The sequence below is a fragment of the Pseudomonas sp. P4795 genome (assembly GCF_048822895.1).
In the GTDB taxonomy this organism is placed as follows: Bacteria; Pseudomonadota; Gammaproteobacteria; order Pseudomonadales; family Pseudomonadaceae; genus Aquipseudomonas.
Genome location: NZ_JBMFBT010000006.1, coordinates 57,672 through 115,342, shown reverse-complemented (window position 1 = coordinate 115,342; position 57,671 = coordinate 57,672). Strand labels below are relative to the sequence as shown.

Genomic DNA, 57,671 nt, shown 5'->3' with positions numbered 1-57,671 from the left:
GACAACACCATCTATAACTTCGCCGTCGCCGGTTGCAACTTGCTGCGCACCGGTCGACGCAAAACCGTGACGCTGGCTGGCGCGGTGATCGGCACCGCCCTTGCGCTGCTGGGCATGTACGACATGCTGGTGCCGTATCTGATTTTGCTCGGCACAGTGATTCCGCCGATTTGTGGAGTGATCATGGCGGATTTTTTCTATCGCTGGCGCGGGCACTATCCGCGGCTGGCCGACGCACGGCTGCCGGCCTTCAACTGGCCGGGGCTCGGGGCTTACGCGGTCGGCACGGTGGCCGCATTCGGCTCGCCGTGGGTCGCGCCGCTGGTAGGCATCGCCGCTGCCGCGCTAACGTATGTCATCGTCACTGGCCTGCTCGGCGCCCGCCGCGCCAGTGTGCCTCTACAAGATCTATAAAAGGATTCGCCTGATGCACATCATCAACGCCCGCCTGCGCAACCAGGAAGGTCTGCACGAATTGCACCTCGAAGACGGCCTGATCCGCAGCATCGCGCGTCAGACCGAAGCGCCGACTCTCGGCGCCGATGACCTCGATGCCGGCGGCAATCTGGTGGTGCCGCCCTTCGTCGAGCCGCACATTCACCTCGACGCCACGCTGACCGCCGGCGAGCCGCGCTGGAACATGAGTGGCACGCTGTTCGAAGGCATCGAATGCTGGGGCGAGCGCAAAGTCACCATCACCGAAGAAGACACCAAGACCCGCGCCAAGAAAACCATTCAGACCCTGGCGGCGCACGGCATTCAGCACGTGCGCACCCACGTCGACGTCACCGACCCGCAACTCACCGCGCTCAAGGCCATGCTCGAAGTGCGTGAAGAAAGCCGGCACCTGATCGACCTGCAAATCGTCGCGTTCCCGCAGGAAGGCATCGAGTCATTCCGCAACGGCCGCGAACTGATGGAAGAGTCGATCCGCATGGGCGCCGATGTGGTCGGCGGGATTCCGCACTTCGAATACACCCGCGATCAGGGCGTCAGCTCGGTGAAGTTCCTGATGGACCTCGCCGAGCGCACCGGTTGTCTGGTGGACGTGCATTGCGACGAAACCGACGACCCGCATTCGCGCTTCCTCGAAGTGCTCGCCGAAGAAGCGCGCAGCCGTGACATGGGCGCCCTCGTCACCGCCAGCCACACTACGGCGATGGGCTCATACGACAACGCCTACTGCGCCAAACTGTTCCGCCTGCTCGGGCATTCTGGGATCAGTTTTGTCTCCTGCCCGACCGAAAGCATTCACCTGCAAGGGCGCTTCGACAACTTCCCCAAACGTCGCGGCGTGACCCGCGTCAATGAACTGCTCGAAGCCGGAATGAACGTGTGTTTCGGTCAGGATTCCATCGTCGATCCATGGTATCCGCTGGGAAACGGCAACATCCTGCGTGTGCTCGAAGCCGGGCTGCATATCTGCCACATGCTCGGGTACCGCAACCTGCAGAGTGCGCTGGATCTGGTGACCGACAACAGCGCCAAAGCGATGAACCTGGGCGAGCGTTATGGCCTGGAACAGGGGCGCCCGGCTAACCTGCTGATCCTCTCGGCGGACAGCGATTACGAGGTTATCCGCAGCCAGGGCCTGCCGCTGTACTCGATTCGTGGTGGCAAGGTCTTGATGAAGCGACAGATGCCGGTGGTGGAATTCGCGGGCGATCTGAGCTGAGGTTAAGGCAAGGGCTGCTGGCCCCTTCGCTGGCAAGCCAGCTCCCACAGATCACGATGATTCCTGTGAGAGCCTGGCTTGCCAGCGATGGCAATGCTGGATTCAACACCGTCCCGCCGAGTATTACGCTCAAGCAATCGCCGCCGATTTTGCCCCATCGCACAGGCTGTGCAACGATGTCCGCCGCACCCGATGACCTGCGCACTCGATCGAACCTCGACCGCGTTGCAGTGTCCTTCGGGGACGCGCCGTTTTTTGCCAAGGATCGTTATGACCAGCCTCAACACCCAAACCGCATTCATTCCAGGACGCTTGGAACAAACGTCCACGCGCATCGCTTTTTTCATCGCAGGGCTGGGCATTGCTGCCTGGGCGCCGCTGGTGCCCTATGCCAAGGCGCGGGCCGGGCTCGATGAAGGCACGCTGGGTTTGCTGTTGTTGTGTCTGGGTGTCGGCTCGATTCTAGCGATGCCGCTGGCGGGGATTCTGGCCACACGGTTCGGTTGTCGGCGTGTGGCGACCGGCGGGACTCTGCTGATCTGCGCAGCATTGCCGTTGCTGGCGACGGTGTCGTCGATTCCGGCGATGATCGCCACGCTATTCATGTTCGGCGCCGGATTGGGCACGGTGGATTCGACGGTGAATCTGCAAGCGGTGATCGTCGAACGCGCCAGCGGCAAGAATATGATGTCGGGCTTTCACGGCTTGTTCAGTCTGGGCGGGATCGTTGGCGCGGCCGGCGTCAGTGCGATGCTCGGCCTCGGCTTGTCACCCTTTGCCGCCATGCTGGTGGTGGTCGTGGTGCTGATCGCAGCGATGCTGAAAGCGGTGCCGCACATGCTGCCTTACGGCAGTGAAAGTTCGGGACCGGCCTTCGCAGTGCCGCACGGGATCGTGCTGTTCATCGGAGGCATGTGCTTCATCGTCTTTCTCACCGAAGGCGCGGCGCTGGACTGGAGCGCGGTGTTTCTCGCACAGGAACGCGGGATCGACACGGCATACGCGGGCCTTGGCTACGCGGCGTTTGCGCTGACCATGACGCTGGGGCGTTTGACCGGTGACCGGATTGTGCGGGCGCTGGGCGCAACGCGGATCATTCTGTTTGGCGGTCTGCTGGCGGCGGCAGGTTTGTCTCTGGCAACCTTCGCGCCGAGCTGGGAAGCGGCGCTGTTCGGTTATGCGCTGGTCGGTGCCGGGTGTTCTAACATCGTGCCGGTGCTGTACACGGCGGTGGGCAAGCAGACGGTGATGCCGGAAAGCATCGCGGTGCCGGCGATCACGACGTTGGGTTACGCAGGGATTCTGGCGGGACCGGCGGTGATCGGGTTTGTCGCGCATGCCAGCAGCTTGAGTTTTGCTTTTGGGTTGATGGCGTTGTTGCTGGTGGCGGTGGCCATTGGCGGCAAAGTCCTCAAGGTCTAGCACCGACCACTGTGGCGAGGGAGCTTGCTCCCGCTGGACTGCGCAGCAGGCCTTTTTTTGGAGCTGCTTCGCACCTCAGCGGGAGCAAGCTCCCTCGCCACAGGTCAGGTTTCAGCCTTTAAAACCCGACGCTCGCCTGCACAAAAAACGTGCGCGGTGTACCTACGTAGATCCCCGAGTTGTTATCGCTGGAGCGCGTGAAGTACTGCTTGTCGAAGACGTTCTTCACTCCGGCGCCGAGCTTCAGGTTCGACAACTGCGCACCAAAGTCATAGCCGCCACGCACGTTCCAGGTCACGTAACCCGGAATATCGCCGTACTGCCCGTCCGCCGTACCTTCGGTGATGTAGTTGTTGTTGAAGCTGCCATCGGCGTTGATTCCGCTGCCCGGCGCGCGCTGTTTGGACTGGGCGAAGCCGTCGATGTTGTAGGTCCAGCGGTCGATGTCGTAGCGTAAACCGACCGTCGCCACCTGGCGCGAGTAGTACGGCAGATCGCGGCCCTTGAAGCCCGGAATCTCGCCTTCATACGTCGCGCGGGTGTAGGTGAAACCGGCGTTGGCGGTCAAACCGTCAAGCCGTGGATCAAGCGCTGCCATGTCGTAATGCACCGAGGCTTCGACGCCCTGGTGCTTGGTGGTGCCGAGGTTGGTCCAGCCCACGTCATTGCTGACGTATTGCAACTCGTCATCGAAGTCGATGTAGAACAGCGTCACTTCGCCGCCCCACACGTCATCGTTGTAGCGCGTGCCGATTTCGTAGGTTTTGGCCTTTTCCGGATTCAAGCCGCTGGCAGGTTCATCACCCGAACCGCCCTGGCCGAGTTGAAAATATTGCAGGCTGCCGAACGAGGTTTCGTAGTTGGCGAACAGCTTCCACGCATCGGACAGGTGATACATCACGCTCAGCGCCGGCAGCGGTTCGTTGCTTTCGATGCTGCGGTTTTTCTCCGGCACGCGTTTGCCAGCAGTGTCGAGCACGGCGCGATCATGCCAATCGGTGCTGATGTGCTCGAAGCGAATACCGGGGGTCACGGTCCAGTTGCCGACGTCGATTTTGTTGTCGATGTACACCGAGTTGGCTTCGGTGCCGCCAGTGCGATTCTGGAACACGTGGCCATCGGAAGACTTGGTCACGACTGGCTCGTTATTCACCAGCGCCAGTCGGCTCGACTGCTCGTGCATCGCCTCTTTCAGGTAGCGATAACCGACGCTGACTTCCTGGGTGGTCGGGCCGACATCGAACACGCGAGACACGCGCGGCTCGATCCCCAGCGTGTAGTAGGAACGCGGAAACGAGCTGAGGGTTTTCTGGTCGCGGGCGGCGATGGTGCTGCCGCGAAAGCTGTCGGAATAGTAGGTCAGGATTTCGGCCTGCGTACGCTCGTCGATCTGCCGGATCCACTTCAACGAAACGTCTTTGCGTCGGCCACTGAAGCCGTCGTAATCGCGGTCGGACTGGAACGGGTTGTCGTCGTACTGCTTCTGCGTCAGGCCGCCGGGCATGTCGGCGCTGGCGTCGTAGTAGTGGAAGTTGAGGCTGAAATCGTCCTGATCAGTCGGCGCCCAGTGGGTCTTGAGGATCACATCATCGATGTCGTTACTCTGATTGCGCTCGCGGTAACCGTTGCCGTTGACGCCCGAATAGAGCAACGCCATGCCGATGCCGTTGTCGGCAGTGCCGCCGAGGAACGCAGTGTCGATATGCTTCCAGCCACCGTGCTGCGAGGTTTCCAGCGTGGTGCCGATCTCACCGGTAGTTTTTTCCGGGATGGCTCGGGTCACGAAGTTGATCACGCCGCCGACGTTCTGCGGCCCGTAGCGCACCGAACCGGCGCCGCGCACCACGTCGATACTGTCGAGGTTGCCGGAAGAAATCGGCGCCATCGACAGTTGTGGCTGGCCGTACGGCGCGAACGCTGCCGGCACGCCGTCGATCAACACGGTGGAGCGCGGTGACAGACGCGAGGTCAGTCCGCGCACGCCAACGTTCAGCGAAATGTCACTGCCGCCAGTGCCGTTGGCTTCCTGCACCTGAACGCCCGGCACGCGACGCAGAACGTCGCCAACGTTCATTGCGCCCTGCTCGACCATCGCTTCGCGGCGGATCACCGTGCGCGCGCCGGGGTGGTTCTGCACCACCGCAGCGTCGGCATCGCCGAGCCAGTCGCCGACCACTTTAATGTCGGTCACACCGAGTTCCAGCGGGCCGTTGACGGCAGCAGTCGGCGCGGGCGACAGGGTGACCGAGCCTTCATTAATCTGATAATCCAGACCACTGCCTTGCAGCAATTGGCGCAGCGCCTGCTCCGGGGAAAGATCGCCATCCACTGCCGGCGCCTGCTTTCCTGCGACCAGATCAGGGCTGAAAAACACTTGCAACGAAGTCTGCTGACCCAGCTCGCTCAGGGCCTGACCCAGCGGCTGCGCGCGGATGTGAATGGCTTCAGCGGCGAACGTCATCGGCACAGCGGCGTTGACCGCCAGCGCTAAGGCCAGCGGCAACCAAGGGGATTTTTTGTTATTGGCGGTGGTGTTTTTCACGTCGAACGTAGTCCTGTGGATCGCAAGAGTGTGCGCCTGTTAATGCAAACCAGTTGCAGTTGAACAGGAAGACGATGAACTCGAAAAAAACCTGAATTTTATTTTGAAATTATTTCCTGGCTGCCATCCGCAAGGGTGCGAACAGCGACCGGCAGTATGTTCGGCAAGGCTTTGAGCAAGGCCTCGGTGTCATCGGATTTGAACACGCTGGTCAGGCGCAGATTGGCCACCGTCGGGTTGGCGGCTTTCAGCGGTTTGTCGCGATAACGCGATACTTCTTCGGCGACCTCAGCGAGGCTGGCGTTGTTGAACACCAGTTTGCCGCTGCGCCACGCGGTGATTTGCGCCGGGTTGACCGCGTAAGCCGAGGCGACCAAGCCTTGCGCATCAACCCGCGTACCGAGCCCGGCAGTCAAGCTGACGAACTGGTCATCCGGCGCACCTCGCCCCTGCACCTTGACCGTGCCCTGCTCCACCGCAACCCGGGTTTGTGTCAGGTCGCGGCGTACATCGAAGCGGGTGCCGGTGACCGTGACCTTGCCGCTGCCGGCCTCGACCACAAACGGGCGCGCAGTATCGTGCTCGACGCTGAACATGGCTTCGCCTGCGCTCAGTTCGATGACGCGGCGATCCTTTTCATAACGCACTTTCAAATGGCTGCGGCTGTTGAGGTCGATCAGCGAACCATCCGGCAGCGCCACGTGTTTGCGCTCGCCCGACGCTGTGGCGAATTCCGCGTTGTAGCCGCCGGAGTGATTGAGACCGCTGAACAATCCCAGTCCGAGGGCGACCGTCAGCACACTGGCCGCCACTGCGTAACGCACCCATGGCCGACGTTTTGGCGGGGTTTCGCACAGTGCTTTCAGGCGTGGCGCAGGCAGCAGATCCGCGGCCGACCACAAGCCTTGCAGCAACTGGAATTCATCACGGTGCTGCGCATGTTCGCTGAGCCAGGCATCGAAGCGCTGCTGCTCGTCGGCGCTGACGGCTGGCTCCTGCAAACGCACAAACCAGCGTGCCGCCTCATCGCGCACCGTTGTCGGCCCGCACGCGCAATCACGGGTATCCATCATGGAATGTCCTGTCGGGCTGGGGAGGAAAACTGACGCCGGCTCATGATTGCGCCCCGTCCAGGCGATCACGCAGATGCCGCAGGGTGCGGATCATATACTTTTCCACCATGTTCTTGGACAGGCCCAGGCGCTCGGCGATTTCCGCTTGAGTCAGGCCTTCGATCTTCTGCCAGACGAAAATCCTGCGGCAATTGACTGGCAGTTCCGTGAGCGCTTTTTCGATCGAATCGGCCAGCTGGATCGCATGCATGTAATGCTCCGGGTCGCCGGACGACGACACCCCGTGATCGATGGCCTGCGACTCCATCGCACCGCGCCGGTCCTCGCGCCGATAACCGTCCACCGCTATGTTGCGCGCCGTCTGATGCAAATACGCCCGCGGTTGCTGCACGGCCGAAGAATCCGATTCGAGCACCCGCACAAAGGTGTCGTGCGCCAGATCCTCGGCCTGCTGACGATTACGCAGGCGACGGGTCCAGGTGCCGATCAACTCTTCGTAATGCTCGAAAAAGCCGGGTCTGCGGGAGCGCATGGGGGTGATTGCGGCGTGCTGAGGAAGGGGCGTGAATAGTAATGCTTCGTATTAATACGAAGCAATGTATTCCTTGGGCTGGCGCAAACATGAGGCCTGAGGGCAAGAAAATGCCCCTCCGCGATTGTGCGCGGAAGGGTTTATCAAGCGCAGAGGTCGATCTTCAATAAACTAAAAGGCACTAAATCTCATCGCAATATTGACCGGCTGCATTTTTGAAACTGACCGCTATAAGTCTACTGGTCGCGCTCCCACCGTTGATTTTGTAAGAGCCTTTAAAGAAGCCACCGTCCATGAGTTTGAGAGCATCCCAACCCTGCAGCTTTTGTTCGAAACCGTGAGTATTGTGATCAGGATTTACAAACTGTCGTGCAGTTATTTTGGTGTTCGGGATGGGAATTTGCCCATTGGAATCAGTGAACCCTTCACCTTCAATATCAATAACTGCGCCGTCTTGCGCGTTGACCAATGCACCGACCTCCAACAGAACACCATCAGTCTGAGGTTGGGAAGCGCAGTTCAGTCGCCCATTGACAGCCTTTGGATATGTAATCTGAGTCATTTTTTCAGTTCCTTGAGAAATATGAGTTCAACTCCAACGAGGCGTTGCCTCGTTGTTCCAAGGTAACTTCGCAGGTCTAACTCGGCCACTGTTAGAACTGACAGTCTAGTTAGACTTAATCGCGATAACTCAGCGGATAATGTGCGACATTCGAATCAACGAATGCCGCAGTATTCGAGCATCTGTTGATTGCCCGGTCTCAACCTAAAGATTTACACCTTTAGTGCCGCTGATACCGGACGCCTGAATAACGCTATCCTTGTGCGCAAACTCACCCTGCACTTTCAGCGTCGGCTTGTAGTCGGTCCCGGCGAGTTTCTGTTTGTCGTCGGGTGGATTTTTCTTCGCTGTCAGGCCCAGATCGACATCGACCTTGGCGTGGTTACTGATGTCCTGACGGCTCTCGACCGTCAGGTCACCGGCAACCTTGCCGCTGACGCTTTGCGCATCGATCCGCGCGCCGCTGAGTTGCACATCCGCGCCACTGTTCAGCACCACAGTGTCAGCCTTGAGCTGGCTGTTCTGCTGTTTGCTGCTTTGCAGATAATCCACACCGACCTTGGCCCCGGCATTGAAGCCGTGATCGCTGCTGGCCTTTTCATCGGCGGCAGTTGGCGTGCTTTTGCTCAGGTTGCCGCCCGCGTTCAACGCGACATTCCAGTTGTTGCGGCTGTCGGTGGACTGCGCCGATTCCTGGACGATGCCGCCCCTCTGCGCGTCGAGACTGACGTTCGGCGCGCTGACCTGCGTGCCTTGCAGGTGAATTGAGTCACCGCTCAACGCAATGCCGCTCTGACTGTTGAGCTGACCGCCAGTCAGGGTCTGCGCGTGCTCGTTGACCTGACCGATGTTGAAGTTGCCGCTCAGATTACCGCCCTGATCGCGGCTCTTCTCGCTGCTGGTTTTGCTGCCGCCAGCCTTCAGACCGCCACCAAGATTGCTGCCGGTCGCGTCATGCGTATCGACGGCTGCTTGCAGATCAAGTTTGCCAACGGCCTTGAGGTCGATGGCACCAGCGCTATCGATCTTGGTGCCTTGCTGAGTCTGGTTGCCGCCGCTGCTCAGTTGCACCGGGCCGTTGCCATGAATGCTCGCGACATGCGCCTGGCTGTCAGTGGTTTGTTTGCCGGTGTGATCGAGCTGGAATCCGGCCCCGAGATCGACGTTGGTGCCGTCGGTTCCAGGCAAGGTGCCGACCGTCAGCGAGCCGGTGCCGCGCAGATTTGAGCTGTCGCTGCTCTGGCGGTCGTTGGCCTGATTGAGTGCCAGATCGCCGCCGGTGTTGATGCTCACGCCGCCCTGGCCGCCATCGAAATGGCTGCCCTCGAAACGCGCGTCATCGCCGACTTTGATGTTGACGCCTTGAGTGCCGGCATATCCGCCGACCACTGCGGTGGAGCTGTCTTTGCTCGACTGACTGCTGCCGCCCGCGCCGGAACCTGCAACGTTCACGTCTTCGCCGGTCTTGGTGTAGACGCGCACGTCGACCTTGGCATCGACCGATTTGTCGCTGCTGCTGTGGGTGTTGCTCGCGGCATCGGCGACCAGTTTGTCGGCGCCGATGTTCACTTTGCCGTTGCTGGCATTGTATTGGGTGCCTTGCTCGTTGAGCGTCCCGGCGACCTTTACATCCACACTGCCGCCGTCAAAACGGCTGACCACAGCGTTGCTGTTCTGCTCGGTTTTACCGGCGCTGCCGTGACCGACCGCAACGTCGATACCGACATTCGGCTGGCCGAGATTGGCCAGTGCATCCTTGTCCGGAATCTTGCCGCCGAGCACATCTTTGACGGCGCCCGCGATTGGCCGGGCGATGTCTTTGTACTCGACATTCGCGCCGATGTCCGCCGACCAGTTGCTCTCGGTGTGGGTGCTGCTGTCCGTGTTGCTCGCGACGCGGTTATCCACCTGATTGGCGGCGATGTTCAGCCCGCTGCCGGACTTGAGTTGCGCGCCTTCGGTGGTGAGCTTGTCAGCGTTGATTGTCAGGCTGCCGTTGCTGTGCACGCTGCTGGTTTGCGCGGTGGTTTTGCTGGTGGAGTCCTGCGAGGTGCTGTGGGCGAAATCGACGCCGCTGCCGGCACGGTCGAGACCGCCGGTGTAGTAGAAACCGCCGCCAGTGCTGGTTTTGTCGGTCGCGGTTTGGTGGCTGTCCTGCTCGGCCAGCAGCGAGACGTTTTTGCCGCTCAACTCGGTGTCGCCAGCCGTGGATTTGACCTCGGCGCCTGTGAGCTTGACGTCGCCACCGGCCTTCACTTGCACGCTGCCGCCAGTCAGGCTCGAGCCTTGCTGTTTGACGTCGTTGGCGGTGACGGTTTGCTGCTTGTCTTCGTAATGCACACCGGCACGGTACTGCTCCGGCGTCTGCTCTTTGGCGTAGGCATCGAAACCGCGGGTGTGTGTGCTGTCGCTGCGGTCGTGGGTGTTTTGCGTCGAATGGACGTTCACATCGCCCGCTGCATCAGCCGTCAGCGCGCCGCCAGCCTTGACCGAGGAACCCGCGACTTCGATGTCCTTGGCGCTTTTGAGCTTGAGGTTGCTGTCCGACACCAGCTCGCTGCGCACGGTAGTGCTGTCCTTGCTGTTCTGCCGAGATTCGTCTTTGCTGATGCCAAAGAACTTGCTGTCCTTTTCGTGGTTGTTGCTGTGCGAGGTGTCCTGCACGCCGTCGATCACCAGCGAGCCCTTGTCGCTGATCACACTGGCTTCAGTGCCGCCGCGCACCTGACTGCCGCTGATGCGCACCTCGTCAGCCTTGACGATCAGCTTGCCGGCGGCATTGATTTTGCTGCCCTGATGCTGAGTCTGGCCCTTGTCGGCGTCACCGGTCTTGCCGAAGAAACCGCCGCCGACCAAGTCGCCGGAATAGCGATTGTCGTTGCTGCGATTGGTGCGGGTCGTGGTGCTGATTTCCACCTGTTTGCCGGCCAGTTGCAAGTCGCCCGCACTGGTCAGTTCAGCGCCTTCGGAGCGCAACAGCGCGGCAGTTTGCAGGGCGATGTTGCCGGCCTTCAACTGGCTGGTGACACTGCGCTGCTGTTCGCTGCTGGTGTCCCAATCGGCTTTCCACAGGTGTTTGCGGTGGTTGCCTTGATCGGTCTGGGTGTGGCTTTCGGTGGCAGCGCTCAGACGCAAATCGCCGGCGCTTTGCACACTGAGATTGTTCGCGGCTTCGACCTTGGCGGCTTTGAGTTCGGTGTCTTTGCCAGACGACAATTGCGCGTCGCGGCTGGCGATGATTTGACTGCCATGCTGGCGCGAATCGCTGTCGGTCTGGGTGCGCTCGTAAGTTTCCCAGGTGATGCCGATGGTGCTGTTGTTCCAGTTTTCCCGGGTTTCTTGCAGCTTGCGGCTTTCGACGGTGGTCAGGGTCAGGTTGCGCTTGGCATCGACTTTCACATCACGAGCGCTGACGTCGGTGGCGGCCAATGTCAGATCCTTGCCGCTGTGCAAACCGACATCGCCGTGACTGCTGCGAATGCCGGCGCGAGTGACGTCGAGGCTGTCAGGGATCGCTTGACCGCTGACGCTCAGATCGCCGGCCGAACGAATTTGCACGCCGTCACGCCCGGCCACTTGCACTGCGCCAACCCGCACGCCGGCGCCTTCGGCAGTGCTGACAATATTGATGCGCCCGGCCTGCATCGCGCCGAACAGGCTGGCATCAATGCGCTGGTCGGTGGTGTTGCCCGCCGGATCGACTGCTTTGACCTGACCGCTGGCGTAATCCACCTGATTGCGCCCGACTGTGAGGTTCAATTGATCACGCGCAGTGAGCGCGCCCTGGCTGTCGATGCGCGGCGCGATCAGGTTGATCGAGCCTTCGCCATTGCGCAGTCCGCCGCCCTGAATCTGCAACTGGCCGGAGGCATCGCGAGTGCTCAGCGCTTGCAGTTTGCCGTCGTTCAATTCAGGACGGCCGACCACCAGATTGGCGTTCGGGGTGTTGATGAAACTGCCGCCATTCACCGAAATGCCGTTCGGGTTGGCCAGCACGTAATCAGCGGCGCGACCGAAAATTTCCTGCGCGCCGTTGATGGCCGACGGATTGCGGCTGATCACTTCGTTGAGAATCACGCTCGCCGCCTGGCCCTGGAATTGCGGGTTGGCCGCCAGTTGCCCGGCGAGCTGCGATTGCCCGGCCTGCAACGCGTTGTTCAGCACCAAACCTTGGCGGTCCACGTTGTAGTCGAGAAACTGGTTATGCGACAGGCCCGAGCCATTCGGCGCAACGATGTTGACGATGGGGACGCCGCCCTGAGTCTGCAATTGCGCGGTGCCGCCGGGGCCGGGGGCGACCACCACGCCGCCAGCCAAAGCGCTCGGCAGGTGTGCAGCGATAAACAGGCTGGCAATCGCCCAGCGCAGTTTGCCCCGTGGGGAAAGGTGAAACGCAAAAGTGTTCATTGGCATAAATAACTCTCCGTGTAGTGCGGCATCACGTTGCGCGTTGGGATCAAGGCCTCGGCTGTCGCGCTCAGATCCGAGGCTGGTTGTTCACTGACATTCATATCTGCGCCCTCAAATCTGCACACCGACCCGCATCAGCCAGGTTTCAGGCTCGCTGTGCAGGCCGGTTGGCGTGTTGAGGCTGCGTTGGTAATCGACATCGACTTGCAGGTTTTTCCAGCCCAGATTGAGACCGACACTGGCGCCGCTCAGGCGTTGACCCCGGGCGCCGTGGTCAGCCTTGATCCAGCCGTGGTCGAGGCCGACGCGTGGGGTGATCTGCACTGGCAATTCGCTACGCAGTGGCAGGCGCAAGGTGTTGCGCCAGATCGCACCGCTGGCGCCGGAAGCACTGCTGACCCGGTAACCGCGCACGGCGGAATCGTCGGTGCCGAGCAGTTGTTCGATGGCTGGCAGCGGATCGGGGCTGTACTGCAAATTCAGTTGGCTCTGCCATTGCCAGGCTTGCGTGCCGAGCTGGCCGTTGCGCCATTGGCTGAGGCCGGCGCGGTATTTGCGAAACTGTGCCTTGGGCAGGTTGTTGACTTGACGCTGGGCATCGTCGTCGGCGCCGAACCAGCGCAGGCCTTGGGCGTAATTGAGGTCGAGGTTCCACACCGCGCGGTCGAGCCAGAACAGATTGAGTCCCGCTTCGGCCACAGTCAGAGTCGGGCTCTGAATGCCGAGGCGCACGTGTTCCAGATAGCTGTCGACATCCTTGTGCGCCAGTTGCAGGTTGGCGCTGAGCTGATGACTCTGATCGCGCCACAGCACGCGATCTGCACGCAGGCTGACTTGATCGGTGACGCCGGTGGTGTGGAGAGTCAGGCTGCTGAGTTTGAACGGCGCGCGATATTCGGCGTGGCTGGCAAAGGTGCTGAAGGTCCAGTAGCCGTAAGGAATCGCGTAATACAGGCTGGCGTTGCGGCTGTAGCGATCGCCCTGATTGAGTGTGTCGCTGGCGCTCAGACTCAACAGATCGTTGAGTTGCAACGGGCTATCGAGGCTCAGGCTGAGGGTGTCGCGATCACGCCCGGTACTGGCACTGCCGAGGTTGTCGATGCCGGCTCCGAGCGTCCAGCGTGACTGGCCGGAGGTGCGCGAACGCAGGATGATTTTCGATGCGCCGGGTTGGCTGCCGGGGGCGATGTCGGCGGTCAGATCGACTGAACGCAAGCGGTTCAGTTGATCGAGGCCCTGCTCCAGATCGCGCAAGTTCAACGGCTTGCCGAGCATGCCGGGGAACGCGCCGCCTAACGATACCGGCAGGCTCTGGTCGGCCAGTTCGATGGCTTCGATGTAGCCTTCATCGACCAGAATATCCAGCGACTGCCCGGCGGCTGGTGCGCTGTTCAGGTACGGGCGGCTGGCGATATAGCCCTGCTCGACGTAGAGCGCGGTGATGGTCGCCAGCAGATGATTGATCTGGCCAACGCCCATGCACGGCGCCAAGAGCGGCTTGATCCGTGCGTTGAGTTTTTCGCTGTCGATCAGCGTAACGCCGCCGATGCGCGTACCGCTCAAGGGCCAGCAGCGTTCATCAGGTTTGACCGATTCGGCAAGCACCGGCGCGATCGGTGCCGGCCCGAAAGCGCCGCGCTCCAGTTGGCGCTTTCTCTGCTCGAGCTGAAGCTGTTGCAGATCGCGCTGTTGCTGTTGTTGCTGGCGCAGTACCTCCTGACCCGGAGCGACTGGTTCAGCGGCAAATACGCTGGGTGCACACACACTCAACAGCAAGGCCGACAACAGCGGACGAGGCAGACAATTACGACGAGGTACAGCGCAGAACGAATACGGCACTCAACATCCTTGCAATCAACTGGCGTAATGCCATGCCATCAATAGCCGTGATAGTCAGAGCCTTCCTACACAAATGCAAGACGCGTCCTACAACGCTTACATTTTTTAAACAAATGCTTTCCTGGCACCAAAAACCAGCAGCAACACAATGCCATTGCACACCATCAGGGTTTCCCCGAGTGCCTGGCTCCAGGCCGCGAGCATCAATCCGCCACCAATCAGCAGGTAGTAGAGCAAGCCCAACAACGCCCCTGCGGTGCCGCGCCGATCTGCGTAATTGGCCAGCGCCGAACCAAGAATATTCGGGATCGCCATGCCGAAAGCCAGCACCACCAGCACCATTGGCAGTACGAATACGCCGCTGTCCTGCAACCGCCATACACCGAAACCGCCGGTCAAACCGACGAGCGCGGCGAACCGTATCAATTGCAGTGCACTGAACCCTCGACGCAGCAGACGTTTGTTGAGCCATGCTCCAAACCCCGAGCCCAATGCCAGCACTACACCGCTGTAACCGAACGCGGACGCGCTCAGGCCAAGTCGCTCGAACATGAACGGGCCGAGGCTGTAATAGCTGAATAACGCGATGTTGAATGACGCGACGCACACAGCCGAGCGCCAGATCGACCCATCCCGCAGCATCCGTGCGAGCGTTTCGATCAGACCGGCAGACGTCTGTTGAGGTGGACGGGTTTCCGGCAAAGCGCCCCAACTCCAGAACCACAACCCCAGTGCCAGCAACAACAACGCGCCGAGCACGCCGCGATAACCGAAGCTCTGGACCAGCATCGATCCACTGAACAGACCAAGCGCCGGACTGGCCGCCAGCGCCATGCCCACCAGCGAAAACACCTGCGACAGTTGCACCCCCTCAAAGCGGTCACGCAGCAACGTTTGCGTCACCACCGAGCCGACCGCCGCCCCGAATGCTCCCAACGCCTGAGCCATCAACAGTCCCGTGAAGCTGCTGACACTCAGTGCTCAGACCGACGCCAGTGCGTAAATCGCCAGCCCGGCAAGCATCGAAGGTCGACGTCCGATCAAGTCGCACACCCGGCCCCACGTCACCACACCCACGGCAAATGCCAGAAAATACACCGACGCAGTCTGCCCGGCCGCCTGCGGGCCTACACCAAAGGCTCGGCCGATTTCCCCGAGCGCCGGGCTATACAAGGTCTGCGCGATCTGCGGAAACATCAGCAATGCAATTGCCAGCACCAGAAGACGGCGACTGTTCATTTGCGTATCACTCCTCAAGTTGAACCGCGAGGAGTTTAAAGAGCCGCACTTGGCGTACTATCCAGACTTTGCCAACTTATCGTTTAAATCGGACAAATCATGGCATGGCTTGATGCAACAGCAACATTTGATCCCGACCTTTTCGAAGCGCCGGTGATCGGCATTGCAGCCGCCCTCGGCGACCATGACTCCGGGCTGCATCAACATCAGCGCGGACAATTGCTTTACACCCGCGAAGGCTGCACGCGCATCACGCTGGCGGAGCAATTGTGTTTGCTGCCACCTTCGCGCGCGGCATGGATTCCCGCCGGCATCACTCATCGCGCAGTGATGCAGCGCAGCGTGGACTACCGCTCCATCTACCTGACCGCTGAGCTATGCCGCGACCTGCCACAACAGGTGTGCGTGATTGAAGTGAGTTCGTTGTTACGAGCGGTATTGGAACCGATGGCGGTGGCCGACTTCGACACTGATTGGCAACGGGGAAAATTCGTCCACTTGCTGGCGTTGAGCCTGAACGAAATCCGCGACGCGACGCATCAACCGATGCTCTTGCCGCTGCCGAAAGACAAGCGCCTGGCGTCCCTGTTGGCAACACCCGAGCGCCTGCCACCGGAACTGCAACAACTTGAGCAACAAATCGGCGCGAGCAGCCGCACCATCGGCCGAATCTTCCAGCGCGAGACCGGCATGAGCTATCAGCAATGGCGCCAACAATGGCGGCTGATGCGCGCCATGGAGCTACTGACCCTCGGACGCAGCCTCAGTTACTGCGGCTTCGAACTGGGGTTTGCCAGCGATAGCGCGTTCATCGCCTTCTTCCGAGCCTTGAGCGGGACCACGCCTGGAAACTGGGTCAAGGCAAGCAACTGACGGCTGACATGACACGCTTGGTTTGCGCACGATCATGATGATGGGTGCAAGCTTCGGCCTCCGGCCGCGCCGAGTGCCGATGCCCATTGATCAATCAGGCCTGCGGGGTTTTGCGGAAGCCTACGGCCAGGCGGTTCCAACTGTTGATGGTGCTGATCGCCACGCTCAGATCGACCATTTCCTTCGGCGAGAAATGCGCGGCGACGGCTTCGTAATCTTCATCCGGCGCGTGGGTCAGGCTCAGCTGGGTCAGCGATTCGGTCCACAGTAATGCAGCGCGTTCACGCTCAGTGAAAAACGGCGCTTCACGCCAGGCCGTCACGGCGAACAGGCGGCGCGGAGTTTCGCCGCCCTTGATCGCATCGGCGGTGTGCATGTCGATGCAGAAGGCGCAGCCGTTGATCTGCGAAGCGCGCAGCTTGACCAGTTCGATCAGGGTCTTTTCCAGCGGCAGTTTGGAGACCGCGGTTTCGAGCGCGATCATGGCTTTCAGTGCATCTGGGGACGCAGTGTAGAAATCGATACGAGGTTTCATGGTTGTGTTCCGGGGCAAGTGAATGTGTGGCTACGTTAGACCCGAGGCGGGTTCAGACAAATAGCCAATCTCCCGGAAGACGAGTAGGCCACTTGGGCACCGACATGGATGACCGCTCGTCACATGGCTGGCACCAAGCCTTTCACGCGTCAGACCAATATCAGGTAAATCCCCTTTTTGGAGACGTACCATGAAGACGCGCAAATTTACTTCGTTGTTATTGGTCGGCCTGCTGGCCACGGCCTCCGCCGCCACCTTCGCTGCCAACGACGGCGCTGATGCGACCGGCACCAAATCCGGTGCGACCAGTGGCTCGACCATGCCGCCGGACAACACGCCGGGCGCGCCTTCTGGCGGTAATTCCGGCAGCGGCGGCACCGGCACCAATGGCGGCGCCAGTGGTTCAGGTTCGGGTGCTGGTGGCGGCACCGGCTCGGCGGGCGGCGGGACGGGCGGTGCCGGCGGTGGCACTGGCGGCTGAACGAACAAGAGCCGGCCAAAGTGAGCAGCATGGCCGGTTTTGATTGCGCTCGTGATCAGCGATCCGAGCGCATCAGCTCGACAATCCCGCCATCAACCGACAACACCGCGGCTCGATTACGCCCGGCATTTTTCGCCTGATACAGCGCCGCATCAGCACGCTGAATGAACGCTTCAATGCTGTCGTTACCGCGTGGGATAAACGAATAACAGCCCAGACTCACGGTGAGATATCCAGTGGGCGAACCACTGTGGGTGATGTGCTTGTCCATGACGCTGCGGCGGATCTGCCCGGCAATCGCCAGCGCTCCGTTGATATCGGTGTCCGGCAGCAACACTGCGAATTCCTCGCCCCCATACCGCACCGCCAGATCGGACTTACGCTGACAGCAACCCTTCACCACCTGCGCAACCTGGGTCAGACAATGGTCACCGGCGACATGGCCATAGGCGTCGTTATAGCGCTTGAAAAAATCGATATCGAGCATGATCAGGCTCACCGGGCTCGACTGCCGCGCGCCACGGGCGAACTCGATATCCAGCGAGCGCTCGAACAGACGCCGATTGGCCAGGCCGGTCAGGCTGTCGTGGGTCGCAATCAGTTCCAGCGCTCGCTGGGCCTTGCGCAAGTTCTTCTCGATCCGCTCACCATCGCGCACTTGATGAATGAACACCCAGCCAAACAGCCCCACCCCGAGCATGACCAACGCCACGATCACGCTCGATTGAAACGCGCGGGCATACCAGCCCTGCAAAATCGTGTCACGCGACGAAGAAGCCGCAACCACCAGTGGATACGCCGCTAATTGCCGGTAGCCGTACAGGCGCATCACGCGGTCGAACACCGATTCGATCATCGCCGTGCCCGCCGGGGCATTGGGCAACAGCTTCTGATAAATCTCGTTTTGCGCCATCGAGGTGCCAATCAGCGATTCAACAAACGGTCGACGCGCGAGCAAGGTGCCATCGGTCAACGCAAGGAACATCGTGCCGTTGTCGTCGAGGCTGAAGCTTTTGAAGAACTGGTCGAAGTACGACATCTTGATGCCGGCCATCAACACGCCTTGGAAGTTGCCCAGCCGGTCATTGACGCGTTTGGAAATCGGGATGATCCATTCACCGTTTTCGCGACTGCGAATCGCCGGGCCGATGTGCGCTACCGCAGAGACGTTCTGCTGGTGAAACTTGAAGTATTCGCGATCCGCCACGCCGTTGCCGCGCGGCAAGTCAGGAAACGAGGTAATCACCCACTGCCCGTTACGGTCGAACAGAAACATGCCGTGCAACTGCTCGAGTTGCTGCACGCGCCGCGCCAGGGTTTTCTGCAAACGCGGCTTTTGCGTTGCGCCGTAGCCATCGTCTTCGATCCAGTCGACCAGACTGGTCAGCACCAGATCGGCAGCCAGAAAAGTGTCCTCAGCCTGTTGCGCCATCGCCCGGGTCAAGTTAGCCGATGCCATCTGCGCAATCGCCAGATCCTGGCGCCGCGACTGTTCCAGTTGCAGGTACAGCAAACCGAACAGACACAAACACACCGCAACGATAAACAGCGCCGCCGCTTTACGCAGCGGCAGCCGTTTCAACGTGCCACCGGGGGCCTGATGCGGATCGTGAATGGGGATAGGCAAAAGCATGTCCTGGGCAGGTACGACAGGGGCCAAAGCCCGAAACCCTTGGTTATGGTGAGCGTAGTTCACCGGGGGGCGCGGGGCAAACAAGTACGACCGCGATTGACCCGACGTTGTGGGTATCGGCGCGAGGGGGAAATGGATGACGGGTTTGGGGAAATATTTTTTCGACAGTTGCGGGAGGGATTTGCTCGCCCTCCCGTCAACAGTGAGCTCAGGGCTTATTGACTTCGCGCAGTAGATCAGCGACCGGGATATTCATGGTGTTTGAGTAGTAGGGATTGTAGCCGTAGGCGGTGACGACGACTTTGCAGGGGATTTGTTGTTTGCCGGAGAGGAGCTGGTTGATTTCTGCCGGTGACAGATTTCTTTCCGAACTACGGCTACTGGAGGTCTCGGTAACGAACGCGCTGGTGAAATAGGTGAATCTCGCCTGATTACCTTCATTTCTTTCAGACTCTATCAAGCCGAATGCAGAAAACCGCAAAGATTTGCCAGGCGAGAAATCCTGGTCTTCTCCCAAAGCGCACTTGAGCTTGCCTGAGACCATGCCTTGTCTTTCTCCTCGATCAAATAGATCCAGCACATCAACATCCGACTGATACTTGATGGCATACAAACTGAGGCTGCCTTCTCTTTCAACAGATAGAAAACTCAAATTTGCTGGAGGCTTGGTGTGATCTTTCGCGCAGCCCGAGCAAATAATTAGAAGCGCGCACAGCAGAGCTTTGTGCAACATGACGGCTCCTTGCGTGTGATGGTCCAGTCCATTGGCGCGCAAGCATGCGCGAAGTTGTCCGGCGCTTCAAATCCGAAAACGAGAAGGGCGCCCATCTGGACGCCCTTCTCGTTCAACTTTCTGTTATTCCATCAGCGTGATGGCGGAACCCGAATATCCCCTGCCCGGCATTGGGTTTTCACGCCTTTGCCGCATGCGCCAAACTGCAGATCCTTGCCCATGCACACCCGTACTTCCGACAGCTCCGGGCCGTTGCAGATGACGGCGATGCCGTTCGCCGCGATGCCCGGATTGCTCTTGCGGAACAGGTCGGCAATTTCCTGTGCCTCAAAGTAATACGAGGTGCTGAACGGTTGCAGTTCCTCGGGGATTTTCACTGCTGCAACGGCTTTATCAGATGCATCCAGATAACCCATCGCGCCGAGGCCGCTGCATGTGCCGTGTTTGGCCCATTCATGATCAAGCAGTTTTTTCGTTGGAAATAACGTCAAACCTTTGGCCGTTTCCGCCGCCGAAAGGTTGGTTACCGGCGGGCAGGATTCCGGCCAGCCGCCCTTGGCGTCTTGCGGCCATAAACCGTGCAGGACAAATCCGTAGCCTTTGCCGGAACATTGCGCGTCTTCCTTGTGCGTCAGACAAAACGTCGGCGACCACGATAGCGTCAGCAGGTAGTAATCGAACACCCCCGCCACTGACTCCGCTGGCGCTTGGCTGGTTTGCGACTGGCGAGCCGAACTCACGCCAATGCCGCCGACCGTCAGCGCAATCAGGGCCATAATTGTAAGAAGTTTTTTCATATTCCCGCTCCTTGGGACGCCTGCGTCCGTGGTTTCCGTGACTGACCAACACTGGGTCAGAGGGTATTGAGTCACGCATGTGTTGCAAGCGCATGACGCAGGACAAAACCTGCATTACTTTGAAAGGACTACGATTAAGTCAAATCACCACAGGGAACCGACATGAGTAAAGCAGACGAACTCGCCGCGAAACTCAAACAAACCCGGCACACCCATGCTGACGAAATCACCAGCGCCGAACTGGACATCGATTGCTGGCCGGCGCAGGTCTACGCCCTGTACCACCGCATCGAAGCCTGGCTGCAACCGGTCACCGAAGTCGGACTGAAAATTCGACGCGTTCCTACCCATGTATGCGAAACGTCGCCGGACGGCGAGCCGCATAACTACGCCATCGACCAGCTACTGATCGAAGCCAACCACCACAGCCTGACGTTTGATCCCATCGAACGCTTCACCGCGGATGGCGCCGGTCGCGTGCAGATCAAACTGCCGGGCGAAGATGCGTCGCTGCTGCGCACGGTCGATGAACATGGCGAGAGCCACTGGTGGTTGCAAACAATCGAGAGCGGGCAACAACTGGATGCGATCGCGTTGACGGAAAACAACCTGCTGCAAGTTGTGCAGGAAGGCCTGGGCTTGTAAGAGGCATTACTGGCGCCGCGTCGAGCAGTATTCGACGATCACCCGCGAGAGCGCGGCGATCATTTGTGCATCGGCATGCTCGGCGCTAAACAGACGAAACTGCGCGTCCGGCAATGGCGGCAAGCCCAGCTCTGCACCGAGCACCGTCAGGCCATGCCCAAGCTGACTGGCGGCCATGGGTGCTACGGCGAAACCGGCCAACGCGGCAGCACGCAGGCCAGCGGTGCTGGCGCACAGCATGGTGGTGCGCTGGGCAATGCCGGCCTGAGCCAGACGGGTCAGCGCCGCTTCGCGATACGGGCACGGCTCGGGGAACAGCGCCAGCGGCAATGGCCTCGGCAGCTCGATCATCGGTTGCGCCGACCACGCCCACACCAGCGGTTCCTGCCAGAGCAACAGCCCCGGCTCGCTGGTTTCGCATACGGAACCGATCACCAATTCCAGATCGCCCTGCTTCATCTGCTTGAGCAACGTGCCGGGAATATTCACCTGCACGTCGATCTGCATGCCCGGATGCGCGGCCGCGCAGTCCTGCAACGCGCGCAACAGCCGCGCCTCGACGAAATCCTCTGACACACCGATGCGCACTCGCCCTTCGAACGGCGCGCGCGTGAGTTGCGCCCAGGCATCGCGGTTCAGCGCCAGGATCGTGCGCGCATAGGCGATCAAACGCTCGCCATCCGCGGTCAATTGCTGGGATCGGGTGGTACGTTTGAGCAGCGGTTTACCGACCTGCTCCTCGAGTCGGCGCAGATGGCCGCTGACCGCCGATTGGGTCAAATGCAGCTTTTGCGCGGCACGGCCGAAGCCGTCCTCATCGACAACGGTGACAAACGTCTTGAGCAACAGGGCATCGAACATAGTTGGATTCGTGATCAATAACTGATTTATTTACGATTTATAGTGTGAAGTCAGCTATGTTGCAATGCCTCGATTCCCCATCAGTAGTCGAGACTCTCCATGCCCACCCTTCTGCACATCGAATGCTCGCCGCGCAAACAACGCTCTGCGTCACGGGAAGTCGCCCATAGTTTCATCAGCCGCTTTAAACAAAACAATCCAGACACCCAGCTGGCAACCCTCGACCTGTGGGACTGCCAACTTCCGGAGTTAGATGACGAGGTGTTGAACGCCAAGTACGCGGGGATCAACGGCACGCCCCTGACTGCGGCGCAACAATCGGCCTGGGACACTTTTGCAGCACTCGCCGCTCCGTTGCACCGCGCAGATTTCATAGTGCTGTCGGTGCCGCTGTGGAATTTCAGCATTCCTTACAAGCTCAAGCATTTCATCGATCTGGTATCCCAGAACGGCATTCTGTTCAGCTTCGATCCGGAGCATGGTTTGCAAGGAATGCTGAAAGGCAAAACCGCCGTGGTCACTTATGCGCGAGGAATGGACTTCTCGGCGCAATCCACTACGCCGGCCGAACGTTTCGACTTTCAAAAGCCTTACGTCGAAGCATGGCTGGCATTCATCGGGGTAAGTGATGTGCACGCGCTGATCGTTGAGAAAACGCTGCTTGGCGCGGACGTCGATCAATCTTCGCGGGATACAACCAATCAACAAGCCAAGGCGTTGGCGGATGCACTGAGTGCCTGAGTGCCTGATTGCGGTTGCCTGATGACCGGTCTTACGCTCTAAACTGGTATTTCGTGCATCATCGACATCGCGGGTTCAGCTTCGAACTCGCGCGAGACAAGGACCTCACCATGCAGTTCATCCCTCTGACCGACGCCAGCCCCACGATCCAGGCGCATGTACGCACCCTTCGCAATCAGGAAGATGTGCGCAAATACATGTACACCTCGCACGAAATTTCCGAGCAGGAACATGCGAATTGGCTGTCGTCGCTGAAGGGAAATTCTCGTCAGCAGGTGTTTGTGGTGCTCAAGGACGATCTGGCGGTTGGCGTGGTTGCGCTTAATGCAATCAACGCTCAGCAAAAAAGCGCGGACTGGGCGTTTTATCTCGACGTCGATCTGCAGGGCAAGGGGCTAGGCAGCGTGGTGGAGTTCTGGATGCTCGATTACGCGTTTAATGCTGCCGAACTTGAGAAGTTGAATTGTGAAGTGCTCGCGAGCAATTCCGCCGTGGTCAAGATGCACCAGAAGTTCGGCTTTGAAATCGAGGGTGTGCGACGACAGAATGTGGTCAAGGATGGCGTTCGGATCGATGTGGTGTTGTTGGGAATAACCAAGTCCGAGTGGCTGGAGAAGCGACCGGCGTTAATTCGGGTTATTGAGCGAATCAATGCGAGCTGACGCAATTAACGCTTTCCCTGTTCTTTTTAACAAAGAGTTACATCGGCAGTTTAGTGCGTCCGGTATAGTTGTTTTGACTAACCATAACCGGACAAAGCGCAATGCAGTCGTACAACAATCTGGTAGATCCTGAACTGATAAAGATCCGACGGCTGTTCGCAACTCCCTTGGCCAGCATTCAGTACCCCGATGCAGAAAGACTCAACGCACAACTAAAAACCATGATCACCAATCGAATGTTGCAAGATCGCAGCGGTGCGCAACGCAGTAATGAAGGCGGCTGGCAGTCCACGAACGACTTCCCTGATTGGGGTGGTGAAGCCTGTGACAACTTGGTGAAGTTCGCCAAAGAATTCGCTGTTCAACTCACTGCGGTCTATAGCGATCAATACGGATTAACCGAACCAGCTTTCGAATGGAAACTTAACGCTTGGGCGAACGTTAATGAGGCTGGCCACAGCAACTCGCTGCACGGACATCCCGGTGCCTTCTGGTCAGGAGTTTACTGGGTGGACACTGGCGGACGAGAAGATGATCCAACCGTTGGCGGTGATCTGGAGTTTATCGACCCGCGCGGTATGGTTGCGTCAACTTAAAATCCTGCTTTGCGCATGCGAGTCGAAGATTGCATCAGTGCTGGATTCAGCAGTACGTGCGCCGCCAGAAGCGGAACATTCGTTATGTTCCCTTCGTGGCTGATGCATTCAGTGCAACGATTTGCCGGAACCAGGCCGCGGATATCCGTTGCGTTTAATTTCGGTGCTTAACCAGAATTATTTTAAGCACCATGCAAACCTCTCATTCAATCCGCCAGCCAGGCATTTCGCCACGCCAACAGATGTTCGCCTTTGAGCATCCAGTTATCGAGCACCACGCTACGCAGCGCAACTCCGGCCTTGGCGCTGGCATCGGGTTCAGCGAGATGTTCGCGAATCGCCGCAATCCAGGCTTGCGCTTTGTTGCTGACCCTCGTCACCGGCAAGTCGCCGCGATAACAGAGGATGTCCGAGCAGATCACCGGGAAGCCACAGGCGCCATATTCCAACAGCCGTAAATTGCTTTTGCAGGCGTTGAAAAAATTGTCTTTCAGCGGCGCCAGAGCCAGATCGAGGTTCAAGCCGGCCAGTCTTTGTGGGTACTTTTCAATATCCACGCCCCTGTGAAACTCATGGACATAAGGGCGCAGCGCCGGCGGGCACATCCCCATGAACACCCATTCCACCTCCCCTGCCAGTTCACGCACCACTTCGGCAATCACTTGCAGGTCGGCGCTGTGACTCGAACCGCCGGCCCAACCGACCCGAGGCTTGCTGCCATGTTGGCGCTGGCCGACCAGGCCGCTCCACCAATGGCCGGGCAGGCGGTTTTCCACAACTCTGATGTCGGGGTTGAACCCCTGCAGCGCATCGGCCAGCGGCTGGGTCGACACCACCAGCCGATCGCACAGCGCCAAAGCTTTCTTCACGCGCTTGGCGATGTCCCTGGGAAGCACATCATGGTTCAAGTTGCCGGCGGGCACGTCGAGGATATAGTCATCCAGCTCGTACACTTTGAAGGCATTGGATAATGTCTTGGTGTTCTGCATGAACTCCAGGTGCGGCGTTGTGTGTTGCCCCTGGAAAATGATCGTGTCCGGCGCCATGCGCTGCAGTTCTGTCGGTTGCAGCCCCTCTTCGCGCACCGCCCCGCCGATCAATTGCGCGGCTTTCAGCGCAGCGAAGGGCTGACGCACTCGATAATGTCCGCTACCGAAAGAGTCGAGCGGATGGCACAGCAGGTGCGGCAACTCACGACTGGCGAACGGGTGCCAGTCCGTGTCGGTGCGATATTTCGAGGAGAAGCCGCCACCCTCCAGCGTCAGGTTGCGGTTGTAGGCCGGATCGTTGGCGATCTGCGCGAGCCAACGCTGGTACATCACCGACTGTTCGCGCTGGAAGCGCTGGCGCTTGGCATGCTCCTTGTTTTTGTCGACCTTGCTCTGGCTCACGTTGGCTTCGTGAACGACCACTGCATATGGCGTCCAGACAATCAATCGCCCGGCCTGGCCGACTTTCAGGCACAGATCCACGTCGTTAAAGGAAACGGCCAGATCGACCTCGTCCATTCCACCCACTTCACGGTACAGGTCGGTGCTGATCATCATGCAGGCGGCGGTGACCGCGCTGTAGTTCTGATCAAGATGCAAGCGGTGCAGGTAGCCGTTGGACTGCGTCGAGTCGCCGATAAACGGGTGGTCGGCAACGCCACGCAGACCGAGGACCACGCCTGCATGCTGAATAGTCCCGTCGACGAATAACAATTTGGCACCGACGATCCCCACTTCCGGTCGCTGGGCGTGATGGAGCATTGCACCAAGCCAGTCGCCATCAATGATCGCGGTGTCATTGTTGAGCAGCACCAGATATTCGCCACGGGCATGGCTGGCGGCGAAATTGTTGATTGCCGAGTAGTTGAACGGGTGCGGGTAACGCAGGATGCGCACTTTGGCGTCATCCAGCTGCTCCATGCCGCTGAACCAGTCTCGGGCTTCGGCGGTTTCACTGTTGTTGTCGACGATGAGCAGCTCGTAATGGGTATAGCAGGTCTTCTCAATGATACTTTCGATGCAGCGCAGCATCGGCAGGCAGTCCTTGGTGGGAATAAGGATGGACACCAAAGGCTGCTCGGCGTGTTGGTAGATCACACGGTTAGCCATTGGCAAAGGTCCGGCCTGCAGCTCATGAGCCACGCCCAGGCGCAGCAAGTGCGCCTCGACGATGGCCGCCGAATTGGCGATCACCTGGGGTTCTGCGAGCCACTGGGAGAAGCTGATTGTCTGGTGCACCAACACATCGGCGAAGTGCCCGACCGTGCCGAGCCCATGGGTTTCGATCAGCCGAAAAAGCAGATCATGCGGCGCCAGTTCGCTGAAGGCGGGATCGAAGCCATCAACAGCCAGCGCCGCCTCGCGACTGAAAGCCAATGCTCGGCCGACATACGGATAACTGCGCAACATGTCCAGATTCAGATCCGGCTTGAATACCGGGCCCTGGCAGCCGGCCGCGGTCAGGGCGTCCTCATCACTGTAGCAAGCGCTGACACCGGGATTCAGGGCGATGCCTTCGGCGAGTAAAAGCAGCGCGTGGGGATCAAGTTCGTCGCCGCCCCGCAGCAGGTAGCACCAGTCGACGTCGATGCCCTGCAGCAGCTCATTGAGCTGGCTCGGCCAGGATTCAGCCAGCGGCAGCCAGACCAGATTGGCGGCGGGCGTCACCTCGACTGGTTCGGCATTCGAGAGCACCACAATCGCCGCGGCCTTATACAGCTGGCGGTCGATGCTGTTCAAACTGGAACGCAACAATTCAATGTCACCGGTGGTATCGGTCAACACTATCAACACGTCCGGCTGCCGCGGCCAGCTTGCAAGTCGCGCCGGTAACCCTTCCAGCTCGACGGCGGCCAGTTGCCGAGTCGCTAGCCAGCGCTGATAAAGGTCGAGGCTCCGCTGCGCTCGGCCAACATTCGCCAGTACGCCAAAAAATCGATCGAAGACGTGTGCCAGCGTGCCGTCGAGCTGGCCGCGTTCCGTTTCAAAATCTTTGCCCGTCAGTTGCATCCGTTCCAGGGGCGCAAACACTTCAGTGCGCGCAATGAACAGGCTGCCGACAAAAAACTCCGCCTCGTTGATTTCTTGCGGATCAATACCACCACGCTCGGCGAGGGTGACAAGCAACGTGCGATCAATTTCACTAAGAGATCTGGTGACCGGCCGCAAGTATTGTTGAGTACCAACCATTGGTGCATGCACCGGCTCGGCAAGACGTTCAACCGCTCGGCGCAAGCGTACGGGGTTCAGCAGGTCATCGAGCAGCTCAAGGCCCCCTTCTTGCGCCCCGCCCAAGTTCAACGAACGCGCAGTGTGCAGCTTGACCAGCGTGCGGATGTTATCGGCGCGCAAAAACGGCAGCATGCGCAGGAACGGCAAAACGTCCCCCCCAAGATCGGGTACCCGGTATAGCGAATAACTCAATCCGCTGGCCGCCAGTTGAGCATTTACCGCATCGTCACCTTCCGCCACGCAAGTCACGTAGAGATGCAAGCGCTCGGGCAGTTTGAGCAAACGAACCAGAATGTCTTGCAGCACTTCGGGATAATACGCATGGATGACCACGCCGATTGGCTGCTCGCCGTCGTCGAGAGGTGGCTGCTGCGCAACCAGCACTTGGCACTCCTGGACGGGCAAGCGTTCAGAAGCCAGGCGAGCACCTCGGGCGGACGGTGGAGTTTTCATATTCAAACCAATTTAAATAGGGGGCAAAGATAGAACTCGCTGGATGCGACTGCAAATTCGTCGGCGTGCCCAATGACCACCGCAGGTTTGATGTCGGCAGTGGCGGAGTTTACTTAAAAAATACTGCGTTCCAAATGACTTCGGCGGGGGCGAGGTGCCTCTTGCTTGCGGTCAATTTTCTTGAAGTGGATTTCGACGGGCGGGAGTCAGCACGCATGGTCGCTCTGTGGGTTGGAGGATCTCCTTTCAAAACGATTTCTGATAAGGTCGATCGCTGTGAATGTAATGACAAGGAGTCAAGAATGGCAAAGCCGCAAGCCGGAGAAGGACAATTTGCCCTGGCAATATTGGTATGGATTTGGTGAAAAATCTGCGTATCAAGACCAAACTTTTGCGACCACCTTCGTTATGAAGTACCTCTTGATAATCATTCTGGCCGTCCTAGTAGCCGTTCTCTACATTGGCTTTTATGAAAAGATGGAAGATGCCTACCCGGAGAAGGTGTTTTTCATCAAAAAAAGCCCGACATTTCAAATAGAATTTGAAAATAATTTCGCATACGAATCAGATGACAAGAGCCTGGCCGAACTAAGTGAGACGGACAGACAGTCGGTAATTCAGTACTGTAAGTATCGACTAGGCAAAGTTTCAACTCTGCAAAACCAAGTTGAATTGGAGAAGTGCAAGAAAAAATAATACAGCGGGCCTCGTCGGAAAAGCCTACCAAGCGAATCGGGTGACCAGTTCATGATGCGCCAGCGCGCCGCTGGCGCATCATTCTCCACTGCGCAAACTCGACTATCTCGCGGCGCTCGATCCAAGCCTGAGCGACCTGCTTGCGGCCGAAGGTTGGGCTTTCCTGATAAACTCTTTTCCCGTCTCGATTGATCCGTAGCTGCGCCGCGCAAGCCGTCGACTTGTCCTAGCGCTCACGTGATGTGATCGTGCCCGTTTTCCAGTTGGTACATGGCCGGGGTCGGTTGGTACATTGTACCAACCGACCCCGAAAATCACGGAATAATGGGTAAAAACCGCCGTATCAAAGATCAGTACCAATGAATTTCGAAAAACCTGAAGCGCCCGTAAACACTAGCCCATCCCGCTCCGAGCCGTCTCGCCGTTTTAGTGTCGCCCCCATGATGGATTGGACTGACCGCCATTGCCGGTTTTTCCTGCGCATCCTGTCGAAAAATGCCCTGCTCTACACCGAGATGGTCACCACTGGCGCGCTACTCAACGGCGATCACGAACGCTTCCTGCGTCATAGCGATGCCGAGCATCCATTGGCGTTGCAGTTGGGCGGCAGTGTTCCGCTGGACTTGGCCGCGTGCGCACGCATGGCCCAGGAACATGGCTACGATGAGGTCAATCTCAATGTCGGCTGCCCCAGTGACCGGGTGCAGAACAACATGATTGGCGCCTGCCTGATGGCTCATCCGCAATTAGTGGCTGATTGCGTCAAGGCGATGCGTGATGCGGTGTCGATTCCGGTGACGGTGAAGCATCGGATCGGTATTAATGGGCGCGACAGTTACGAAGAACTGTGTGATTTCGTCGGTACGGTGCGCGACGCCGGGTGCACGAGTTTTACCGTGCATGCGCGGATTGCGATTCTCGAGGGGTTGTCGCCGAAGGAGAACCGCGACATTCCACCTCTGCGTTACGACGTGGCGGCGCGGTTGAAGGCAGATTTTCCGGAACTTGAGATCATCCTCAACGGCGGAATCAAGACGATGGAAGCTTGCCACGAGCATTTACAGACTTTCGACGGGGTAATGCTGGGCCGTGAGGCGTATCACAATCCTTATGTGATGGCCGAAGTGGATCAGCAGTTGTTTGGCAGTACGGCGCCGGTGATTACTCGGGCCGAGGCGCTGGCGCAGTTACGGCCTTATATCGCGGCGCACATTGCTGCCGGCGGTTCGATGCATCACATCACGCGCCACGTACTCGGCTTGGGCACCGGTTTTCCGGGGGCGCGCAAGTTTCGCCAGTTGTTGTCGGTGGATATTCACAAGGCCAAGGATCCGCTGGCGTTGCTGGATCAGGCTGCCGAGTTATTGGAAGGCCGCTGATTGATCCCTTGAGCTTGTGGGCAACGAATGAACGTTGCCTGCGGCTGAAAATTCTTTTGATCTACTGACAGGATGTCGTTCGAGTATGCCCGCGTTCAAGTTCACTGGTTTCAAGCGCTTCACTTTCCTCGTTTTGTTCAGCGTCACCTCCAACACTTATGCGCACTGCGACGGTTTCTGCATGGGGCAAACCGAAACACCCTGGGAAGTCACGCAGTTCTCCGGGCTTTCCATTGCCGTGCTGCTGCTCACGCCCTTCTCGGCTACCAATAACACCACCGAAAACTTTAAACGTGTTTACTCCGCCGAGGAGCTCGAAGACGCGCGCCTTTATCTGGCAAGTGACGGCATGCTGCAAGCGGCGTATTTCACGTCAGCCCTGCAGCGTTTTCGTCAGGAGTCGCCAGAAGCACAGCTGAGTGATCTGGCCATCGCCGCACTGATCAGCAGTCAGTGATCACCCCGCCGCTGCCGCCGTCCAGTTCACCCAGCCAAACCCCCACGTCGCCAGAATCAGCAAGCCAAACCCGATCCGGTACCAGGCGAACGCGGCGTAACTGTGGTTAGCAATGAACTTGAGCAAGCCACGCACGGCAATCATCGCGAAAACGAACGCGGTGACAAATCCCAGCGCAAACACCGGCAGATCGCTTTGCTGGAACAGGTCACGGTACTTATAACCAGAGTAAACCGCCGCACCGACCATAGTCGGCATTGCCAGAAAGAACGAGAATTCGGTAGCAGCCTTGCGCGACAGGCCAAACAGTAAACCGCCGATGATGGTTGAGCCGGAGCGCGAAGTGCCCGGGATCATCGCCAGGCACTGTACCAAACCAACCTTCAGCGCATCTGACCAGCGCATGTCGTCGACATGCTCGACGCTCACGACATGCCTGCGCCGCTCGGCCCACAACATCACGATGCCGCCGATCACCAATGCCACGGCAACGGTGATCGGGTTAAACAGGTAGTGATGGATGGTGTCAGCGAACAGCACGCCCAAGACCACGGCAGGCATAAAGGCTATGAGCAAGTTGAGGGTGAAGCGTTGAGCATTACGCTCGGTGGGCAGGCCTTTGACGATTTCGAAGATCTTCGGCCGAAACTCCCAGACAACAGCAAGAATGGCGCCCAATTGAATAATGATATTGAACGCCATGGCGCGCTCGCCGCCGAACTCCAGCAGATCAGCGACAATGATCTGGTGGCCGGTACTTGAGATTGGCAAGAATTCGGTCAGACCTTCCACCGCACCTAAAATCAACACCTGGAAAAAGGTCCAGAAATCCATTAATCCTCCCTCAGAGTGCCCTTGGCGAGCGCCTCGTTTAACCGCACTCAGGAATTGAGTATCTGAAGTAAAACAACCGGATATCGAGATCCATTGCCTGCACAGGCGACGCAGAGTATGTCTTATCAAAACGCACACTCAAGCCATGTTAATAAACGTCCGCCTACGAACTAATCAGGAAAAATTTAAGCAGTTAGTAGATAAAAGTCCGTCGAGCCAATAAAGTGTGATGCATCTCACATTACTTACAGATGGCCAGACAGTGGCAAAAGGACATGAATAAAGCGGTCGCCATCGATTCAAAATAGTGGCACAATTTCACATTGCCACCATCTAAGCCCTCTATTCCAGCTAGTTCACAGTCTCGAGAAAAGCAACTAAAAGCTTGAAAAGCTTAATTATTGTTAGAAAACTCGCGGGCTACGTCTAAAATCCGTCCAAATGTTACCAATTGTCAGTCACAGATGAGAACCGGTGCTTTAACATCCCGATGTCAGCACTTAATTCGAGTCAATGCATGATGCTCTCAGGGAACTTGGCGACTAGAAGTCCGCGCCCGACAAATAACGAACCCGGTGTACTCACTCTGGGCCGTACCCTCGTTGTGGCTGAGCATTTTAGAGCGCTGCTGGCAAAGCACGTGCAGACCGATTTGGCGCTTGAGGTCAGTTCGTACACTAGTTCATATCAGCAGAATGAATACTCCACCTCTTATCGGGCGATCTTTATTGTCATCGACAGCTCTCAGGCACTCGAAGACAATCTCGCGCTGGTGGAAAGCCTGCGTAGTGACAACTTGAAATCCATCATTTGCGCGGTCATCACTGGTCGCGGCGCGGTTAACAAGATCAGGTACTACCTGGCTGGTGCGGACTTTTGTATCAAGCTCAATACCTTGTCCGACGATGACACCGAGTTGCTCGGCGAGTTCTTCAGCAGTGAAGAATGGCAACGCGACATCAGCCTGACGCTCGACCCTACGCGTATCTGCCTGCTTAACGCCAACCAGAAACTCGATATCTCGTTTGCCGAAATGAAGATCCTCGAAGCGTTTGCGCACACCAGTAACCACATTCTCAGCCATGATGAAATCGCCAGTATCATGGGGCTCAATACCAATTTCTACGACCCGAGGGCACTGGAGAAATCCATCAGTCGCTTGCGTGGAAAAATTAAGGAAATGTATGGTACAAACGCGATTCAGAGCATCCGCGGCCATGGCTATCGCCTGCTGCGGGGCCTGATATCGACTGCCTGATCAAGGGCAGCCACCCTTTTGCATACGTACGAAGGATCGTCTGATGCAACCATATAGCTCTCGTAGTACTTCACATCCGTTGATTTCTCAGCAATTGAATGAGCGCAACAACATAACAATAAACTTAACAACATAGCAGCAGAACGAGTGGAATTTATCGAGGGCCATTTTCCGGCCCAGACCCTGCCTGTGGATTACTTCCAAGGAAGTCATTGCTCGCCTGCCGATTTATCTTTTTCGCCAATTTTGGTGCGTACTTTAGGAGAGAGACATGGAAACTAGTACAACCCTCCCAAGAAAATATTTTGTCGTTGTGACCAATAGCACAACGTCGCAACGCGAACTTGAGAGCATCCTGTCCAGCGAACGCTTCAATTCGTTTGGCACCTCTCAGGCACAAATGTTTATTGAAGGTGCTACTTCGCCCTCTTCCGCTCCCATGCTGATGGAGTTCACTTACCCAAGCGGCACAAGGAAAAATGTCGCACGCAGTATTGAACACGATACCCAGCGAATATTGGCAACCCTCGAGGCAGAATGGTTGGCCGCACAAACTGCAAATCCATTCCAGAGCGTTCGCGCAGCAACAGTAGAAGCCGACGGCGCCACTCAAACTGATCAGTGCGACAACTCCTGCACTGAAGCCTGGCATCTCGATAATGATCAAGGCGTACTGGTCAAAGAAGATATCGAGATCAGCCTGACTGGATTGGAAGCCGCGCTGGTCAAGAAGATGCTTCACCATGAAGAGCGTGTTGTCAGTCGCGACGAACTGATCCTCAGCATTGGCCGAGAGCCAGAGCAATATCGCGGACTGGAGATGTGCCTGAGTCGCCTGCAAGACAAATTCAAAGGCGCCAGCAACGGTGAACGACTGTTTCGTGCCGTGAGAAACCGAGGCTATTGCCTGATCCAGGAAGTGGTAGCGTAATAAGCCCTGGCTCCATCTGCAAAACAAACAGACATACAGTGCAACTACAAAAATAAAAAAGCACTCTGTCTGGTTTCATCCTCCTCCTTGATTACACCTCGCTATCCCCGCCCCTCCTACAGTAGCAAATAAACTATTAAATACACCCTCTGCTGCTCGACGTTTTCTAACGCTCGATTATCAGACAAAATTCGATAGTTGCACTTTGCCACCTGTTAGAACTCGTCAGACAGCATCCCCGGCAATAACTTAGTCTATTGACTGACGACAGTTCGGCATATCGACGTTGTTACTCAAGCGCAAACAAAAACAATAAGCCTAATAACAACTCAGACTTCAACTGTCGAAACCTGAATGGAAGTCTTTTGGGGATATCGCATGGATCTCACATTACGTATCAATCGAAACACTGACCTCAAGGGACTTACCTTTTGGGGGCAATGGGCGCTGGCACAGACCTTTATTGTTGCACTCCTGTTCATATTGGCTGAGCAGCACACTGGAACCGTCGCGTTCTATTACCGAATGTGCGCAACGCTGGCGGTATTGGCTTCGGTTCCGGCGTATACCTTCACCGGCGTATACCGCAAACGCGACAACTACCTGACGGGGCTGGGGCGTCTGCTCATGGGCTGGTCGATGACCATGGCCGCATTGGCCTTCATCGCGTTCGTGTGCAAGGCCGATGAGCTGTTTTCGCGGCAGGTGATCCTGAGCTGGGCGGTTTACGGCTTCCTCGGCCAGGCGCTGCTGTACGCACCGCTGCATGCCTTCTCGAAGTTCTACCAGCGCTCTCGCACAAGTGCCCAGAAAACCCTGATCGTCGGCACCGGCGAACTGGCACTGGGGCTCGCGAAAAAGTTGAGCCTGATCGAAGACCTGCCTCTGGTCGGTCTGGTCAGCAACGGCGCCCTGCCGGTTCTGGACGCCGATGCTCCACGCGTTGTCGGCGCTCAGGAAGACTTGCTTGAGCTGATCAAAACCCACGACATCCGTCGTTTGTACATCACCCTCGCCCTGTCTGAAGCCGCCAACATCGAAGCCATGTACGTCGATCTGCTCGGGGCCAACGTGGACGTGGTCTGGGTGCCAGACTTGAACAGTCTGACGCTGCTTAACCACTCGGTGAAAGTCGTGGACGGTCTGCCGGCGATTTACTTGAACGAAAGCCCGCTGACCAGTCGCCCGACCGCAGCACTGAGCAAAAGTCTGGTTGAGAAAAGCGTCGCCCTGCTGGCGGTGATCATGTTGAGCCCGGTGCTGCTGGCAATTGCTCTGGCCGTCAAACTCAACTCGCCAGGCCCGGTGTTCTTCAAGCAGGATCGCCATGGCTGGAACGGCAAAGTGATCAAGGTCTGGAAATTCCGCTCGATGCGCATGCACGATGACCTCGAAGTCAAACAGGCCAGCCGCAACGACTCGCGCATCACCGCGGTAGGTCGCTTCATACGCCGCACTTCGCTGGACGAACTGCCGCAACTGTTCAACGTGCTGCAAGGGCACATGGCACTGGTCGGCCCGCGTCCACATGCCGTGGCGCACAACAACTACTACTCGGGGAAAATCCTCGCCTACATGGCCCGCCACCGAATCAAACCGGGCATCACAGGTCTGGCACAGGTCAACGGTTGCCGAGGCGAGACCGACACCATCGACAAGATGCAAAAGCGTGTTGAAATCGATCTGAAGTACATCAATAACTGGTCGCTGTGGCTGGACCTGAAAATCCTGGTGAAGACACCGTTCACCCTGCTGTCGAAGGACATCTATTGATGGTTTGACCAAGCACAAGGCAACAGCGCAAGGGGACGAAAGTCCCCTTTTTTGTGGGTGGGATTTGGTTGAGGGCGGCTTCTGGACAGAGTGTCAGACCAAGATTGATGTCGGCTGAACCGACGCCATCGCTGGCAAGCCAGCTCCCACAGTTTTGATATCCACCCGAAAACCGCACTTCGCTTCTCACCACTCAACACAATGAGCGTTAGCTCGAGTGCAGCTTTTGATCTCAAGCGCCCGTCGGCAGGCTGAGTGGAGGGATTGATCCGGGGGTGGGAGCGCAGCGACCGTTTGGCGCAGCCAAACACATCGAGAGGAGGTGCAGCGCAGCAAACCGGAGGCGATGCCCCCGTATCGATCCCGGAGCGAAGGAACCCGAGCCCCAGCGAGGGCCGAACGTCAGGGATACAGCGTTTTGGTTACTTTTGGGCGTTTGCAAAAGTGACCCGCCGTCAGGGCGGAACCAAAAGCAGCCATCACCGCAGCAACGGATATGTACTCAATCAAAAAACCCCGCCCAAGCCAATCACTCAGTAATCTTGCCAAAGTTGCGATAAAACATATCGTCCTCACGACTATCAGTCATCGCATGCAACTGGTAGCCGCGGTTAAGCCTCGCACCACCGTCACGAGTCAAAGGCGCCCAAACCAGGTTGGCCCGGCGCATAGTCGACATGCTCATCAATTCGTCGAACGGAATCGACAGATAAATACCTTTATCGAAGCTACCTTCACCATATTCCGCACTGCTCGCTGAAGTGATGGTCGCCCAGGCACCAAAGCGCACGCCGTTGGAAAACTCGCGCGAGATATCCAGCGTGCCGCCCCAGTCACCGGCCAGATAACGCCCGACGCTCAGAGCCGCAAGCGTGTCGTACGGCAAATCGGTGTAGCCGGTGATATGCCCGGTCACCACCGAGTAATCCCGCAGACCAAAACCCTGATCAAATTCGCGCTGACGCACGTAGTTCAGATCTGCACCCACCGACCAACGCGCGCCGGTCGGACGGAACAACACCTCGCCCCCGACGCCGGCGAACATCGATTCCAGATAACCGCCGTACACCATCCCGTACAAGTCCTTATCCAACTGCTCGGCGTGACTGACCTGAAACAGCGGCATGGTCACTTCGGAAGTGGTCAGGTACTTGCGCACATCGGTGCGCACACGCGGCAGGCCGCTCGGCGCGTCGTACACGAACTTGTCGAAGTTATTGATGATGTTGGCACTGAGCAGACCGCTCCACCAGGTGTTGCGGTTGAAGCGATACTCGGCATCCGCGTCGGCACTGAATTGATAGAGCAAGCCATCCGGGCCGCCAACGTTTTGCTTGAAGCCCAACCCGACGCCGTAGCTGAATGGCTGCGCGGTCTGGGTGTAGAGGGTTTTCTCGTTGTGCGGCATCGCCGGGTTGACCTCGGTGGTGCGGTGCAACGACTGCAGCGGTTCCTCGTTGTTGATCACCTCGCGAAAGGTCTGGCGCGGCACACTGGTTTCTTCCAGAGGTAAGTCGTAGCGCTTGTTGACCAAGGTGAACCAGTCGATATCGTCATTGACGCTGTTATCCAGAATCCGGCTCGCGCGGCCCACTGCTTTCGCCGAATGGAAGTAGCGCTGCTGCTCGCCATACACGAACAACTCCGAGCCGCGCTGGCTGATGCGCTCGACCTTGTAACCGGCATTTTGCTGCAGACGCTGCGACACCTCGGCCCAATTCACCTGATCCATCGGCGTGGTTGGGGCCTTCGCCGGCAGCGGTTCGGCCGGTGGATCGAAGGTCTTGGCCGGCGCTTTGCGGGTGGCGAAATTAGTGTGAAAAGTCACGCCGAACATCGCCGTGTTGCCGCGCTCCCACGCCGCGCTGACGTCGATCGAATCGCTGACTTTGAACATCGCGCCAAAGTTGATCGGCGAGTCCTGCTCGATCACGTTGTCCTTCGGTTCGTGTTTGTAATCGTTGCCTTCGAATTCAAGCTTGAGGCTGAGGCGATCCCAGGGCGTCTGATAACTCACACCGCCAAAGAAAGAAGGTTTGCCGCGAAAGTACGAGCCGGAGTTGACGTCACCGGTGCCTTCGAGGGCGGGTCGGGTATCGAAGCGATCACTGACATAGCCCAACGGGTTGTCCATGTCGCCGCGATTGCCCAGGTAACCCCAGGCAATACCGGCGCTGAAATCGAAGTTGTCGTAGCGTTTATTGGCGACGAAATACTCACTGGAGAACAAACCTGTACCACCGATATCGCGGAAGCCCAGTGCCACGTCGGGCAGCCAATGGCTTTCCTGCCACAGCCGGACCTTGGCATCGACCGCCTTATCCTTATAGCTTTGGCTGCCGCTCAGCGACTCCGGGCCGTAAGGCCGGTTGGTGATCGCGGTGTAGCGAAACGAGCCTTCGAGCCAGTCCAGCGGCTGCAATGAAACGCTGTAGCGACTGTAGGGATCGGTGCGGTTGGCGTTCACGCTCAACTCGCCGGCGGGTGCCATGCGCGCCGTCGGCGTCTGCAACAGGCCAGCGCCGCCGAAGTCATTCTGGGTAATTCGCGGCTCGGCATGCGCCAGACCACACGGCAATAACAACACAGCTGCAAAACGTAACTTCAACGAACCACCTCGGCCAGCTGCGTGGCAATAAATTCGGCCAACTGCTGATTCAATTCAGGGAGAGGCGGATCAAGATCATCATTTTTCAGCGGCACCAGAATCTTGCTGCCGGCTACCGGAATCTGCCCGCTCTCGCGATTCCAGTGGGCAATGCCGACCCGTCGCACGACGCCGTTGGGCTGGATCAGCCACAGGTAATCGGCATCTGCATCTTCGGTCAGCGTGGTGCAGCCTTGCAGGTATTCACGGGCTTCTTGCGTCGGCTGATACGGCAAGTGGCACGGCTCGGCGACCGCGCCGAACACTTCAACTTCATCGACTCGTTTCGGGTAGATCAGGCGATCGCCATCGTCGAGGCGAATGTTGCGCGCGAAGCCGACTTCGATTGCGACCGGATCCAGATCAGCCACCTGACGCCCGGTAACCGGCATCTGCCTGACCTCCTGCGCCACGCGCTCAGCCAGCGCTACCCGGCTCGGCCGGTCGAACAGCGCGGACATGCGCGCCAACACCTCAAGATCGAACAGCACGCCGACCTTGAGCCTGGTCTGCTGCTCAAGCAACGACTGGCGCAGCAACACGCCCGCCAACCAATACGCTTCGGCATTCGGCACGGCCACGCTGATTACATCGGTCAAACGCCCGCCCGCCGGCAGTTCAACTGGCCCGGGATTGGCGACATCGCCGCTGACTATTACCGCCGCCTGACTCACACCAGTGATCAATAGCAGGCATGCCGACAGAACCCTGAGGCGCTTCACCGAGCAGGCCTGCGATCAGGCGTCAATTGCACAATCCTGACGCGCAGTTGCGCGGTCAGTTGCTGCTCGCTTTGCAAAATGAATCCGTCCACCGGATCGACCCAATAACGATTGGTCGCACTCAGGCCGATGGCCGGGGCGTCAATCTGCTCATCGACACGTAGCACGCGATATTCCTTGTTGAGGATTTCCAGGGTTTCCAGAGATTTGCGCGAGAAGCGGCTATTGAGCTGCACGCCGACTTGCTGGCCCTGGTAGAGATCGATCCAGCGCTGGCTGGTGTAGCCATCGGTGACGTGTTGCAGGCCGGTTTTGAACGGCGAATCTGCCGATAACCGCGTGCCGTCCAGATCGCCCTCAAGCCCCAGACCGATGCTGCGCACCGCGAGGCCGTCGCGCATCAGCAACACCTGCTTGCCGGAGGCGACCCAGAACTGCAGGTCGTCGCGCTCGCGCACCAAAGCCAACACCCCGGAGCCGGATGGCGTGGTCAGTTTGATTTGCGCGAATTCAACCTTGGCCACTTCGGCCGCCGACACATCCAGATCATCCGGGCCGATCACTGCCGATTTGAGGTTGTTCAGCGACGCGCTCATCAGTGGATTGCAGCCACACAACAGCAGAGCCGCGATCAGGCAGGCGCCAACTTTTAACGTCTTCACAGTCGGGCCTTATTTGCTGTTGTTGGTGAATTCGCTCCAGTTCTTCGCAGCGGAAGCCCCGGTGCCGACAATCGACGCCGACGGCACCAATTGGCTAATGAAGCGGTTCCAGCGCGTGACGTTGGCCGGCCCGACGTAGACCACGTCCTGCGGGCGTACTTCGAAGTGCGTGGCGAGCACCATGGCGGCCGGCGATTCAGCCTCCAGGTGATAGATTTTTGCCGGTTCCACGTCGAGGTTTTCCACACCGCGAATCACGTACACGGCGTTACCGTTGGAGCTGGTCTGGCTCAAGCCGCCGACCGAACCAAGCACATCCGAGAGGTTCATCGTGGCAGTCTTGAAGCTCAATGCGCGCGGCTGATTGACCTCGCCCATCACATAAATGCGTTTGTTGTCGTTGTACGGCAGATACAGCTGATCGCCACCCTTGAGGAAGACGTTTTGCAGCTCGGAATCCTGCTGATTGAGGGTGTCCAGATTCAGCGCAAACGTGCGCCCGTTGCGCGTCAGCAGCAGCCCGGACAAGTCAGCATTGTTGGTATCGATACCGGCCGAACCGAGGGCTTCGACCACACTCAGCGGGTTGGTCGAAATCGCTTGCGGGCCGGCCTTGGCCACCGCGCCGGAGACAACGATTTTCTGACTGGCGAAGCGCAACACGGCGACATCCACTTGCGGCTCGGCAATGAACGCCGACAGTCGTTGTTCGATGTCCGAGCGCAGTTGCTGGATGGTTTTGCCAGCGGCCTGCACTTCTTTGATGAACGGGTAATACAGCGTGCCATCGGAACGCACCAGACGGCCGTTGGCATCGATCTGCTGCTGCGCGCCGGACGGTGCGGTCAGCTCGGGGTGATCCCAGACCGTGATGTACAACACGTCGTTGTTGCCGATGCGGTACTCGGCCGGCGTGGCCAGCAACTCCTGCGGCACCGACTCACGCTTCTGCGTGGCGCGGTTCATCGAGATCAACTTGGGCGTGATCGGAATCAGCTCGACCCGACTGCTTTCACTGGCGCCCTGGCGCGTGATGTCCCGGGTGCTCAGGTATTGACCTGGGGAAAACATGCAACCTTGTAAAGCGATACTTGCCAACATCAAAAGATAAAAACTACGAGTCATAATGGCACTACGCTATTCAAGGGCGAATCCAAAAACAAAGTCACCCGACTTGCGCCGGGCGACCTTGTACTGCATCTACAGCGTGTTTCTGTTAGTTGTGCGTGCCGGTTGTACCGGTGGTACCCGTCGTACCGGTGGTACCGCCGTTTGCACTGCCACCACTGTTGGACGCCGCTACTGCACTGGCAACCATTGCAGTACTGGCTGCAGGGGCTTGGGAAGCCGCTACATTACCTGCAACATTGGTCACTGCTGTAAGCGGCGCTTCAGCGGCGGCTGCCCAGTTGCTCAACATCGACAACAGGGCGACTGCCATTACCTTCTTCATATCAACTCCTTTCTAACATCCAGCCTGAACATCGGGCATTCCGTTAGAGATCGTAGAGTTCAAGTGCGCTAAAAATGCGCACAAGATCCGTTGTCCATTCACAGTTTTACCTGACAGCTAAATGTCGAACGGCAGGTTATATCTACGGACTTGCAATATGCATTGCCAGTGTATTTTCCCGACGTTATCTAACAACCTGACTGAAACTAACATTGAGTCAAAATGATGTTACACAGCAGCAAAACGACATCATCCGAGATAACCCTTCGGATGATTCGACTGCCAGCGCCAAGTGTCGGTCATCATTTGCTGCAAGCTGCGCGTGGCTTTCCAGCCTAGCTCTTGCGCAGCTTTCGACGGGTCCGCATAACTTTCAGCAACGTCACCGGAACGGCGCGGCATCATGCGAAACGGCACGGGCTGTCCGCAGGCTTCCTCAAACGCGCGCAGCACTTGCAGCACGCTGTAGCCGTCGCCGGTGCCGAGATTCCAGGTATGCACGCCGCTGCGTTCGGAGATCGACTGAAGGGCCTTCAGATGTCCGTCCGCCAGATCAACGACGTGGATGTAATCACGAATGCCGGTGCCGTCGAGGGTCGGGTAATCGTCGCCGAAGATCGACAACTCTTGCAGGCTGCCGACCGCGACCTGGCTGATGTATGGCACCAGATTGTTCGGGATGCCATTCGGGTCTTCGCCCATCTGCCCGCTGTCATGCGCGCCGATCGGGTTGAAGTAGCGCAGCAAAGCGATGCTCCAGCGCGGCTCGGCTAGGCTCAAGTCGCGCAGGACGTTTTCGACAATCAGCTTGGACTGCCCGTAAGGATTGGTCGGATTGCCGGTCGGGAAATCCTCGCGAATCGGCATCTGCTCCGGCGCGCCGTAGACCGTGGCCGACGAGCTGAACACCAGCCGATACACGCCGGCCGCGGCCATCGCCTGGCACAGGGTGATGCTGCCGCTGACGTTGGTTTCGTAATACTCGAGCGGCTTGCGCACGCTCTCGCCGACAGCCTTGAGCCCGGCGAAGTGCAGCACCGCGTCGATTGCATGCTCACGGAAAATCCGGTCGAGCAAGGCTCGGTCGCAGACATCGCCGCGAATCATCAGCGCACTTTTGCCGCAAATGGCTTCGACCGCGTGCAGGGCCGCATCGCTGCTGTTGCAAAGATTATCCAGAACAACAACTTCATAGCCCGCTTCAAGTAGCGCGAGTGTGGTGTGCGAGCCGATATAGCCGGCGCCACCGGTTACCAGAATCTTCATAGCGCGGTCCATAGAGGAGAAACTGCCAAGTAGCGTGTCAAGCCTCATCCATGTAATGTGTGTCGTACTTCACACAACAAGGCGACAACAACCGAAAACAAAAACAGTTCAATCACTGGCCATAAATATTTTTTCAGGCCAAACTGTATTGCCTGGTACTTATTAGCACTCCACCGCACTCATCACTATCAACCGATACCGACTAAAAATAACTAACAGCGCTCAAATCGACATCTAATAACATTAGTGCCCTCCACACTAACTGCCAATTGCCAACAACTACCCAACTCGGGTATTAAAGTACACCTTCAATAATCATTGAAACTTGCAATCATTCGTTATTGCACGCACGCAACTGTGCGCCATGAATGTCCAGGATGCTTTTATGATTCGTAAATGTCTGTTCCCCGCTGCCGGCTATGGCACGCGTTTCTTGCCGGCGACCAAAGCCATGCCCAAGGAAATGCTGCCCATCGTCAACAAGCCATTGATCGAATATGCCGTTGAAGAAGCACGCGACGCCGGCCTGCAACACATGGCGCTGGTGACCGGGCGCGGCAAGCGTGCGCTGGAAGACCATTTCGATATCAGCTACGAACTCGAGCATCAGATCCGTGGCACCGAGAAAGAAAAATTCCTCGCTGGCACTCGCGAGCTGATCGACACCTGCACCTTCTCCTACACCCGTCAGGTGGAAATGAAAGGCCTCGGTCACGCAATTCTCAGCGGTCGCCCGCTGATCGGTGACGAACCGTTCGCCGTGGTGCTGGCCGATGACCTGTGCCTGAACCTCGAAGGCGACGGCGTACTCGCGCAAATGATCGAGCTGTATAAACAGCATCGCTGCTCGATCGTGGCGATCCAGGAAGTCCCGCGCGACCAGACTCACAAGTACGGCGTGATCGCCGGCGAGCAGATCGGCGAAGGCTTGTACCGGGTCAGCCACATGGTGGAAAAACCCAGCCCTGAAGACGCGCCGTCGAACCTGGCGATCATCGGCCGCTACATCCTGACCCCGGATATCTTCGAACTGATCGCCGATACCCAACCGGGTAAAGGTGGCGAGATCCAGATCACCGACGCGCTGATGAAACAGGCTCGGGAAGGTCGCGTGCTGGCCTACAAGTTCAAGGGTCTGCGCTTCGATTGCGGCGACGCTGAGGGTTATTTGCAGGCGAGCAATTTCTGTTACGAAAACGTGTATCTCAAGACCCGCTAAGCGCCCTGCACCCACTCCTCATTCAGGCAGACAACCATGAACATTGCACAACACGCAGCAGACAGCGGACTGGAAGTGGGCAACCTCGGGATGATGAGTTGGTTGTCACGGCATCGGTCGATGCCCAGCGCCAACCAGCCGTGGCTGGGTGCGTCGCTGATGGTGGAACGCATCGGCATGTTCCCCTCGTCCGGGGATATTCGCCATCCGCTGCCCGATCCCTATCCCCTGCTCGCTCACCTAAAAAAGCTCTATGGCGAGCAGGCGCTGGAAGTCGACGATCGCGACGGCCTGAAGATGATTTTCAGCGACTGGCGCTTCCGCGTACGCATCTGCTGCAACGACCCGGCAATCATCATCAACGTGGAAACCCGCTGTGATCTGCAGTTGATGCCACGTAAAACAGCGGAGCTGTTGAACCACCTGGACGCATTCCAGCAAGCCTGAACACGGCCCCTGTAGGAGCTGCCGCAGGCTGCGATCTTTTGATCTTGTTTTTTAAGATCAACGTCAAAAGATCGCAGCCTGCGGCAGCTCCTACACGGGATGTGTTGGTTATTGAGGGGCGGTGCCGCAGGTATCTTGCGGCGACACCGCCTCGCTGCCACCAGAGATCATCCGATAGAAGTAATCGGCAATCACCTTGCCACCGGTTTCCGGCAGCGGATGAATCTTGTCCGGCCCAATCATTGCGCTGGCGTAACGTTTCACGTCGGCGCCGAAAGCGCATTGCAAATTGGCGTAACCGAGGTGCTCGGCGCGCGCCCACGGTTGCAGAACCTGCGCGTACGCCGACATCGGATAGGCACTCGAGCGCGTGGTGTCCTGACGCATGATCAGGTTGATGCTCGCTGCCGGTTGAATCTCGCGGATCATCCGCACCAGCCCCTGAACGTTCTTCAGATAGGCCTCGGGCTTCACGCCAAAACCCTGATCGTTACCCCCGAGCATGATCAGATAAATGTCCGCCGGGATCTTCGACACCACGGCTTTCCACTGTGTCTGCCAGCGGCCATCGTCGTGATAGAAATCCTTGGACGCCGCACCCGACGCCGCCAGTTTCGATACGCGCACGCCGCCCTGCTCATTGCTCATCCACAGGCCGAACAGCGTTGGTGCGCCATGCACCACTTCCAAGCGCAACCGCCAATCTGCCGCTGACGAAGTACCAGGCAACGGCACCTCCTGAACACCCTCCCCTGCGAGTTGCAATGGTTGCCAGTTATCCGAAGGCGTCCACCGATAGCGCAGCTCACTCGATTCGCCGTTGCCGAGATAGAGCAATTTAGCTTGAGTGACGGCAGTGTTGATCGCCGCTGTCGGCTTGGCATCAACTTCCAGCCATGCACCCGGCCGCCCCGTCACGGTACGGCTGTCGGGACTGGCCTGGCCAAGCGCGGATACTTTCCAGTCTCCGCTAAAGTACTTTTCACTGGTACGCGTGTACTTGAAATGCGTCCCGCCAAGTGCCGCGCCATGGTTGAAACCGACATAGCCGGGACCGGCAAAACCGGTCTCCTTGACCAAGCGCTGAACGAACTTGTTGAGATAGAAATCCTGCCCGGCGCTGTAGCTGTCACCGATCACCGAGATCGACAGAACCTTGCCCGCCTTGCCTTCACGCCACTGAGCAAAACGCTCGCGCGCATCGCCGACTTCGACCACAGATGCAGCGGTGGGGCTCGCATCATCAGCCGCGTACATGAGGCACATCCTTAACCGGAACAATCAGTGAGTCTTTAACTGGTTTTTTCGCCGCCGCGCGCTCACCCAGAAACAGCACCGAAGTGAAGTTGAATCGACTGAAAATCATCGACAACACAACCGGCCCAAGCAAGCCACAGGCCACGCCGCCAAACACCAGCAGACTTTCATCTTTCACACCCAGGCGTCCAAGGACAAAGCGCGAAGTGGCAGCGAACAGCACATGAAACAGGAAAATCGCATAGGAATACCCGCCAAGCCAGGTCAGCCATTTCGAACGCATGTCACTCGATAACAGCGCGATGCAGGACACGCAACCCACGGTCAAACCGATCAGGCTACGACGATCAACAATCAATTCGCGATCCAGCGCTGCCACATACAGCAGCGTCAGCGAAATCAAGACGAATACCACCGGCCCGAGCAGCTTGAAGCGTTGCTTCAAAGCGTCGACGTTTTCCTGCCCGATCATCCCCGCGACAAAAAATGGCAGCAGGTAAATCGCACCGTTGATACCAAACGCATCCACCGGAAACGCTGGCAGGAGAAACACCGCCGCCGCAAACGCAAACAGCAAAAACAGACGCGTCGGCGTGCGCAGTAACCCACGCCATTCCAGCAGCCCGACGAACATGAAAATGATGAACACCGCCTGCAAGAACCAGAAGTGGTTGATCGGCACATAGAACGACAACAACGCGTCGATCACGCCGACGTCCTTGTTCACGCCCGGCCCTACCGCCTGCAATACCGAAAACGGTACGCCCACGCAAAACAGCGGCACGATCAACCGCCGCACCTTACCGCTGAAGAACGCGGAAAAGTCATTGCCGCGAATCTTGTAGATCGAATAGATGTAGCCCGAGATGAATGTGAACAGCGGCATCCGCACGTACACCATCGAATCGGCGAGTACCCGGAACGGCGAGCCGATATCGATTTTCAAGCCGCCGCCCAGCGGACCGATGACGTGATACAGCACCAGCAGCAAACACGCCAGGCCGCGCAGGGTTTCGATCTCCAGCGACTTTTTCTTGCTCGACATAATGACCTGCCTCAATTCAGAACCCTTGATTCAACCTGCACCGGTTTGTTCGCCCGCAGCATCAATCCCAACCCGACGAACAACACCGGGACCACCATCGAGAAGTGTCGGGCGAAGGAGCCGAAGTCCGGCTCGAACAAGCCCTGAACCAGCAAAAACGCCAGTGGAATCGCGATCAGTTCCTTGGGTTTGGTCTGGATCGGTGCGCCTTTGTAGTCGGTCGAAGTGATGACTTTGAACAGCAACATCGCGGTCATGATCATCAACGCCACGAAAATCGCCTGACCCGGCCCGGACAACATGATCAGCTCCACCGGGAACGACAGCCGGAAGAAGATGATCATCGAGTCCAGCGCTTGAGAGACGAAATCGCTGCCGCTCAACCACGAGACAATCAACGACTTGGAACCCTCTTCGCCCGCCGTACGCAGTTCATTGTTACTGGCGCGAATCGACGACACCGGGAACCCCAGCGCCAACTGAATCGCCGTGGCCACCGCCAGATAGAACAGGAACAACATCAGGAAAAAGGTCACGCGCGAGACGTACTTCTTCATCACGCAAACGCCGACCCACGACAGCGAAAACAGAATCCAGTACGGCCGGATCAGCACGCCGTAGATCACTGCCGAGAGGAAAAACCCAACACGATATTTGCGCGTCAGCGAGCTGAGCAGAATGCTCAAAATCGCTACCGAGACGATGATTTCCTTGGTCAGGTTTTCCAGGAAAAACGAGCGCACGATGCCCCACAGACACAGGGTGCCGAAAATCGTCAGCGGCATGCGCCGGAACACCACCACCGGAATCGCCGTGAGGAAGAAGTTGCAGAACATTCCGTAGGCCCAGGCGTTGGTCAGGTTGATCCCGGTGGGCCGCAGCAGGAACGCCGAACACTCGTAGGACGAGCGATCCGGCGAGAACGGGTTCCAGAAATTGCAGTTGTCAGCCCGCGCGTAAGACGACCACAACGTCATGGCATCCGGACCAGGAGCGCGCGGAACCAGCAGCGGCATCGCGACTGACAGAAACAACCCGGTGAACAGAATCAGGAACGAAATCGAGGAGTCGAATTTTCTACCGCGAAACTCGATGCACGGCAGCTTCAACCCCATGCCGGCACCTGCTTGGCCCGGGTGACGCGAGTCAACACGGCAATCACGCCGAGCTGCACAATGATCGCGAAAACGTTGCCCCACGCCGCGCCATAAATTGAATAGTGCTTGATCAGCACATAGCTGACCGGCAGCGATACCAGTAAGCAAATCGCTGCGCTGGCCAGTGACACGCGGCTGTTGCGCGAGGCAATCAAACCACCCCAAACGATGTCGCCAATTGCGCGCAAGGCGAAGGAAAAGATCAGCACACCGAGGATCGCGTTGTCCGGACGCGGCACGCTCGTGGCGACGTAATCCAGCACCACGTTGAAAAACACATAGATCGCCACCGCCACCGCCGCCGACACCAGCAACGAGCGCATTACCCACTTGTTGACGAACAATTCCCTGACCGTGAACGCTTGCTGCTCGGCCTGATAACGCTTGGCGAGGACCGGAATCGCCACCACCGCCACCACCGCGTAGGACAGCGCCTGCAAGGTGTTGGCCGCCGACCACGCGTAAACGTATTTACCCAGGCTGGCGTAGGGTTCGATGTCGATAATCAGAAAGCGCTCGGCGTATTGGCTGAGCGCGATCAGCCCGGTGCCGAGATAAAACGGCAACCCGGCTTTCCACACGGTCGCCGTGTTGAGCGCACCTTCACTGCGTCCATGATGAACATTCACCACAATCCAGTAACCGGCGAAGATCACCAGAACGTTGGCGATCACCCACAGCCACAAAACACTGGCAATCCCCGAGACCCAGCCGAGCATCATCCCGCCCACCGCCAGCAGCGCCCACAGGCCGGTCTTGATGAAAAACAGCAGCGCACCGGCCGTGGCTTTCTGCGCGGAAAACACGAAGGAATTGATTTCAAACGACAGGTGTTCGGTGAGCAGCACCAGCGTCACGCAGGCGATCAGCGCCGTGGTCGCCTGCACCTGCTGGAACAGCGAATAAATCAATACCGTCACGATCGACAACGCCAGCCCGACCGCCAGATACAGCAGCAAAACCTTGTCGACCACTCGCCGCGAACTGCCGCCGACGCTGATCAGCCGGTTGATCTCGGAACTGAAACCCACGCTGTAAAACTTCGACGCGATCAACGACGCCGCCATCACCACGCCGTAAAAGCCCAGCGCTTCGTAACCCAGATAATGGGTGATGGCGAGCACCAGCAAAAACTTCGCGCCTAATGCTCCGCCGCGAAGCAATAGCCGAAATATCATCGAACGACGCCTTTGATGATGTCGTCCATGATCACTGTTTTTGCCTCGATCTCGCGGCAGGTGTCGGTCAGGCGTTTGCCGAAACTCGACAAGGCATTCGGCGCGTAAACCGTGTTGATGATGGTGTCGACATCGATGTCGCCGCCGTTGATCACCCAGTCCTCGACGCCCATGTCCTGATAGGCGCCAAAGCCTTTGCGCTCATAGCTGATGTGGAACGCCGGAACCCCGGACAACAACGATTCAATAGCACCGTGCAGGCGCACGGAAATCACCAGATCCGGCTGATACTTGGCCAGCGTCGCCTTCAACGGCAGCAAGTCTTCGGTAATCCCCAGTTCGCGATAGAACGCACCGTCGTCGTTACCACGCACCGCACTTTGCACCGCGCAGACCACTTTGCTTTTGTTCTTCAAGCGCTGTAGCAGCAACTTCAAGTTGGCCACGTAGGCGACTTTCTTCTCCTTGCTCCACGCCGGTGGTTTACGCAGGACTACGCAAACGGTGGCTGGCGAAGACGCACAACGCGTGAACTTGGGTTGCGAGAGAATCTTGCTGGCCAACGACTGCACGGCCAGATCCGGAGCGCGGTAGACATTCTCATAAGCATCGAAAATCGCCGAGGAACGGTTATCCCGAACAAACACCGCATCGGCACTCGCGTAATGCTCGACGATCTTGCTGCTCTCACCGTGGAACGGGCCAATGCTCTGCGGCAGGTACACCGACGGCACTTTGCTGAGGATCGCGGTTTCCAGTTGCTTGGCGTGGCCGAGTTTCAATTTGATATGTTCGAAGGCGCTCTTGGAGCGCATGTAGCCGCCACCGACCCCAACAATCAAATCAGTCTTCTTCAACAGATCCGCCAGACCGGCGTAAGACTGATTGAGGAACACCGCTTGCTTGACCCGGCCCAGCCCCTTGGCCGCCATCACCGGCGCGTCAAAGCGCTTGTACGGCAAGTAGTTGAAAGACTCGGGATCGGACGCCACCACGCTGATCGAAGTGTCATCGCCAAAGTTGCGCTGCACCAGCGCAATGGCCAGATCGACGAGCAGACCGTCACCGGAATTGGACGCACTGTAGCCATGCAAGATCGTTACGTTCATAAGCTGATTTCTACTTAATAAGATGGAGCGGAATACACGTCGTAGGTCTGGCGAATCATCAACGCGGCGCTGAAACGCTCGCGCACGATCCGCCGACCTTCGATGCCCAGGGCGTTCAACGCAGGCTTCTGGATTTTCATCAAACGCTCAGCGAGTGCCTGATGGTCGCCGGCCGGGAATACGTAGCCGGACACACCGTGGCTGACCAGTTCCGGCAACGAAGTGCAGTCACTGGCGATCACCGGCAAGCCCAGCGCCATGCCCTCCAGCGGCACCATGGCAAAGCCTTCCCAGCGACTCGGAACGATCAACGCGTCGGCCTTCTGATACAGCACTTGTACTTCTGCGGGCGTCACCCAGGACAGATATTCAACCCCTGCCATCGGCGGGCAATCGACAGAATCCTCGTTGACCGCACTGCCCACCACCGTCAGTTTCAGATCGCTGCGCTGAACCTTGGCGTAAGCCTTGAGCAATACATCGAAACCCTTCTGATAGTCGAAACGGCCGACATACAGCAGATGAATCGGCTCCGCTCCTTCGGTTTTGCGCGCTTCATCCTTGTGATGGATGCCGTTGTAGATCAGCTTCATGCGCTTGCGCTCGATGCCAAACGCAGCGGCTTTGTCCAACTCGTACTGGCTGACGCAAATGATCGTGTCGGTGACTTTCTGCAAAACGCGCTCGATCAGCGAGTAGATCTTTTGCTTGGTCGGCGAGCTTTCCATCAGGAACGAAAAGGCATGTGGGCAATAGATGATTTTCGGCGAACGCCAAGGCTTCAAGAGTACGCAGACGCAACGGCCGATGACTCCGGAAAAGGTGCTGTGCAAATGCACGACATCGGGTTTTTCCTTGAGAACCACTCGGGCCAGTTGCCAGGCAAAGCCCAGCAGCGAGCGCACGTTCCTCCCGCTTCTTTCGAAGGTACGGATTTGTCTGGCATCGATGCCGTGCAGTTCTTTCTTCTGATCGAGTGGCACCAGATACACCAGTTGATAGTTCGCATCCTGGTCTTCGGGCGAAGTTGAAATCGTACGGATAACGGTGGCGACGCCACCTTTTATCGTTTCAGCCACGTGCAGTATTTTTTTCACAGTCCACCCACTTCCATGCCTAGTAAGGACAATCGCTGAAACTCAGGATTTGTCGGACGCGTATTCGTAGTTGTAATAGCCGTAGCCGCCGTTGCCGTAGTAACTGGCGGCGCGCTTCTCTACGCCGTTGAACACCGCGCCTTTCAACTCGATGCCGTTCTGCGCAAAGCGGCGAATGGTCAACTCGATCTCTTTGGCCGGGTTCACGCCGAAGCGCGTGACGATCAGGCTGATCCCCGCTTCACGGCCGACAATGGCCGCGTCAGTGACTGCGAGCAGCGGCGGCGTATCGATGATCACCACGTCATACATCTCGCTGAGTTGCGCCAGCAGGTCGCGGAAGTTGGCGTGCATCAACAACTCGGAAGGATTCGGCGGCACTTGCCCACGGCTGATGAAGTGCAGGTTTTCGACTTCGACCTGGTTCAGCGCCTGCTCGATGGTGCAGCGCTTGACCAGCAAATCGGACAATCCGTTGGTGATCGGCGTATTGAGCGTTTTATGCAGATGACCTTTGCGCATGTCGGCATCGATCAGCACCACGCGCTGACCGCTTTGCGCCATCACCGCTGCCAGGTTCGAAGACACGAAAGTTTTGCCGACCTGCGGACTTGGGCCGGAAATCATGATGCGGTTGTTGGTCGAATCCAGCCCGGCGAAATGCAGACAGGTGCGCAGACTGCGGATCGACTCGATCGACAGATCGGTCGGATTACGCTCGGCCAGCAGATACGCCGGCGCCTGCGTAGCGTCTTTGCCACGGACCTTTTTCACGTCCTGTTCCTGCTGCAGCGCGCTGTAGGGAATCGAGGCGTACACCGGCAGCCCGAGTTTCTCGATGGCTTCCGGCCCCTCCAGTCCGCGACTCAGGGATTTGCGCACCAGCACCACGGCCACGCCGACGAAACCGCCGAGGAAGGTGGCGATCAGTACGATCAGCGGTTTGCGCGGTTTGACCGGGCTGGTCAGGTCGACATCCGCAGTATCAATCAGCCGCACGTTGCCCACCGCACCCGCGCGGACGATGTCCAGTTCCTGGGATTTGTTCAGCAGTTGCGTGTAAATCTGCGACGCCACTTCGACGTCGCGGGTCAGGTTGAGCAGTTCCTGCTGGGTGGCCGGCAGGTCGCCGACTTTGCTTTCCAGCGACTTCTGCTGCTGGGTCAATTCGCCGATCTGCGTCAGCAACGCGCGATAGGCCGGGTGCTGTTTGGTGAACTTGCGATCGAGTTCGGCCTGCTGCATTTTCAGTTCGGAAATGCGTGTATCCAGGCTGACTGCCTGGCCCAGCACCGACTGGGTTTCGAGAGAAATATTCACGGTTTTGCCACGGGTCTGATACGCATTGAGCGCATCGCTGGCTTTGGCCAGATCGCGTTTGACTTGCGGCAACTGGCTTTGCAGAAAGGCCAGGCTTTGCGCAGCTTCGGCGGACGTGCGCTGCACGTTCTGCTGTACGTACAACGAGGAGATCTTGTTGAGGATCTTTACCGCCTCGGCTGCATCACTGCTGGCCAGCGCGAGACGAATGATCCCCGACTCTTTGCCCTGCTCGGAAATATCCAGCGCATCCTGATAAGCCAGTACGGTGACGATGCGTGGATTGCGCACCACTTCGAAACGCGTGCCAGGGTTGGCTTGTAGATTGGCGATCAAGCCTTCTACGCCGTCCTGCGCAAAAGCAGTTCCGGCAGCGCCCTCGGCGAGCAAATTGTCGTTGTCATCGAACAGCTGAAAGCGGTTTTGCTCGGCGGCGACCAGCGTCAGCTTCTTGCCCAACAGTTCTTTCGGCAGATTCAGCCGCGCGATGTCCAGGCGCTCGCCGCCCCAGGCGTAGCTGTTCATGCCAAAACGCGGCGGTGCCACGCTGTTCTCGCCAGTGCCGCGATAGCGCCGCGCGAGAAACCCGCCGACGACCGGGAAAGTATTCGGTGTGACGTCGATATCCAGGCGCAGATCATCGACAGTTTTACCGATCACCGCGCGGGACTTGATGATGCCGATCTCGGTCACCGACGGCGATTGGCCGCCGAGCATGCTGTTGAGGTCGGAGAAACCGAGCATGTCGTTCTTTTTCGGCTCGACCTGCACCAGCGCGTTCGCCAAGTACACCGGTGTCGACAACACCGCATAGGCCACGCCGGTCATCATGAATGCACCGGTGCACGCGGCGATCAGCCATTTCTGATCGATCAGGCTGCCAAAGATGCCCATAAGATCGATATTGTCTGGTTCGCTGTCGCGGGTGGCGACTACTGACGGTAACTGCATAAGTCTGTTCTTACCATTGACTGTTCTGAAGAATATTGATCAGTGCCCGAGGCGCTGCGCCCATGCGCCAACAGCATCTTCAATCAATGCGTGGGCATGAATAAAAGCCGCGCTGCCTTGACGATACGGATCCTGAATTTCTCGCTCGCTCTGCCACTTGCCGAGAAGAAAGACTTTGCCCCTGGCGTGAGCGGCAATCTTCAGTACTTGGTTTACATGCTGTTTTTCCATGACCAGAATCAGGTCTGATTCATTGACGATGTCCGGGGTAAGTTGCCGCGCGATAAACCCTTCGGCACTACACCCGCGCTCTTCCAGCACCTGCCGCGCCGTGGCCTCCATCGATTCGCCGGCCCGTGCGGCAAGGCCCGCGGAGGCCACGCTGATGGTCGAAGTGGCCAGCGCGTTACGCAGCAACAACTCTGCTGTCGGACTTCGGCAAATATTGCCCACGCAGACGACAAGGATCTTTTTGAACAAGGTTTACTTTCCCGTATGATGTCAATCGGCCAACATGTCGCGTGGATTTGAATTAACCCACGACAACTTCCTGCATTCGGAAATAGATTCGCCTTGTTATTGCCAGTGTATTAAGTACCACGCCTCTAAAAGTCACCCAACCGGAATTAACGGACTAAAAATAACTGTGATTTTCGCGCGAGTGTTTTCTGACAAAAAATAACATTCGTGCACTTCCCGCTCTCGTTACTATCCAAGTCCGGGAAAGTGGCGAACTTTTGATCTGTATCATTCTCAGCGGGGAGCGACATGAAAATTGCACATTGCAAACAGCTCGGCGTCGCGGCGCTGTTGATGTCGGGTGCAAGTGGACAGGTGCTGGCTGCTGATCTGTTCCCGACACTGCCCGACGACAAGACCATCGGCATTCAGGTCAAGATCCAGAGCTTCTCCCCGGCGGATGCCGAGCACATCAAAGCGGAAGGCTTGGGTTTCGTGCGTTTTGGCGTGTGGACCAACAGTCTGGGCGCGGCGGCTTATCAGAAACAGGTCAGCGACGCCTTCGCCACGGCCAAAGCCGCCGGTCTGCCAGTATTGCTGACGGTGCGCTCGACCAAGGCGCTCCCGACGGGGAACAACGGTGAACTGGCGACAGCCGGTGCAGACTTCGCCAAGTCGGTGATGGAACTGGAACAGGCTTATCGCACCCAGTTGGTGGCGATCGAAATATGGAACGAGCCGGATCTGGGAAAGTACTGGCCGACCGGTAATTTTGACACGACGTTCGTGCCGTTCATGAGTGCGGTGTGCAAGTCGTTGCAGGCACAGCCGCAAGCAACGCCGCTGGTGGGCTTCGGCTTCGCCCGGGCGCCGACCGCAGGCTCGGCTTCCACCGTGGCACTCAGCCGAATCGTCCGCGAGTACCCCAAGTGCCTCAGCGCGATTTCCTACCATCCCTATGGCATGTCAGGCGCGCAGATCAGCAGCGCACAGGCGTTCATTCAGCAGAATTTCCATCTGCCGGGGGTCATCAGTGAATGGGGCGTGTCGGCGCTCGCCTCGAACGGCGGGACTGCCGGGCAGGCCAGTAAAATCAGGACCTTCATCACCGATGTAAAAAAACTCGGGATTCCGCTGACCTCGATCTACGAATGGAAGAACACTGCGACGGGCGATAACGATCGCGAGAAGAACTTCGGCCTGTTGACCTCCGACGGCCAGTCGAAACCGGCAAAAATGGCGGTGAGGTCGCAACTCAACCCTTAGCCGGTTAACGGTCAGATGCTTTGAACCTGTAGTCTGATTTGGCATCGTATCTAGCGATACCGCGCCCGCCTTTCAAACAGCCGTCTTCAGGTTGTTGCCACCGGGGCGACCGATCCACGTACATGCCCTTGAGTGGCCGTCAGCGCTCGGGTAATGTCACCAGACCCATAGGATAGAGCACGCTCATGACTTCCAAGCTGGAACAACTCAAACAATTCACCACCGTGGTTGCCGACACCGGCGACTTCGAAGCGATCGCCCGAGTCAAACCGGTCGACGCAACTACCAACCCTTCCCTGCTGCTCAAAGCTGCGGCCATTCCGGCCTACGCCGAGCTGCTGAACGCTTGCGTCGCTGACTGCAAGGGCGACGTTGGCCTGGCCAGCGACCGCTTTGGCGTCGCGGTCGGTCAGGAAATTCTCAAAGTGATTCCGGGCCGCATCTCCACTGAAGTGGATGCGCGCCTGTCCTTCGATAAAGACGCGGTGCTCAAGCGTGCGCACCGTCTGATCGAGCTGTACGACAAGGCTGGCATTGGCCGCGACCGCGTGCTGATCAAGATCGCCTCGAGCTGGGAAGGCATCCGCGCCGCCGAAGAGTTGGAGAAGGAAGGCATCCAGACCAACCTGACCCTGCTGTTCTCCTTCGCTCAGGCCGCTGCCTGTGCCGACGCGGGTGTGTTCCTGATTTCGCCGTTCGTGGGCCGCATCTACGACTGGTACAAGAAAGCCAACGGCAACGACTACACCGGCGCCGATGACCCGGGCGTGCAGTCGGTCACGCGCATCTACAACTACTACAAGGCCAATGACTACAAAACCGTGGTCATGGGTGCGAGCTTCCGTAACCTCAATCAGATCGAGCAACTGGCCGGTTGCGATCGCCTGACCATCAGCCCGGACCTGATCGATAAACTGGCTGCCGACACTGGCAAGCTGGAGCGCAAACTGGCACCGGGTCACGCCGGTGAAGCGCGTCTGAGCCTCAACGAGGCGCAGTTCCGCTGGTTGTCCAACGAAGACGCGATGGCCACCGAGAAACTCGCCGAGGGCATTCGTCAGTTCGCCCGCGATCAGGAAAAACTCGAGGCGTTGCTGCAAGCCAAGCTGTGATCTGAATCGCTGATACGCAAAAAGGGCGAACCCTCACAGGTTCGCCCTTTTTTGTATCTTGCGGCTTTGGTCAGTGCCTTTCGAGGGCATTCACCAGATCATGGAACGCTTCACGATTGGAATCGTTAAGGCCCATGAGAATCTTGTGCGCTTCGAGCACCTTGATCCGCACCACTTCTTCCGACTGATCCTGATCCGGCAGGTCATCCAGGCATTCCGGGCATGGCACGGGATGATTGACGATGTTGAACACCTGCTCGAAACCCATCGATTGCAGCAGACGGGTGATGTCTTCGTGGGTAGTGACCACGGTTGGCAGCAATCCGACCTTCTGCCGCGACAGGATCGACAATTTGGCCAGCAGGCCAAGGGTCGTGCTGTCGATGCTGCGGGTTTCGGTCAAATCGATCACGATCGCGTTGAAATTCAGCGCGGTGAAGATTTTCTCAATAGTCGCATCCAACGCCGAACACAGGGTCAGGCGAACTTCACCGACGAACTTCAGGACGAAGGTGCCGTCCTGCTCGGCGAACTGGATTCTACCGGTACTCATTGAAGATTCCTGCTCAACACCAACAGGGCGATATCATCCGGCATCTCCCCTAGCGTGGCCAATCCAAAAACCTGCCGCAGACCATCCAGGCTGCCGCCCGCCAACTTCACCCTTTGCGGTAAAGCGGCTTCTTTCTCTTTGAGTGTGGGCTCTGGCAAAAGATCCAGAATGCCATCCGACATCAGCGTCAGGCTGAACGTCGGCGGCAGCTCGAGCACGTGGTCTTCGTAGGTGGCTTCATTGAAAAGCCCCACCGGCAAACCGCGCCCTTCGAGGTAGCGAACACTGTCAGGCGTGTACAACACAGGCAAAGGCAGATGACCGCCAATGCTATAGGTCAACAAACCGGTCTCCTCGTCGATGACTCCACCGACCATTGTGACGTGTTTACCCAGCTTACAACTGATCAGCCCCCGGTTGATATGACCGAGCACTTCCGAAGGCTTGAATTCCGGCAAGGTGCCGCTGCGCTTGGACTCGAACAGCAAGCGCGTGGTCATGAACTTCAGCAGCACCGTGACGAATGCCGAAGAGGCGCCATGGCCGGAGACATCCGCCAGGTAAAACGCCACCCGACGCTCGTCGACGCGGAAATAGTCGACAAAATCACCCGACAGATACAGCGACGGGATGATCTGATGCGCGAACTTGAACTCGTCGATGCTCCACGGACTTTCCGGCAGCATGTTCATCTGCACCTGGCGACCGGCGTTCTGGTCTTCCTGGAGCAGATTAAGGCTGGCTTCAAGCTCGCGGTTAGCCTTTTCCAGCTTCTCGCGGTAGCGCTGGTTTTCCAGCAGCAGGCGCGCACGATCCAGGGCCCGGCGCACAGAGTGCTCGAGCACAGCCAGATCTTCGAGAGGCTTGATCAGGTAATCCGCCGCGCCGAGGCGCAGGGCCTCGACCGCGTCGTTCATCACGCCGGCACCCGAGACCACGATGACTGGCGTCTGTGGTGAGCGCTCGGTGACCTGACGAATAAGCTCGAGACCGCCCATCTGCGGCATGCGCAGATCGCAGATGACCAAGTCGGGCGTGTCTTGCTCGAATACCTGAAGACCTTGCTGGCCGTTGCTGGCCTGCAGGACGCTGAAACCACTGTCTTCCAGATAGGCCGCGAGACTCGCGCGCACTACCTCGTCATCATCGATTATCAGCAGCGTGGCACTGGTTTTTGGCATGTGGGCAAACGGCGCCAGAATTAGGTTGGCGTAGCAGGCGGGGCAAGGCCCGGCTCAGACTACTGGATTCGCTTTCTAGCCTCCCTGCTGCACCGCTTTCGAGCACTGGCCCGGTACGCGGTTGCACCAGAGGTGCCCTTCTAAGGCGCAGACGGTACTCCCATCCTTCGAGCGTTTCAAGCATGCGCCGATGGTCGCCTGACGACTTTGTTTGTCAAAGCACCGGGAGTTATAAGAATGGCTTTGCAGGTAACCCGATGAAAGGTCGATCAGACAAAAAAAGGCGACCTCACGGTCGCCTTCTTTATAAGTCGGTCGAGATCAGAAATCGTCTTCGACCTGACCATCCTTGACCTTGAATTCGCGGTTCTGCAGGTAAGCATTACGAATGAACGTGTACTTGTCGCCGCTGATCAGCTTCTCGCTCGAGAGCAGGCTGGCGCGGGTGTCGACGATGTTCAGGCCGAAGATCGAGTTGCGCACTGGCACGTCGTGGATGTAGCGATACGGGCCGGTGTAGCCATCGACGTACTTCGATGGCGCGTCACGCAGAGTGCTTGGGCCCATCAATGGCAGCATCACATACGGGCCACTGCCGACGCCCCAGTAACCGAGAGTCTGGCCGAAATCTTCGTCGCTGCGCTGCAAGCCCATCTTGGTGCCGACATCAAAGAAACCGAGCAGCCCGAAGGTGGTATTGAAGATCAGACGTGCAGT

General features: G+C 58.0%; 47 protein-coding genes and 4 pseudogenes (2 of these 51 cut by a window edge). 19 read left to right on the top strand and 32 right to left on the bottom strand.

Going from position 1 to position 57,671, the window contains the following annotated elements; translation table 11 throughout:
* The 3 genes from codB to ACOI8A_RS18505 form a co-directional block, all read left to right on the top strand.
* On the top strand, positions 1 to 414 hold the 3' end of the coding sequence (gene codB, locus ACOI8A_RS18515) for a cytosine permease (RefSeq protein ID WP_420650206.1). 858 nt of this gene lie to the left of the window's left edge; the window shows 414 of its 1,272 coding nt (coding positions 859–1,272); its start codon lies off the left edge, out of view; it ends in the stop codon at positions 412 to 414.
* 13 nt (positions 415 to 427) lie between these two features.
* Positions 428 to 1,675, top strand: a complete 1,248-nt coding sequence (gene codA / locus ACOI8A_RS18510) for a cytosine deaminase (protein ID WP_420651436.1) — start codon at positions 428 to 430, stop codon at positions 1,673 to 1,675.
* A gap of 270 nt (positions 1,676 to 1,945) precedes the next feature.
* Positions 1,946 to 3,097, top strand: a complete 1,152-nt coding sequence (locus tag ACOI8A_RS18505) for an MFS transporter (RefSeq protein ID WP_420650207.1) — start codon at positions 1,946 to 1,948, stop codon at positions 3,095 to 3,097.
* A 118-nt stretch (positions 3,098 to 3,215) separates the two neighbouring features.
* Here ACOI8A_RS18505 and ACOI8A_RS18500 read toward each other — a convergent pair whose 3' ends face one another.
* From ACOI8A_RS18500 to ACOI8A_RS18470, 7 genes and pseudogenes are all read right to left on the bottom strand, one after another.
* A complete protein-coding gene (locus ACOI8A_RS18500; protein WP_420657790.1) occupies positions 3,216 to 5,639 on the bottom strand; it encodes a TonB-dependent siderophore receptor in 2,424 nt (807 codons plus the stop codon).
* A gap of 98 nt (positions 5,640 to 5,737) precedes the next feature.
* The gene (locus ACOI8A_RS18495) at positions 5,738 to 6,712 is read right to left on the bottom strand and encodes a FecR family protein (protein ID WP_420650209.1); all 975 of its coding nucleotides are present in this window, start codon (positions 6,710 to 6,712) and stop codon (positions 5,738 to 5,740) included.
* 40 nt (positions 6,713 to 6,752) lie between these two features.
* Complete coding sequence (locus ACOI8A_RS18490; protein ID WP_420650225.1) at positions 6,753 to 7,253, bottom strand: sigma-70 family RNA polymerase sigma factor; 501 nt, start codon at positions 7,251 to 7,253, stop codon at positions 6,753 to 6,755.
* Positions 7,254 to 7,425: 172 nt separating this feature from the next.
* Positions 7,426 to 7,806, bottom strand: coding sequence for a hypothetical protein (locus ACOI8A_RS18485; protein ID WP_420650210.1), 381 nt, complete (start codon positions 7,804 to 7,806; stop codon positions 7,426 to 7,428).
* Positions 7,807 to 8,013: 207 nt separating this feature from the next.
* Positions 8,014 to 12,219: pseudogene (locus ACOI8A_RS18480) on the bottom strand (hemagglutinin repeat-containing protein); the annotation flags it as partial.
* A 108-nt stretch (positions 12,220 to 12,327) separates the two neighbouring features.
* Positions 12,328 to 14,055, bottom strand: a complete 1,728-nt coding sequence (locus ACOI8A_RS18475) for a ShlB/FhaC/HecB family hemolysin secretion/activation protein (protein WP_420650211.1) — start codon at positions 14,053 to 14,055, stop codon at positions 12,328 to 12,330.
* Between the two features lie 105 nt (positions 14,056 to 14,160).
* Positions 14,161 to 15,294: pseudogene (locus ACOI8A_RS18470) on the bottom strand (MFS transporter).
* Between the two features lie 99 nt (positions 15,295 to 15,393).
* Between ACOI8A_RS18470 and ACOI8A_RS18465 the strand changes: the two are divergent.
* Positions 15,394 to 16,167, top strand: coding sequence for an AraC family transcriptional regulator (locus tag ACOI8A_RS18465; RefSeq protein WP_420650212.1), 774 nt, complete (start codon positions 15,394 to 15,396; stop codon positions 16,165 to 16,167).
* Between the two features lie 94 nt (positions 16,168 to 16,261).
* Here ACOI8A_RS18465 and ACOI8A_RS18460 read toward each other — a convergent pair whose 3' ends face one another.
* Positions 16,262 to 16,702: a carboxymuconolactone decarboxylase family protein gene (locus ACOI8A_RS18460; protein WP_420650213.1), complete on the bottom strand. Its 441-nt coding sequence runs from the start codon at positions 16,700 to 16,702 to the stop codon at positions 16,262 to 16,264.
* A gap of 190 nt (positions 16,703 to 16,892) precedes the next feature.
* Between ACOI8A_RS18460 and ACOI8A_RS18455 the strand changes: the two genes are divergently transcribed.
* Positions 16,893 to 17,183 (top strand): hypothetical protein, encoded by a 291-nt coding sequence (locus ACOI8A_RS18455; protein ID WP_420650214.1) that lies wholly within the window; start codon positions 16,893 to 16,895, stop codon positions 17,181 to 17,183.
* Between the two features lie 55 nt (positions 17,184 to 17,238).
* Here the strand turns inward: ACOI8A_RS18455 and ACOI8A_RS18450 are convergent, their stop codons facing one another.
* The 3 genes from ACOI8A_RS18450 to ACOI8A_RS18440 all read right to left on the bottom strand — a co-directional run bounded on the left by ACOI8A_RS18450 (position 17,239) and on the right by ACOI8A_RS18440 (position 20,346).
* Positions 17,239 to 18,810 carry a sensor domain-containing diguanylate cyclase gene (locus ACOI8A_RS18450; RefSeq protein ID WP_420650215.1) on the bottom strand — a complete coding sequence of 524 codons (1,572 nt, stop codon included), beginning with the start codon at positions 18,808 to 18,810 and terminating at the stop codon, positions 17,239 to 17,241.
* Between the two features lie 214 nt (positions 18,811 to 19,024).
* Positions 19,025 to 19,549 (bottom strand): hypothetical protein, encoded by a 525-nt coding sequence (locus ACOI8A_RS18445; RefSeq protein WP_420650216.1) that lies wholly within the window; start codon positions 19,547 to 19,549, stop codon positions 19,025 to 19,027.
* Positions 19,550 to 19,680: 131 nt separating this feature from the next.
* The gene (locus ACOI8A_RS18440; protein ID WP_420657789.1) at positions 19,681 to 20,346 is read right to left on the bottom strand and encodes a ribonuclease T2; all 666 of its coding nucleotides are present in this window, start codon (positions 20,344 to 20,346) and stop codon (positions 19,681 to 19,683) included.
* A gap of 162 nt (positions 20,347 to 20,508) precedes the next feature.
* On the opposite strand from ACOI8A_RS18440, the gene ACOI8A_RS18435 reads away from it, so the two are divergent.
* On the top strand, positions 20,509 to 20,991 hold the full coding sequence (locus ACOI8A_RS18435) for a hypothetical protein (protein WP_420650218.1): 483 nt from the start codon (positions 20,509 to 20,511) through the stop codon (positions 20,989 to 20,991).
* 6 nt (positions 20,992 to 20,997) lie between these two features.
* Here the strand turns inward: ACOI8A_RS18435 and ACOI8A_RS18430 are convergent, their stop codons facing one another.
* Complete coding sequence (locus ACOI8A_RS18430) at positions 20,998 to 21,852, bottom strand: LysR family transcriptional regulator (protein ID WP_420650219.1); 855 nt, start codon at positions 21,850 to 21,852, stop codon at positions 20,998 to 21,000.
* Positions 21,853 to 21,951: 99 nt separating this feature from the next.
* On the opposite strand from ACOI8A_RS18430, the gene ACOI8A_RS18425 reads away from it, so the two are divergent.
* The 3 genes and pseudogenes from ACOI8A_RS18425 to ACOI8A_RS18415 all read left to right on the top strand — a co-directional run bounded on the left by ACOI8A_RS18425 (position 21,952) and on the right by ACOI8A_RS18415 (position 24,022).
* A complete protein-coding gene (locus ACOI8A_RS18425; protein ID WP_420650220.1) occupies positions 21,952 to 22,593 on the top strand; it encodes an FMN-dependent NADH-azoreductase in 642 nt (213 codons plus the stop codon).
* Positions 22,594 to 22,703: 110 nt separating this feature from the next.
* Entirely contained in the window at positions 22,704 to 23,255 is a 552-nt protein-coding gene (gene pseH / locus ACOI8A_RS18420; RefSeq protein ID WP_420650221.1) for a UDP-4-amino-4,6-dideoxy-N-acetyl-beta-L-altrosamine N-acetyltransferase, read from the top strand.
* A gap of 101 nt (positions 23,256 to 23,356) precedes the next feature.
* A pseudogene (locus tag ACOI8A_RS18415) lies at positions 23,357 to 24,022 on the top strand (TIGR02466 family protein).
* A 35-nt stretch (positions 24,023 to 24,057) separates the two neighbouring features.
* On the opposite strand, the gene ACOI8A_RS18410 reads toward ACOI8A_RS18415, so the two are convergent.
* Positions 24,058 to 27,525 (bottom strand): glycosyltransferase, encoded by a 3,468-nt coding sequence (locus ACOI8A_RS18410; protein WP_420651435.1) that lies wholly within the window; start codon positions 27,523 to 27,525, stop codon positions 24,058 to 24,060.
* Positions 27,526 to 27,810: 285 nt separating this feature from the next.
* On the opposite strand from ACOI8A_RS18410, the gene ACOI8A_RS18405 reads away from it, so the two are divergent.
* Positions 27,811 to 28,221 (top strand): hypothetical protein, encoded by a 411-nt coding sequence (locus ACOI8A_RS18405; RefSeq protein WP_420651441.1) that lies wholly within the window; start codon positions 27,811 to 27,813, stop codon positions 28,219 to 28,221.
* A 106-nt stretch (positions 28,222 to 28,327) separates the two neighbouring features.
* Here ACOI8A_RS18405 and ACOI8A_RS18400 read toward each other — a convergent pair.
* Positions 28,328 to 28,514 (bottom strand): annotated as a pseudogene (locus ACOI8A_RS18400) (site-specific integrase); the annotation flags it as partial.
* A 66-nt stretch (positions 28,515 to 28,580) separates the two neighbouring features.
* Here ACOI8A_RS18400 and dusA point away from each other — a divergent pair.
* Both dusA and ACOI8A_RS18390 read left to right on the top strand, forming a co-directional pair.
* On the top strand, positions 28,581 to 29,600 hold the full coding sequence (dusA, locus tag ACOI8A_RS18395; RefSeq protein ID WP_420651434.1) for a tRNA dihydrouridine(20/20a) synthase DusA: 1,020 nt from the start codon (positions 28,581 to 28,583) through the stop codon (positions 29,598 to 29,600).
* Between the two features lie 85 nt (positions 29,601 to 29,685).
* Positions 29,686 to 30,057, top strand: coding sequence for a DUF2388 domain-containing protein (locus tag ACOI8A_RS18390; protein ID WP_420650691.1), 372 nt, complete (start codon positions 29,686 to 29,688; stop codon positions 30,055 to 30,057).
* Here the strand turns inward: ACOI8A_RS18390 and ACOI8A_RS18385 are convergent, their stop codons facing one another.
* Positions 30,058 to 30,891, bottom strand: a complete 834-nt coding sequence (locus ACOI8A_RS18385) for an undecaprenyl-diphosphate phosphatase (RefSeq protein WP_420650690.1) — start codon at positions 30,889 to 30,891, stop codon at positions 30,058 to 30,060.
* Positions 30,892 to 31,408: 517 nt separating this feature from the next.
* Here ACOI8A_RS18385 and ACOI8A_RS18380 point away from each other — a divergent pair.
* From ACOI8A_RS18380 to ACOI8A_RS18370, 3 genes are all read left to right on the top strand, one after another.
* Positions 31,409 to 32,149, top strand: a complete 741-nt coding sequence (locus ACOI8A_RS18380) for a winged helix-turn-helix domain-containing protein (RefSeq protein ID WP_420650689.1) — start codon at positions 31,409 to 31,411, stop codon at positions 32,147 to 32,149.
* 271 nt (positions 32,150 to 32,420) lie between these two features.
* Positions 32,421 to 33,080 carry a helix-turn-helix domain-containing protein gene (locus tag ACOI8A_RS18375; protein ID WP_420650688.1) on the top strand — a complete coding sequence of 220 codons (660 nt, stop codon included), beginning with the start codon at positions 32,421 to 32,423 and terminating at the stop codon, positions 33,078 to 33,080.
* A 378-nt stretch (positions 33,081 to 33,458) separates the two neighbouring features.
* A complete protein-coding gene (locus ACOI8A_RS18370; RefSeq protein ID WP_420650687.1) occupies positions 33,459 to 34,853 on the top strand; it encodes an undecaprenyl-phosphate glucose phosphotransferase in 1,395 nt (464 codons plus the stop codon).
* Positions 34,854 to 35,382: 529 nt separating this feature from the next.
* On the opposite strand, the gene ACOI8A_RS18365 is transcribed toward ACOI8A_RS18370, so the two are convergent.
* The 6 genes from ACOI8A_RS18365 to galE all read right to left on the bottom strand — a co-directional run bounded on the left by ACOI8A_RS18365 (position 35,383) and on the right by galE (position 41,603).
* Positions 35,383 to 37,461, bottom strand: coding sequence for a YjbH domain-containing protein (locus tag ACOI8A_RS18365; protein WP_420650686.1), 2,079 nt, complete (start codon positions 37,459 to 37,461; stop codon positions 35,383 to 35,385).
* Entirely contained in the window at positions 37,458 to 38,222 is a 765-nt protein-coding gene (locus tag ACOI8A_RS18360) for a capsule biosynthesis GfcC family protein (protein WP_420650685.1), read from the bottom strand. The genes ACOI8A_RS18365 and ACOI8A_RS18360 overlap by 4 nt, the downstream gene beginning before the upstream one ends.
* Positions 38,219 to 38,884, bottom strand: a complete 666-nt coding sequence (locus tag ACOI8A_RS18355; protein ID WP_420650684.1) for a YjbF family lipoprotein — start codon at positions 38,882 to 38,884, stop codon at positions 38,219 to 38,221. Before ACOI8A_RS18355 ends, ACOI8A_RS18360 begins: the two co-directional genes overlap by 4 nt.
* Positions 38,885 to 38,893: 9 nt before the next feature.
* Complete coding sequence (locus tag ACOI8A_RS18350) at positions 38,894 to 39,955, bottom strand: polysaccharide biosynthesis/export family protein (protein ID WP_420650683.1); 1,062 nt, start codon at positions 39,953 to 39,955, stop codon at positions 38,894 to 38,896.
* A 145-nt stretch (positions 39,956 to 40,100) separates the two neighbouring features.
* Positions 40,101 to 40,337, bottom strand: coding sequence for a hypothetical protein (locus ACOI8A_RS18345; protein WP_420650682.1), 237 nt, complete (start codon positions 40,335 to 40,337; stop codon positions 40,101 to 40,103).
* A 249-nt stretch (positions 40,338 to 40,586) separates the two neighbouring features.
* Positions 40,587 to 41,603 (bottom strand): UDP-glucose 4-epimerase GalE, encoded by a 1,017-nt coding sequence (gene galE, locus ACOI8A_RS18340; RefSeq protein ID WP_420650681.1) that lies wholly within the window; start codon positions 41,601 to 41,603, stop codon positions 40,587 to 40,589.
* 385 nt (positions 41,604 to 41,988) lie between these two features.
* On the opposite strand from galE, the gene galU reads away from it, so the two are divergent.
* Both galU and ACOI8A_RS18330 read left to right on the top strand, forming a co-directional pair.
* Entirely contained in the window at positions 41,989 to 42,822 is an 834-nt protein-coding gene (gene galU / locus ACOI8A_RS18335) for a UTP--glucose-1-phosphate uridylyltransferase GalU (protein WP_420650680.1), read from the top strand.
* Positions 42,823 to 42,858: 36 nt separating this feature from the next.
* Entirely contained in the window at positions 42,859 to 43,269 is a 411-nt protein-coding gene (locus tag ACOI8A_RS18330; RefSeq protein ID WP_420650679.1) for a mannose-1-phosphate guanylyltransferase, read from the top strand.
* Between the two features lie 108 nt (positions 43,270 to 43,377).
* Here the strand turns inward: ACOI8A_RS18330 and ACOI8A_RS18325 are convergent, their stop codons facing one another.
* Genes ACOI8A_RS18325 through ACOI8A_RS18290 form a run of 8 tightly spaced genes read right to left on the bottom strand, consistent with a single transcriptional unit; the run spans position 43,378 to position 52,863 of the window.
* Positions 43,378 to 44,526, bottom strand: a complete 1,149-nt coding sequence (locus ACOI8A_RS18325; RefSeq protein ID WP_420650678.1) for an SGNH/GDSL hydrolase family protein — start codon at positions 44,524 to 44,526, stop codon at positions 43,378 to 43,380.
* On the bottom strand, positions 44,513 to 45,571 hold the full coding sequence (locus ACOI8A_RS18320) for an acyltransferase family protein (protein WP_420650677.1): 1,059 nt from the start codon (positions 45,569 to 45,571) through the stop codon (positions 44,513 to 44,515). Before ACOI8A_RS18320 ends, ACOI8A_RS18325 begins: the two co-directional genes overlap by 14 nt.
* A gap of 11 nt (positions 45,572 to 45,582) precedes the next feature.
* Positions 45,583 to 46,686: a hypothetical protein gene (locus ACOI8A_RS18315; protein ID WP_420650676.1), complete on the bottom strand. Its 1,104-nt coding sequence runs from the start codon at positions 46,684 to 46,686 to the stop codon at positions 45,583 to 45,585.
* Positions 46,677 to 47,906: a phosphoribosylaminoimidazole carboxylase gene (locus tag ACOI8A_RS18310; RefSeq protein ID WP_420650675.1), complete on the bottom strand. Its 1,230-nt coding sequence runs from the start codon at positions 47,904 to 47,906 to the stop codon at positions 46,677 to 46,679. Before ACOI8A_RS18310 ends, ACOI8A_RS18315 begins: the two co-directional genes overlap by 10 nt.
* The gene (locus tag ACOI8A_RS18305; RefSeq protein ID WP_420650674.1) at positions 47,903 to 49,015 is read right to left on the bottom strand and encodes a polysaccharide pyruvyl transferase family protein; all 1,113 of its coding nucleotides are present in this window, start codon (positions 49,013 to 49,015) and stop codon (positions 47,903 to 47,905) included. Before ACOI8A_RS18305 ends, ACOI8A_RS18310 begins: the two co-directional genes overlap by 4 nt.
* Positions 49,016 to 49,029: 14 nt before the next feature.
* The gene (locus tag ACOI8A_RS18300; protein WP_420650673.1) at positions 49,030 to 50,112 is read right to left on the bottom strand and encodes a glycosyltransferase; all 1,083 of its coding nucleotides are present in this window, start codon (positions 50,110 to 50,112) and stop codon (positions 49,030 to 49,032) included.
* Between the two features lie 42 nt (positions 50,113 to 50,154).
* Positions 50,155 to 52,383: a polysaccharide biosynthesis tyrosine autokinase gene (locus tag ACOI8A_RS18295; RefSeq protein WP_420650672.1), complete on the bottom strand. Its 2,229-nt coding sequence runs from the start codon at positions 52,381 to 52,383 to the stop codon at positions 50,155 to 50,157.
* Positions 52,384 to 52,422: 39 nt separating this feature from the next.
* Positions 52,423 to 52,863, bottom strand: coding sequence for a low molecular weight protein-tyrosine-phosphatase (locus ACOI8A_RS18290; protein ID WP_420650671.1), 441 nt, complete (start codon positions 52,861 to 52,863; stop codon positions 52,423 to 52,425).
* Between the two features lie 288 nt (positions 52,864 to 53,151).
* Here ACOI8A_RS18290 and ACOI8A_RS18285 point away from each other — a divergent pair, with 288 nt between their 5' ends.
* Complete coding sequence (locus ACOI8A_RS18285; protein ID WP_420650670.1) at positions 53,152 to 54,108, top strand: glycosyl hydrolase family 5; 957 nt, start codon at positions 53,152 to 53,154, stop codon at positions 54,106 to 54,108.
* A gap of 185 nt (positions 54,109 to 54,293) precedes the next feature.
* Positions 54,294 to 55,220: a transaldolase gene (gene tal / locus ACOI8A_RS18280; protein WP_420650669.1), complete on the top strand. Its 927-nt coding sequence runs from the start codon at positions 54,294 to 54,296 to the stop codon at positions 55,218 to 55,220.
* A gap of 70 nt (positions 55,221 to 55,290) precedes the next feature.
* On the opposite strand, the gene rssC is transcribed toward tal, so the two are convergent.
* The 3 genes from rssC to ACOI8A_RS18265 all read right to left on the bottom strand — a co-directional run.
* The gene (rssC, locus tag ACOI8A_RS18275; protein WP_003226553.1) at positions 55,291 to 55,773 is read right to left on the bottom strand and encodes an anti-sigma factor antagonist RssC; all 483 of its coding nucleotides are present in this window, start codon (positions 55,771 to 55,773) and stop codon (positions 55,291 to 55,293) included.
* Positions 55,770 to 56,954, bottom strand: a complete 1,185-nt coding sequence (gene rssB / locus ACOI8A_RS18270) for a two-component system response regulator RssB (protein WP_420650668.1) — start codon at positions 56,952 to 56,954, stop codon at positions 55,770 to 55,772. The genes rssC and rssB overlap by 4 nt, the downstream gene beginning before the upstream one ends.
* Before the next feature lie 321 nt (positions 56,955 to 57,275).
* Positions 57,276 to 57,671 carry the 3' portion of a VacJ family lipoprotein gene (locus ACOI8A_RS18265; protein ID WP_420650695.1) on the bottom strand. Its footprint extends 246 nt past the window's final position, so 396 of the gene's 642 nt are visible here — the last part of the coding sequence; the start codon falls outside the window, past its right edge — the gene reads right to left on this strand; its stop codon occupies positions 57,276 to 57,278.

What these genes read in the sequence shown, in the direction of transcription:
- codA (WP_420651436.1), top strand. Translation starts at nt 428, where the DNA reads ATGCACATCATCAACGCCCGCCTGCGCAACCAGGAAGGTCTGCACGAA.
- ACOI8A_RS18505 (WP_420650207.1), top strand. Translation starts at nt 1,946, where the DNA reads ATGACCAGCCTCAACACCCAAACCGCATTCATTCCAGGACGCTTGGAA.
- ACOI8A_RS18495 (WP_420650209.1), bottom strand. Translation starts at nt 6,712, where the DNA reads ATGATGGATACCCGTGATTGCGCGTGCGGGCCGACAACGGTGCGCGAT.
- ACOI8A_RS18485 (WP_420650210.1), bottom strand. Translation starts at nt 7,806, where the DNA reads ATGACTCAGATTACATATCCAAAGGCTGTCAATGGGCGACTGAACTGC.
- ACOI8A_RS18465 (WP_420650212.1), top strand. Translation starts at nt 15,394, where the DNA reads ATGGCATGGCTTGATGCAACAGCAACATTTGATCCCGACCTTTTCGAA.
- ACOI8A_RS18460 (WP_420650213.1), bottom strand. Translation starts at nt 16,702, where the DNA reads ATGAAACCTCGTATCGATTTCTACACTGCGTCCCCAGATGCACTGAAA.
- ACOI8A_RS18455 (WP_420650214.1), top strand. Translation starts at nt 16,893, where the DNA reads ATGAAGACGCGCAAATTTACTTCGTTGTTATTGGTCGGCCTGCTGGCC.
- ACOI8A_RS18445 (WP_420650216.1), bottom strand. Translation starts at nt 19,549, where the DNA reads ATGTTGCACAAAGCTCTGCTGTGCGCGCTTCTAATTATTTGCTCGGGC.
- ACOI8A_RS18440 (WP_420657789.1), bottom strand. Translation starts at nt 20,346, where the DNA reads ATGAAAAAACTTCTTACAATTATGGCCCTGATTGCGCTGACGGTCGGC.
- ACOI8A_RS18435 (WP_420650218.1), top strand. Translation starts at nt 20,509, where the DNA reads ATGAGTAAAGCAGACGAACTCGCCGCGAAACTCAAACAAACCCGGCAC.
- ACOI8A_RS18430 (WP_420650219.1), bottom strand. Translation starts at nt 21,852, where the DNA reads ATGTTCGATGCCCTGTTGCTCAAGACGTTTGTCACCGTTGTCGATGAG.
- ACOI8A_RS18425 (WP_420650220.1), top strand. Translation starts at nt 21,952, where the DNA reads ATGCCCACCCTTCTGCACATCGAATGCTCGCCGCGCAAACAACGCTCT.
- pseH (WP_420650221.1), top strand. Translation starts at nt 22,704, where the DNA reads ATGCAGTTCATCCCTCTGACCGACGCCAGCCCCACGATCCAGGCGCAT.
- ACOI8A_RS18410 (WP_420651435.1), bottom strand. Translation starts at nt 27,525, where the DNA reads ATGAAAACTCCACCGTCCGCCCGAGGTGCTCGCCTGGCTTCTGAACGC.
- ACOI8A_RS18405 (WP_420651441.1), top strand. Translation starts at nt 27,811, where the DNA reads ATGACAAGGAGTCAAGAATGGCAAAGCCGCAAGCCGGAGAAGGACAAT.
- dusA (WP_420651434.1), top strand. Translation starts at nt 28,581, where the DNA reads ATGAATTTCGAAAAACCTGAAGCGCCCGTAAACACTAGCCCATCCCGC.
- ACOI8A_RS18390 (WP_420650691.1), top strand. Translation starts at nt 29,686, where the DNA reads ATGCCCGCGTTCAAGTTCACTGGTTTCAAGCGCTTCACTTTCCTCGTT.
- ACOI8A_RS18385 (WP_420650690.1), bottom strand. Translation starts at nt 30,891, where the DNA reads ATGGATTTCTGGACCTTTTTCCAGGTGTTGATTTTAGGTGCGGTGGAA.
- ACOI8A_RS18380 (WP_420650689.1), top strand. Translation starts at nt 31,409, where the DNA reads ATGATGCTCTCAGGGAACTTGGCGACTAGAAGTCCGCGCCCGACAAAT.
- ACOI8A_RS18375 (WP_420650688.1), top strand. Translation starts at nt 32,421, where the DNA reads ATGGAAACTAGTACAACCCTCCCAAGAAAATATTTTGTCGTTGTGACC.
- ACOI8A_RS18370 (WP_420650687.1), top strand. Translation starts at nt 33,459, where the DNA reads ATGGATCTCACATTACGTATCAATCGAAACACTGACCTCAAGGGACTT.
- ACOI8A_RS18350 (WP_420650683.1), bottom strand. Translation starts at nt 39,955, where the DNA reads ATGTTTTCCCCAGGTCAATACCTGAGCACCCGGGACATCACGCGCCAG.
- ACOI8A_RS18345 (WP_420650682.1), bottom strand. Translation starts at nt 40,337, where the DNA reads ATGAAGAAGGTAATGGCAGTCGCCCTGTTGTCGATGTTGAGCAACTGG.
- galE (WP_420650681.1), bottom strand. Translation starts at nt 41,603, where the DNA reads ATGAAGATTCTGGTAACCGGTGGCGCCGGCTATATCGGCTCGCACACC.
- galU (WP_420650680.1), top strand. Translation starts at nt 41,989, where the DNA reads ATGATTCGTAAATGTCTGTTCCCCGCTGCCGGCTATGGCACGCGTTTC.
- ACOI8A_RS18330 (WP_420650679.1), top strand. Translation starts at nt 42,859, where the DNA reads ATGAACATTGCACAACACGCAGCAGACAGCGGACTGGAAGTGGGCAAC.
- ACOI8A_RS18325 (WP_420650678.1), bottom strand. Translation starts at nt 44,526, where the DNA reads ATGTACGCGGCTGATGATGCGAGCCCCACCGCTGCATCTGTGGTCGAA.
- ACOI8A_RS18320 (WP_420650677.1), bottom strand. Translation starts at nt 45,571, where the DNA reads ATGTCGAGCAAGAAAAAGTCGCTGGAGATCGAAACCCTGCGCGGCCTG.
- ACOI8A_RS18315 (WP_420650676.1), bottom strand. Translation starts at nt 46,686, where the DNA reads ATGGGGTTGAAGCTGCCGTGCATCGAGTTTCGCGGTAGAAAATTCGAC.
- ACOI8A_RS18310 (WP_420650675.1), bottom strand. Translation starts at nt 47,906, where the DNA reads ATGATATTTCGGCTATTGCTTCGCGGCGGAGCATTAGGCGCGAAGTTT.
- ACOI8A_RS18305 (WP_420650674.1), bottom strand. Translation starts at nt 49,015, where the DNA reads ATGAACGTAACGATCTTGCATGGCTACAGTGCGTCCAATTCCGGTGAC.
- ACOI8A_RS18295 (WP_420650672.1), bottom strand. Translation starts at nt 52,383, where the DNA reads ATGCAGTTACCGTCAGTAGTCGCCACCCGCGACAGCGAACCAGACAAT.
- ACOI8A_RS18285 (WP_420650670.1), top strand. Translation starts at nt 53,152, where the DNA reads ATGAAAATTGCACATTGCAAACAGCTCGGCGTCGCGGCGCTGTTGATG.
- tal (WP_420650669.1), top strand. Translation starts at nt 54,294, where the DNA reads ATGACTTCCAAGCTGGAACAACTCAAACAATTCACCACCGTGGTTGCC.
- rssC (WP_003226553.1), bottom strand. Translation starts at nt 55,773, where the DNA reads ATGAGTACCGGTAGAATCCAGTTCGCCGAGCAGGACGGCACCTTCGTC.
- rssB (WP_420650668.1), bottom strand. Translation starts at nt 56,954, where the DNA reads ATGCCAAAAACCAGTGCCACGCTGCTGATAATCGATGATGACGAGGTA.